At 55.6% G+C, this 57,563-nt stretch carries 52 protein-coding genes and 1 tRNA gene (1 of these 53 running past the window's edge); 41 read left to right on the forward strand and 12 right to left on the reverse strand.

What is annotated here, in order from left to right:
* Positions 1 to 258 carry the beginning of a glucosamine-6-phosphate deaminase gene (gene nagB / locus NR114_RS09470; protein ID WP_020825640.1) on the reverse strand. Its footprint begins 543 nt before the window's first position, so the window shows 258 of its 801 coding nt (coding positions 1-258); it begins with the start codon at positions 256 to 258; its stop codon lies beyond the left edge, outside the window.
* 335 nt (positions 259 to 593) lie between these two features.
* Between nagB and nagE the strand changes: the two genes are divergently transcribed.
* The 5 genes from nagE (at position 594) to NR114_RS09495 (ending at position 9,550) form a co-directional block, all read left to right on the forward strand.
* Positions 594 to 2,540 (forward strand): PTS N-acetyl glucosamine transporter subunit IIABC, encoded by a 1,947-nt coding sequence (gene nagE, locus NR114_RS09475; protein WP_256814057.1) that lies wholly within the window; start codon positions 594 to 596, stop codon positions 2,538 to 2,540.
* A 251-nt stretch (positions 2,541 to 2,791) separates the two neighbouring features.
* Positions 2,792 to 4,456, forward strand: a complete 1,665-nt coding sequence (glnS, locus tag NR114_RS09480; protein ID WP_020825642.1) for a glutamine--tRNA ligase — start codon at positions 2,792 to 2,794, stop codon at positions 4,454 to 4,456.
* Positions 4,457 to 5,034: 578 nt separating this feature from the next.
* On the forward strand, positions 5,035 to 6,438 hold the full coding sequence (locus NR114_RS09485) for an OprD family outer membrane porin (RefSeq protein WP_020825643.1): 1,404 nt from the start codon (positions 5,035 to 5,037) through the stop codon (positions 6,436 to 6,438).
* Positions 6,439 to 6,551: 113 nt separating this feature from the next.
* On the forward strand, positions 6,552 to 6,878 hold the full coding sequence (gene chiQ, locus NR114_RS09490; protein ID WP_020825644.1) for a ChiQ/YbfN family lipoprotein: 327 nt from the start codon (positions 6,552 to 6,554) through the stop codon (positions 6,876 to 6,878).
* Positions 6,879 to 6,892: 14 nt separating this feature from the next.
* Positions 6,893 to 9,550, forward strand: a complete 2,658-nt coding sequence (locus tag NR114_RS09495) for a beta-N-acetylhexosaminidase (RefSeq protein WP_256814056.1) — start codon at positions 6,893 to 6,895, stop codon at positions 9,548 to 9,550.
* 339 nt (positions 9,551 to 9,889) lie between these two features.
* Here the strand turns inward: NR114_RS09495 and fur are convergent, their stop codons facing one another.
* The 4 genes from fur to ybfF all read right to left on the reverse strand — a co-directional run bounded on the left by fur (position 9,890) and on the right by ybfF (position 12,777).
* Positions 9,890 to 10,336, reverse strand: a complete 447-nt coding sequence (gene fur / locus NR114_RS09500; protein ID WP_020825646.1) for a ferric iron uptake transcriptional regulator — start codon at positions 10,334 to 10,336, stop codon at positions 9,890 to 9,892.
* Positions 10,337 to 10,655: 319 nt separating this feature from the next.
* On the reverse strand, positions 10,656 to 11,195 hold the full coding sequence (fldA, locus tag NR114_RS09505; RefSeq protein WP_048759474.1) for a flavodoxin FldA: 540 nt from the start codon (positions 11,193 to 11,195) through the stop codon (positions 10,656 to 10,658).
* Between the two features lie 229 nt (positions 11,196 to 11,424).
* Positions 11,425 to 11,712 (reverse strand): LexA regulated protein, encoded by a 288-nt coding sequence (gene ybfE / locus NR114_RS09510; RefSeq protein WP_004949692.1) that lies wholly within the window; start codon positions 11,710 to 11,712, stop codon positions 11,425 to 11,427.
* Positions 11,713 to 12,003: 291 nt separating this feature from the next.
* Entirely contained in the window at positions 12,004 to 12,777 is a 774-nt protein-coding gene (gene ybfF, locus NR114_RS09515; RefSeq protein WP_256814055.1) for an esterase, read from the reverse strand.
* 309 nt (positions 12,778 to 13,086) lie between these two features.
* Between ybfF and seqA the strand changes: the two genes are divergently transcribed.
* From seqA to NR114_RS09535, 4 genes are all read left to right on the forward strand, one after another.
* The gene (seqA, locus tag NR114_RS09520; RefSeq protein WP_046374276.1) at positions 13,087 to 13,626 is read left to right on the forward strand and encodes a replication initiation negative regulator SeqA; all 540 of its coding nucleotides are present in this window, start codon (positions 13,087 to 13,089) and stop codon (positions 13,624 to 13,626) included.
* A 77-nt stretch (positions 13,627 to 13,703) separates the two neighbouring features.
* Positions 13,704 to 15,347: a phosphoglucomutase (alpha-D-glucose-1,6-bisphosphate-dependent) gene (gene pgm, locus NR114_RS09525; protein WP_256814054.1), complete on the forward strand. Its 1,644-nt coding sequence runs from the start codon at positions 13,704 to 13,706 to the stop codon at positions 15,345 to 15,347.
* A 208-nt stretch (positions 15,348 to 15,555) separates the two neighbouring features.
* The gene (locus NR114_RS09530; RefSeq protein ID WP_048759473.1) at positions 15,556 to 16,218 is read left to right on the forward strand and encodes a PadR family transcriptional regulator; all 663 of its coding nucleotides are present in this window, start codon (positions 15,556 to 15,558) and stop codon (positions 16,216 to 16,218) included.
* Positions 16,218 to 16,517: a DUF3861 domain-containing protein gene (locus NR114_RS09535; protein WP_020825652.1), complete on the forward strand. Its 300-nt coding sequence runs from the start codon at positions 16,218 to 16,220 to the stop codon at positions 16,515 to 16,517. The genes NR114_RS09530 and NR114_RS09535 overlap by 1 nt, the downstream gene beginning before the upstream one ends.
* Positions 16,518 to 16,586: 69 nt before the next feature.
* Here NR114_RS09535 and kdpE read toward each other — a convergent pair whose 3' ends face one another.
* From kdpE to NR114_RS09565, 6 genes are all read right to left on the reverse strand, one after another.
* Positions 16,587 to 17,276, reverse strand: a complete 690-nt coding sequence (gene kdpE, locus NR114_RS09540; RefSeq protein WP_020825653.1) for a two-component system response regulator KdpE — start codon at positions 17,274 to 17,276, stop codon at positions 16,587 to 16,589.
* A gap of 18 nt (positions 17,277 to 17,294) precedes the next feature.
* Positions 17,295 to 19,988, reverse strand: a complete 2,694-nt coding sequence (gene kdpD, locus NR114_RS09545; protein ID WP_256814053.1) for a two-component system sensor histidine kinase KdpD — start codon at positions 19,986 to 19,988, stop codon at positions 17,295 to 17,297.
* Between the two features lie 200 nt (positions 19,989 to 20,188).
* Positions 20,189 to 20,758: a potassium-transporting ATPase subunit KdpC gene (gene kdpC / locus NR114_RS09550; RefSeq protein ID WP_048759470.1), complete on the reverse strand. Its 570-nt coding sequence runs from the start codon at positions 20,756 to 20,758 to the stop codon at positions 20,189 to 20,191.
* A 19-nt stretch (positions 20,759 to 20,777) separates the two neighbouring features.
* Entirely contained in the window at positions 20,778 to 22,847 is a 2,070-nt protein-coding gene (gene kdpB, locus NR114_RS09555; protein WP_234530518.1) for a potassium-transporting ATPase subunit KdpB, read from the reverse strand.
* A 156-nt stretch (positions 22,848 to 23,003) separates the two neighbouring features.
* Positions 23,004 to 24,692: a potassium-transporting ATPase subunit KdpA gene (gene kdpA / locus NR114_RS09560; RefSeq protein WP_116691005.1), complete on the reverse strand. Its 1,689-nt coding sequence runs from the start codon at positions 24,690 to 24,692 to the stop codon at positions 23,004 to 23,006.
* Positions 24,692 to 24,781 (reverse strand): K(+)-transporting ATPase subunit F, encoded by a 90-nt coding sequence (locus tag NR114_RS09565; RefSeq protein WP_004949718.1) that lies wholly within the window; start codon positions 24,779 to 24,781, stop codon positions 24,692 to 24,694. Before NR114_RS09565 ends, kdpA begins: the two co-directional genes overlap by 1 nt.
* A gap of 443 nt (positions 24,782 to 25,224) precedes the next feature.
* Here NR114_RS09565 and NR114_RS09570 point away from each other — a divergent pair, with 443 nt between their 5' ends.
* The 12 genes from NR114_RS09570 to nei all read left to right on the forward strand — a co-directional run bounded on the left by NR114_RS09570 (position 25,225) and on the right by nei (position 35,623).
* On the forward strand, positions 25,225 to 25,431 hold the full coding sequence (locus NR114_RS09570; RefSeq protein WP_020825658.1) for a YbfA family protein: 207 nt from the start codon (positions 25,225 to 25,227) through the stop codon (positions 25,429 to 25,431).
* A gap of 144 nt (positions 25,432 to 25,575) precedes the next feature.
* Entirely contained in the window at positions 25,576 to 26,529 is a 954-nt protein-coding gene (locus NR114_RS09575) for a 2-thiouracil desulfurase family protein (protein ID WP_020825659.1), read from the forward strand.
* Between the two features lie 15 nt (positions 26,530 to 26,544).
* The gene (gene phrB, locus NR114_RS09580) at positions 26,545 to 27,975 is read left to right on the forward strand and encodes a deoxyribodipyrimidine photo-lyase (protein WP_234530517.1); all 1,431 of its coding nucleotides are present in this window, start codon (positions 26,545 to 26,547) and stop codon (positions 27,973 to 27,975) included.
* A gap of 22 nt (positions 27,976 to 27,997) precedes the next feature.
* The gene (locus NR114_RS09585) at positions 27,998 to 28,978 is read left to right on the forward strand and encodes an MBL fold metallo-hydrolase (protein ID WP_020825661.1); all 981 of its coding nucleotides are present in this window, start codon (positions 27,998 to 28,000) and stop codon (positions 28,976 to 28,978) included.
* 18 nt (positions 28,979 to 28,996) lie between these two features.
* The gene (locus NR114_RS09590; RefSeq protein ID WP_048759466.1) at positions 28,997 to 29,740 is read left to right on the forward strand and encodes a type 2 GTP cyclohydrolase I; all 744 of its coding nucleotides are present in this window, start codon (positions 28,997 to 28,999) and stop codon (positions 29,738 to 29,740) included.
* Positions 29,741 to 29,892: 152 nt separating this feature from the next.
* Complete coding sequence (pxpB, locus tag NR114_RS09595; protein WP_020825663.1) at positions 29,893 to 30,549, forward strand: 5-oxoprolinase subunit PxpB; 657 nt, start codon at positions 29,893 to 29,895, stop codon at positions 30,547 to 30,549.
* Positions 30,543 to 31,475 (forward strand): 5-oxoprolinase subunit PxpC, encoded by a 933-nt coding sequence (gene pxpC, locus NR114_RS09600; RefSeq protein ID WP_116691002.1) that lies wholly within the window; start codon positions 30,543 to 30,545, stop codon positions 31,473 to 31,475. Before pxpB ends, pxpC begins: the two co-directional genes overlap by 7 nt.
* Positions 31,465 to 32,202, forward strand: coding sequence for a 5-oxoprolinase subunit PxpA (pxpA, locus tag NR114_RS09605; RefSeq protein ID WP_256814051.1), 738 nt, complete (start codon positions 31,465 to 31,467; stop codon positions 32,200 to 32,202). The genes pxpC and pxpA overlap by 11 nt, the downstream gene beginning before the upstream one ends.
* Before the next feature lie 170 nt (positions 32,203 to 32,372).
* On the forward strand, positions 32,373 to 33,104 hold the full coding sequence (locus NR114_RS09610) for a DUF969 domain-containing protein (protein ID WP_020825666.1): 732 nt from the start codon (positions 32,373 to 32,375) through the stop codon (positions 33,102 to 33,104).
* Entirely contained in the window at positions 33,101 to 34,120 is a 1,020-nt protein-coding gene (locus NR114_RS09615) for a DUF979 domain-containing protein (RefSeq protein ID WP_048759462.1), read from the forward strand. The genes NR114_RS09610 and NR114_RS09615 overlap by 4 nt, the downstream gene beginning before the upstream one ends.
* Before the next feature lie 9 nt (positions 34,121 to 34,129).
* Positions 34,130 to 34,774 (forward strand): pyroglutamyl-peptidase I, encoded by a 645-nt coding sequence (gene pcp / locus NR114_RS09620; RefSeq protein WP_020825668.1) that lies wholly within the window; start codon positions 34,130 to 34,132, stop codon positions 34,772 to 34,774.
* Between the two features lie 57 nt (positions 34,775 to 34,831).
* On the forward strand, positions 34,832 to 35,623 hold the full coding sequence (nei, locus tag NR114_RS09625; RefSeq protein WP_020825669.1) for an endonuclease VIII: 792 nt from the start codon (positions 34,832 to 34,834) through the stop codon (positions 35,621 to 35,623).
* Between the two features lie 56 nt (positions 35,624 to 35,679).
* Here the strand turns inward: nei and NR114_RS09630 are convergent, their stop codons facing one another.
* Positions 35,680 to 36,972 (reverse strand): citrate synthase, encoded by a 1,293-nt coding sequence (locus NR114_RS09630; RefSeq protein ID WP_020825670.1) that lies wholly within the window; start codon positions 36,970 to 36,972, stop codon positions 35,680 to 35,682.
* Between the two features lie 733 nt (positions 36,973 to 37,705).
* Between NR114_RS09630 and sdhC the strand changes: the two genes are divergently transcribed.
* The 20 genes from sdhC to NR114_RS09730 all read left to right on the forward strand — a co-directional run bounded on the left by sdhC (position 37,706) and on the right by NR114_RS09730 (position 57,472).
* Positions 37,706 to 38,095, forward strand: a complete 390-nt coding sequence (gene sdhC / locus NR114_RS09635) for a succinate dehydrogenase cytochrome b556 subunit (RefSeq protein WP_020825671.1) — start codon at positions 37,706 to 37,708, stop codon at positions 38,093 to 38,095.
* Positions 38,089 to 38,436, forward strand: a complete 348-nt coding sequence (gene sdhD, locus NR114_RS09640) for a succinate dehydrogenase membrane anchor subunit (RefSeq protein ID WP_020825672.1) — start codon at positions 38,089 to 38,091, stop codon at positions 38,434 to 38,436. Before sdhC ends, sdhD begins: the two co-directional genes overlap by 7 nt.
* 1 nt (position 38,437) lies before the next feature.
* Entirely contained in the window at positions 38,438 to 40,204 is a 1,767-nt protein-coding gene (sdhA, locus tag NR114_RS09645) for a succinate dehydrogenase flavoprotein subunit (protein WP_020825673.1), read from the forward strand.
* 16 nt (positions 40,205 to 40,220) lie between these two features.
* Positions 40,221 to 40,937, forward strand: a complete 717-nt coding sequence (locus NR114_RS09650; protein WP_020825674.1) for a succinate dehydrogenase iron-sulfur subunit — start codon at positions 40,221 to 40,223, stop codon at positions 40,935 to 40,937.
* Positions 40,938 to 41,198: 261 nt separating this feature from the next.
* Positions 41,199 to 44,012, forward strand: a complete 2,814-nt coding sequence (gene sucA / locus NR114_RS09655) for a 2-oxoglutarate dehydrogenase E1 component (protein WP_020825675.1) — start codon at positions 41,199 to 41,201, stop codon at positions 44,010 to 44,012.
* 11 nt (positions 44,013 to 44,023) lie between these two features.
* Positions 44,024 to 45,238 (forward strand): 2-oxoglutarate dehydrogenase complex dihydrolipoyllysine-residue succinyltransferase, encoded by a 1,215-nt coding sequence (gene odhB / locus NR114_RS09660; RefSeq protein ID WP_044548916.1) that lies wholly within the window; start codon positions 44,024 to 44,026, stop codon positions 45,236 to 45,238.
* Positions 45,239 to 45,478: 240 nt separating this feature from the next.
* A complete protein-coding gene (gene sucC, locus NR114_RS09665) occupies positions 45,479 to 46,645 on the forward strand; it encodes an ADP-forming succinate--CoA ligase subunit beta (protein WP_256814044.1) in 1,167 nt (388 codons plus the stop codon).
* Positions 46,645 to 47,517 (forward strand): succinate--CoA ligase subunit alpha, encoded by an 873-nt coding sequence (gene sucD, locus NR114_RS09670; protein ID WP_234530515.1) that lies wholly within the window; start codon positions 46,645 to 46,647, stop codon positions 47,515 to 47,517. The genes sucC and sucD overlap by 1 nt, the downstream gene beginning before the upstream one ends.
* A gap of 775 nt (positions 47,518 to 48,292) precedes the next feature.
* Complete coding sequence (cydA, locus tag NR114_RS09675; RefSeq protein ID WP_020825679.1) at positions 48,293 to 49,861, forward strand: cytochrome ubiquinol oxidase subunit I; 1,569 nt, start codon at positions 48,293 to 48,295, stop codon at positions 49,859 to 49,861.
* A gap of 14 nt (positions 49,862 to 49,875) precedes the next feature.
* Positions 49,876 to 51,015, forward strand: a complete 1,140-nt coding sequence (gene cydB, locus NR114_RS09680; protein WP_020825680.1) for a cytochrome d ubiquinol oxidase subunit II — start codon at positions 49,876 to 49,878, stop codon at positions 51,013 to 51,015.
* Positions 51,016 to 51,032: 17 nt separating this feature from the next.
* A complete protein-coding gene (cydX, locus tag NR114_RS09685; protein WP_004949761.1) occupies positions 51,033 to 51,146 on the forward strand; it encodes a cytochrome bd-I oxidase subunit CydX in 114 nt (37 codons plus the stop codon).
* Positions 51,146 to 51,442, forward strand: a complete 297-nt coding sequence (ybgE, locus tag NR114_RS09690) for a cyd operon protein YbgE (protein WP_020825681.1) — start codon at positions 51,146 to 51,148, stop codon at positions 51,440 to 51,442. The genes cydX and ybgE overlap by 1 nt, the downstream gene beginning before the upstream one ends.
* A 130-nt stretch (positions 51,443 to 51,572) precedes the next feature.
* Entirely contained in the window at positions 51,573 to 51,977 is a 405-nt protein-coding gene (gene ybgC / locus NR114_RS09695; RefSeq protein ID WP_020825682.1) for a tol-pal system-associated acyl-CoA thioesterase, read from the forward strand.
* On the forward strand, positions 51,974 to 52,657 hold the full coding sequence (gene tolQ, locus NR114_RS09700; protein ID WP_039992358.1) for a Tol-Pal system protein TolQ: 684 nt from the start codon (positions 51,974 to 51,976) through the stop codon (positions 52,655 to 52,657). Before ybgC ends, tolQ begins: the two co-directional genes overlap by 4 nt.
* A gap of 12 nt (positions 52,658 to 52,669) precedes the next feature.
* The gene (gene tolR, locus NR114_RS09705) at positions 52,670 to 53,098 is read left to right on the forward strand and encodes a colicin uptake protein TolR (protein ID WP_020825683.1); all 429 of its coding nucleotides are present in this window, start codon (positions 52,670 to 52,672) and stop codon (positions 53,096 to 53,098) included.
* 82 nt (positions 53,099 to 53,180) lie between these two features.
* Positions 53,181 to 54,422: a cell envelope integrity protein TolA gene (gene tolA, locus NR114_RS09710; protein WP_256814043.1), complete on the forward strand. Its 1,242-nt coding sequence runs from the start codon at positions 53,181 to 53,183 to the stop codon at positions 54,420 to 54,422.
* Between the two features lie 132 nt (positions 54,423 to 54,554).
* Complete coding sequence (gene tolB / locus NR114_RS09715) at positions 54,555 to 55,847, forward strand: Tol-Pal system beta propeller repeat protein TolB (protein WP_020825685.1); 1,293 nt, start codon at positions 54,555 to 54,557, stop codon at positions 55,845 to 55,847.
* 44 nt (positions 55,848 to 55,891) lie between these two features.
* Positions 55,892 to 56,407 carry a peptidoglycan-associated lipoprotein Pal gene (gene pal / locus NR114_RS09720; protein WP_020825686.1) on the forward strand — a complete coding sequence of 172 codons (516 nt, stop codon included), beginning with the start codon at positions 55,892 to 55,894 and terminating at the stop codon, positions 56,405 to 56,407.
* A gap of 9 nt (positions 56,408 to 56,416) precedes the next feature.
* Positions 56,417 to 57,217: a cell division protein CpoB gene (gene cpoB / locus NR114_RS09725; protein ID WP_020825687.1), complete on the forward strand. Its 801-nt coding sequence runs from the start codon at positions 56,417 to 56,419 to the stop codon at positions 57,215 to 57,217.
* Between the two features lie 179 nt (positions 57,218 to 57,396).
* Positions 57,397 to 57,472, forward strand: a tRNA-Lys gene (locus tag NR114_RS09730).
* Positions 57,473 to 57,563 lie beyond the last annotated feature (91 nt).

Raw genomic sequence — 57,563 nt, forward strand, 5'->3', positions numbered from 1 at the left:
ATGATAGCTTTCCGGGTGTTCCTGCGGCAGGCCAACGTATTCATCCATGTTGAAAGTCACCACATGCTTAAAGCTTACTTCACCTGCTTTGTGCATCGCAATCAGATGTTTGTACGCTTCCAGCGGAGTACCGCCGGTTGGCAGGCCGAGCACAAACGGACGCTCCGCAGTAGGCTTGAATGCGTTGATGCGCTGGACGATATGGCGTGCGGCCCATTTGCCGACTTGTGCAGTATCTTTCAGTGGGATAAGTCTCATCTAACACCTCTTGGGGTAAGTAAACTAAAGCTATACTGGTTCGTGCCTGAACGAGAGTCTTAAGCCTAACCCAGGTTTATGATTCTCACGTGATGCGTCAGGTTCGATGATTTTTTTAATGATAAAATAAGTTTTGTGTGATGGCTAGCAATGTGGCAGCTTAAGACTGCTTTTTGGTGATATAAATCACAAAAAAGGAGGTTTTAATTTGCGATACGAAATAATTTTTTTACACTCCACTTTGTTGTCGTTCGTCCAGAGTTAATCGCAGTGTGTGATGGCGCTAGCGTAAAATATGATAAAGCCCATAAAAGGGCATTAGGGGGAATATTAAGGTGAACATACTCGGCTTTTTCCAAAGATTGGGCAGGTCGTTGCAACTGCCAATCGCAGTACTGCCCGTGGCGGCGCTTTTGCTCCGCTTCGGCCAGCCCGACTTACTCAATATTTCGTTCATCGCACAGGCCGGTGGATCAATCTTTGATAATTTGGCGTTGATCTTCGCTATCGGTGTGGCAGCAACCTGGTCGAAAGACAATGCTGGTTCAGCGGCACTGGCGGGTGCGGTAGGTTACTTCATCCTGACCAAAGCGATGGTCACCATCAACCCGGCGATCAATATGGGCGTGCTGGCCGGTATTATTACCGGTCTGGTGGGCGGGGCGGTTTATAACCGCTGGTCCGGCATCAAACTGCCTGAGTTCCTTTCCTTCTTCGGCGGTAAACGCTTCGTTCCTATCGCAACCGGCTTTTTCTGTTTAATCCTTGCGGCGATCTTTGGTTATATCTGGCCACCGGTTCAGAATGCCATCCACGCCGGCGGTGAATGGATTGTGTCCATGGGCGCTGTGGGTTCCGGCATCTTCGGTTTCGTTAACCGTCTGCTGATCCCAACCGGCTTGCATCAGGTATTGAACACCATCGCCTGGTTCCAGATTGGTGAATTCACCAATGCCGCGGGCACCATCTTCCACGGTGACATCAACCGCTTCTACGCGGGCGACGGCACTGCCGGGATGTTCATGTCCGGCTTCTTCCCAATCATGATGTTCGGTTTGCCGGGTGCGGCACTGGCCATGTATTTCGCTGCGCCGAAAGAGCGTCGCCCAATGGTTGGCGGTATGTTGCTGTCTGTGGCACTGACCGCGTTCCTGACCGGCGTGACTGAGCCGCTTGAATTCCTGTTCATGTTCCTGGCTCCGCTGCTGTATCTGGTCCATGCTATTTTGACCGGTATCAGCCTGTTTGTAGCCACCCTGCTGGGCATTCACGCCGGCTTCTCCTTCTCTGCAGGCGCCATCGACTATGTGTTGATGTACAACCTGCCGGCCGCCAGTAAAAACGTCTGGATGCTGGTCGTGATGGGTCTGGTCGCCTTCGCGGTGTACTTCGTACTGTTCTCCATCATTATCCGTGCATTCAACTTGAAAACTCCGGGTCGTGAAGATGCGTCTGACGATATCGTTGCACCGGAAGCCAACAGCAATACCGACGAAGGCTTGCGCGCGCTGTCTCGCAGCTATATCGGTGCCATCGGCGGTTCAGACAACCTGACCGGCATTGATGCTTGCATCACCCGTCTGCGTCTGAGCGTGAAAGATTCTTCGAAAGTGCTTGATGCAAGCTGCAAACGCCTGGGTGCCTCCGGCGTGGTGAAACTGAACAAGCAAACCGTTCAGGTCATCGTGGGTTCTAAAGCGGAAGCCATTGCCGACGGTATGCGTGCGGTTATCGCAGCCGGTGCGGTTCCTGCGGCAGAAGTGGCACCGGCAGCCGGTGTGACCGCAGTAAAAGCACAGGCGGTGCCTAATGCGGTGAAAGTGGCCTTCGAGTCGCTGGTGGCTCCGGTCACCGGTGAAGTGGTGGCGCTGGATCAGGTTCCTGATGAAGCCTTTGCCAGCAAAGCGGTAGGTGACGGTCTGGCGATTCGCCCAACCGATAAAACCGTCGTGGCGCCGGCTGACGGCACCATCGTGAAAATCTTCAACACCAACCACGCCTTCTGCCTGGAAACGGACAAGGGTGCGGAGATTGTGGTGCACATGGGTATCGACACCGTGGCATTGAACGGTCAGGGCTTCAAGCGTCTGGTTGAAGAGGGCGCTGAGGTGAAAGCCGGCCAGCCAATCCTTGAACTGGATCTGGACTTCCTGAACGCCAACGCACGCTCGATGATAAGCCCGGTAGTGGTCAGCAACGCTGACGATTACGCCGGTCTGTCGGCGCTGGCGACCGGTTCTGTGATCGCAGGCCAGACCAAACTGTTCGAGATTCAAAAGTAAACCGATTTACCTGAGTAGTACCCGGGGTGTTTAACGAGTCATGACGGAACGCACCCTACCTTTGGCGGGAAGAGAGCAATCTCTTCCCGCTTTTTTATGGGCGATAGGTGACGAAAGTTGCCCCGATGTGGTGCGGCGATCTGTCGTGGTGCAGCGCCCCGCATTTTTCGTGAAACAAACGGTTGTTTCCGGGCGTGGCTTGTTGGATCATAGGCGGTTATGTGTAGCGCTTTGCATTGAGGAATAGTGAAATGAGTGAGGCTGAAGCCCGCCCAACCAATTTTATCCGTCAGATCGTCGATGAAGATCTGGCTTCAGGGAAACATACGTCGGTACATACCCGTTTCCCGCCGGAGCCGAATGGTTATCTGCATATCGGCCATGCTAAATCCATTTGCCTGAACTTTGGCATCGCCAAAGATTACCAGGGCCAGTGCAACCTGCGTTTCGATGACACCAACCCGGTAAAAGAAGATATCGAGTTCGTTGAGTCGATCAAACACGACGTGGAGTGGCTGGGCTTTGAGTGGAGCGGCAACGTCCGTTACTCCTCAGATTACTTCGATCAGCTGCACCAGTATGCGGTAGAGCTGATTAACAAAGGGCTGGCCTACGTCGACGAGCTGTCGCCTGAGCAAATCCGTGAATATCGCGGCAGCCTGACCTCTCCGGGCAAAGACAGCCCGTACCGCGGTCGCAGCGTGGAAGAAAACCTGGCGCTGTTCGAAAAAATGCGCAACGGCGAATTTGCCGAAGGTAGCGCCTGCCTGCGTGCCAAGATCGACATGGCGTCACCGTTTATCGTGATGCGCGATCCTGTGCTGTACCGCATCAAGTTCGCGGAACACCACCAGACCGGCAACAAATGGTGCATCTACCCGATGTACGATTTCACCCACTGCATTTCCGATGCGCTGGAAGGGATCACCCATTCGCTGTGTACGCTGGAATTCCAGGACAACCGTCGTCTGTATGACTGGGTATTGGACAACATCACCATCCCTTGTCATCCGCGTCAGTACGAATTCTCACGCCTTAATCTCGAATACGCCATCATGTCTAAGCGTAAGCTGAACCAGTTGGTGACCGAGAAAATCGTTGAAGGTTGGGATGACCCGCGTATGCCGACCGTTTCCGGCCTGCGTCGTCGTGGCTATACCGCCGCATCCATCCGCGAATTCTGCCAGCGTATCGGCGTGACCAAGCAGGATAACAACGTTGAAATGGTGGCGCTCGAAGCTTGCATCCGTGAAGAGCTGAACGACAACGCACCGCGTGCGATGGCGGTGCTGGATCCGGTTAAGATTGTCATTGAAAATATGACTTCCGGCGTGGAAATGGTGACGATGCCTAATCACCCGAACAAGCCGGAAATGGGCAGCCGTGAAGTGCCGTTCAGCCGCGAGGTTTATATCGACCGTGCTGACTTCCGCGAAGAAGCCAACAAGCAATACAAGCGTCTGGTGCTGGGGAAAGAAGTGCGTTTGCGTAATGCCTACGTGATCAAAGCGGAACGCGTGGAGAAGGACGCAGAAGGCGAGATCACCACTATCTTCTGCAGCTACGATCCGGATACCTTGAGCAAAGATCCTGCCGATGGCCGTAAGGTGAAAGGCGTGATCCACTGGGTGTCTGCCGAGCACGCGTTGCCGGCGGAAATTCGCGTGTACGATCGTCTGTTCAACGTGCCAAATCCGGCAGCGGCAGAGGACTTCCTTGCCACCATTAACCCTGAGTCGCTGGTAATCAAGCACGGCTTTGTGGAGCCAAGCCTGGCAACTGCACAGCCGGAAAAAGCCTATCAGTTCGAGCGTGAGGGCTATTTCTGCGCCGATAATCGTTACTCCTCGGCAGAGCATCTGGTGTTTAACCGCACCGTTGGTTTGCGCGACACCTGGGCTAAAATTGGTGCCTGAGTGATAAGTGGTTAACGCAATAAGAGCGCAACTTCGGTTGCGCTTTTTTTATGTCTGTCGCCGTTATTTACCTTTCCTGTTGCGATGTAGTTCGCTCAATCAATGTTTAAATTTTTATCTGGCCGTTGTATCTGTAATTTCTTGATATAAATCATCACTCATATAACATTGTCTTATATATTCGTGATGCGAATTAATGTCATCTGGAGAGCGCTCTCATATTTTTTCCTCTGGCTGACTTTTTTGATTCGGCTGAAACCATTAATCGTCTTATATTGACCTCATATCATTATTTATTCTGATTTTATTGAATTTTTTATTCGACAATCTCCTTGCATAGCCGCGTAACAAAATCTCATCGATATGTGCTCTTTGTCATACTTTGACAAATCTCTCTGATATTTCATTTGATAATTCGCGTCGCGAAAAATAGTCTGTCTGTAGCAATAAGTGCTGTGGGGTTTTAGCCCTGTCAGCAATTTTTTTTACCCGATTGGGTTTTTATTGGCAGTCGTGCAGGGCAGTGGTGAACACGGGCGGCTGCAACTTTTAAAGTTAAGTCAAAGAGGAATTTCATTATGGGTACGCACGGTGCTCAGCGTAAAACGCTGGCGCTCGCAGTCGCGGGTGCGCTGTTGGGAACAGGGTTTGCCATGGCCCCTGAGGCGAAAGCCGCAGGATTTATCGATGATTCCACGATGACCGGCGGCGTATATTACTGGCAACGTGAGCGTGACCGTAAAGATCTCAATCCGACCAGTGACGATTACAATAAATACACCACCAACTTGTCGCATTCGACGGCCAACCTGAGCCTGGATTTTGCCTCGGGCTATGCCTGGGACATGTTCGGCCTGGACGTCGGCGCCTTTACCGCCATCGAGCTGGCTGAATCCAGCGCCAGCGGCCACCCGAATGAAATCGCGTTCTCTTCCAAAAACCGTACCTACGATGAAGACTACTCCGGCGACAAAGGCGGCATCAGCCTGTATAAAGCCGCCGGTAAATTCAAATATGGCCCCGTCTGGGCACGTGGCGGTTATATCCAGCCAAGTGGCCAAACTCTGTTGGCGCCGCATTGGAGCTTTATGCCCGGCACCTATCAGGGGGCAGAGGCCGGTGCCAAGTTTGACTACGGCGATGCCGGTGAGTTGAGCTTCTCTTATATGTGGACCAATAAATATAAAGCGCCATGGCATATCGAGATGGACGACTTCCGTCAGAACGATAAAAAAACCGGTGTCTCCTATCTGCACTCGTTGGGTGCCAAATACGACTTCAAAAACGATTTGGTGCTGGAGGCGGCATTCGGCCAAGCCCAGGGCTATGTGAATCAGTACTTCACCAAGGCATCTTATAAATTCGATCTGGTAGGCAACCCGCTGACCACCAGTTACCAATTCTATGGCACCGAAGACCGCATTAACGACAAGAACGACCCGAACAGTATTTACGACGGCCTGGCCTGGCTGCAGGCGCTGACCTTTGGTTACACCACTGGCCAGTTCAACTGGCGCCTGGAAGGGACCATGGTCAAGGCCGAAGGCAACCAGGGCTACTTCCTGCAGCGCATGACGCCAACCTATGCTTCTTCTAACGGCCGCCTCGACGTGTGGTGGGATAACCGTTCCGACTTTAACGCCAACGGCGAAAAAGCGGTTTATGCCGGGGTGATGTATGACCTGAGCAACTGGAACCTGCCGGGCATGGCGGTGGGCGGTTCTTACGTTTATGCCTGGGACGCCAAACCGAGCACCAACCCTATGTACGATCAGAGCCAGCGCCTGAAAGAGAGCGCCTGGAGCCTGGACGCCATGTACACCATTCAGGAAGGCCGCGCCAAAGGCACGCTGCTGAAACTGCACTACACCCAATACGACAACCACACCAATATCCCAAGCTGGGGCGGGGGTTACGGCAACATCTTCCAGGACGAGAAAGACGTCAAATTCATGGTTATCGCGCCATTCACCATTTTCTAAACCTACCTAGAGCTTTCGAGTTGCAGCTGGTGCAGATAACAACGCTGCGGCTTGAAAGATGGCGGGTATATTCCCCGGCGGCAGCGCCGGGGTCATTTAACGGGAATAACACGATGAAAAAAATCATGATGATGTTGGCTGCGGTAGCCACGTTGAGCGCCTGTGTACAGCCTGCGGCACCGCCGGAAGATGCCAAATTGAAACAGGCCTACAGCGCCTGTATCAACACCGCGGAGGGCTCACCGGAAAAATTGCAGTCATGCCAGGCAGTGCTGAACGTACTGAAACAAGAGAAACAGCATCAACAGTTCGCCGAGAAAGAAACGGTGCGGGTGATGGATTATCAAAACTGCATTCAGGCAGTTCATAGCGGTAACGGCCAGGCCTATGACGCCAAATGTGGCCAGATTTGGAAAGAGATCCGCGATAACAACAATTAAGGACGATGATAAAAATGAATAAATTCAAATTGAGCGCGCTTGCCGTACTGACGGCAACCATTGGGTTATTTGGCAGCGTGGGGAACGCGATGGCCAATCAGCCGCTGGTGGATCAACTGAGCCAGTTGAAACTGAATTTGAAAATGGTCGATAACAGGGCAGCCGAAAACGGTCTGGATTGCGGCAAGCTGGGTGCCGACTGGGCGGCTTGCAACAAGGTGCTGATCGGCCTGACCAACGACAATCAGGAGATCAAGGGTCAGGATTGGGCGATTTACTTCCATAGCGCCCGTCAGACCCTGCGTGTGGATAACGACCAGTTCAAGATATCTCACCTGACCGGTGATATGTACAAGCTGGAACCTACCGACAAATTTACCGGCTTCCCTGCGGGGAAAACGGTAGAGATCCCGATTATCACTGAATATTGGCAACTGTTTAAAACCGACTTCGTGCCACGCTGGTACGCCACCTCGGGCGATGCCAAGCCTAAAATTCTGGTCAATACCGATACCGAAGATCTGAACCAGTTCGTTGCGCCCTTTACCGGCGACCAGTGGAAGCGTACCAAAGACGACAATAACATCCTGATGACGCCGGCCTCGCGCTTTACGAAAAACGCCGAGCTAAAAACCTTACCCACCGCGTCGTTACGCGGTCAGATAGTGCCAACGCCGTTGCAGGTTAAAGTGCATGCGCAGGATGTTGATCTGAGCAAAGGCGTTGCATTGGAGCTGAGCGCATTGTCCAAACCGGCGGCGGACGCCGTAGCCCAGCGTTTCGCGCTGTTGGGAATAACCAGTAACGCAGCCGGTTATCCGATCAAAACCGATATCCAACCGGGAAAATTCAAAGGCGAACTGGCGGTACCAGGCGCTTATGAATTGATCATCGGCAAGCAGGAAGCGCGAGTCATTGGTTTCGATCAGACCGGGGTGTTCTATGGCCTGCAGTCCATCTTGTCATTAGTGCCTACCGAAGGTAGCGCCAAAATCGCTACGCTGGAGGCCAAAGATGCGCCGCGCTTCCAGTATCGTGGCATCTTCCTGGATGTCGCACGTAACTTCCACCAGAAGGATGCGGTGTTGCGCTTGCTGGACCAAATGGCGGCGTACAAGCTCAATAAATTCCACTTCCATCTGAGTGATGACGAAGGTTGGCGCATCGCCATACCGGGCTTGCCGGAACTGACCGAAGTCGGTGGGCAGCGTTGCCACGACTTGAGCGAAACCACCTGCCTGTTGCCGCAGTATGGCCAGGGGCCGGAGGTTTATGGCGGCTTCTTCTCTCGCCAGGATTACATCGACATTATCAAATACGCCAAGGCGCGCCAGATTGAAGTGATCCCGGAAATCGATATGCCGGCGCATGCCCGTGCGGCGGTGGTCTCAATGGAAGCGCGCTATAAGAAACTGCATGCCGCCGGTAAAGAACAAGAGGCCAACGAGTTCCGTTTAGTGGATCCAACCGATACCTCTAACACCACCTCGGTGCAGTACTTCAACCGCCAAAGCTACCTCAACCCTTGCCTGGATTCATCCAAACGTTTTGTCGACAAGGTGATCGGCGAGATTGCCCAGATGCATAAAGAGGCCGGGCAGCCGCTGAGTACCTGGCACTTTGGCGGTGACGAGGCGAAAAACATCCGGTTAGGTGCTGGTTATACCGATGTGAACAAGCCGGAAGCCGGCAAAGGCATCATCGATCAGAGCAAAGAAGACAAGCCATGGGCAAAATCTCAGGTCTGCCAGGCGATGATCAAAGATGGCAAGGTCGCCGATATGGAGCACCTGCCAAGCTACTTCGGAGTAGAAGTCAGCCAATTGGTGAAAGCGCATGGGATCGACAGAATGCAAGCCTGGCAGGATGGCCTGAAAGATGCCAAAAACGCCAAGGCCTTTGCTACCCAGCGTGTCGGGGTTAACTTCTGGGATACGCTGTATTGGGGCGGGTTCGACAGTGCCAACGACTGGGCGAACAAGGGCTACGAACTGATCCTTTCAAACCCGGATTATGTCTACATGGACTTCCCGTATGAGGTGAACCCGGACGAACGTGGTTACTACTGGGGAACGCGTTTCAGCGATGAACAGAAAATGTTCAGCTTTGCGCCAAACAACCTGCCGCAAAACGCCGAAACCTCGGTTGATCGCGATGGTAATCACTTTACCGTCAAGAGCGACAAGCCCTGGCCGGGGGCTTACGGTATTTCCGCGCAGATGTGGAGCGAGACCCAGCGTACCGACGAGCAAATGGAGTACATGATCTTCCCTCGTTCGCTGTCGGTGGCTGAGCGCGCATGGCACCGGGCAGAGTGGGAGCAGGATTACCGGGCGGGCCGGGAGTATAAAGGCGGCGAAACCCACTTCATCGATACCAAGAAGCTGGACCGCGATTGGCTGCGCTTTGCCAACCTGCTCGGCCAGCGTGAGCTGGCAAAACTGGACAAAGGTGGTGTGAACTACCGGTTGCCGGTGCCAGGCGCGCGAGTGGTGGGGGGCAAGCTGGAAGCCAATATTTCGCTGCCGGGTCTGGGCATTGAGTATTCCACCGACGGCGGCAAGCAGTGGCAACGTTACGATGCCAAGGCCAAGCCTGGGGTTAGCGGTGAAGTACAAATCCGCGCGGTGAGCCCGGATGGCAAGCGTTACAGTCGCGCTGAGAAAGTGTAAACCTGAAACTCGGCCCCCTGTTCGCAGGCGGGCCGTTGTTACTCGACCAGGGCAGCGTCCGGTGTAATCGGACATGAATTCGACTATCGGGTGCATTTTTTCCGGGATTGCCGGTACCTGTTAATACCGAACCAAGCTCTGTTGCTCATCCGCGTGTCGGCGGGTGGGGTAGTGCTGAGAGTGTAAGTGGGAAGCGAGAGAAGTGCTGTAGAGAAGTGCCGCTGCAATTGTTGTATTTAACGCTGTGAACTTTCCCCGGCCTGTCCGGGGATTTTTTATCCTATTATCGCAGGCACAAAAAAACCGCCGTTAAGGCGGTTCTCAATGCCGGTTAGGACATTATTTTTTGTCGTGCAGGGTGTCGTCTTCGCGGCAGTCACCTGTTTCACAGTGGCCGTACAGGTACAGGCTGTGGTTGGTGAGCTTGATGCCGTGTTGTTTGGCGATATCACGCTGACGCACTTCGATAGACTCATCGCTGAATTCGATCACTTTGCCGCAATCCAGGCAAATCAGGTGATCGTGGTGATGTTGCTGGGTCAGTTCGAACACGGACTTGCCGCCTTCGAAGTTGTGACGGGTCACAATGCCGGCATCATCAAATTGGTTCAGTACGCGGTAAACCGTAGCCAGGCCAATTTCTTCGCCCATATCTATCAGTTTTTTGTACAGATCTTCCGCACTGACGTGATGGCATTCCGGATTTTGCAGTACTTCCAGGATTTTGAGTCGCGGAAGCGTGACTTTTAAGCCGGCCTTCTTCAATGCGGTGTTGTTGTCAGTCATGCGGATTCAGTCCTGTTACTATGCTAATCAAGTTGAGGCGTTCTCGCCTTTGGCATCGGTCGGCACAAAGAGTTAATTGCGTCTCATTATAGAACCGGTTGCTCTAAATGGAAACCGCCGGTTGTTAACAAAGCTATAATTGCACAATTGCATGTTATACATGCAACGTCTTGATGAATGGGATAAACCGAAAACTCAGTCTACCTTGATGGTGTGGGAAGTTACAAATCTGTAGCTTCTATTGCAGTAATTTGTACTGCCAATGATGGCCCTGCCGGCACACTATGCACTTTGCAGGGCTTTTGTTCAACCTTTGGCGTTACCCGACGATTTCGGCCAGGCTCAGCTCTTCGACGATTTGTTTTACCCAGCCTTCGACACGTTCGTTGGTCAGCTCAGGTTGGCGATCTTCGTCAATGGCCAGGCCGATGAAATGGCTGTCGTTAGCCAAGCCTTTGGAGGCTTCAAAGTGGTAACCCTTGGTTGGCCAGTGGCCTACGATCGCGGCGCCACGCGGTTCAATGATGTCGCGAATGGTACCCATCGCATCACAGAAATACTCTGCGTAGTCTTCCTGATCGCCACAGCCGAACAGCGCAACCAGCTTGCCGTTGAAGTCAATTTCTTCCAGCGTTGGGAAGAAGTCATCCCAGTCGCACTGCGCTTCGCCGTAGTACCAGGTTGGGATACCGAGCAGCAGGATATCGAAAGCTTCCAGATCTTCTTTGCTGCTTTTGGCGATGTCATGAATTTCAGCCACCTCTTTACCAAACTGCTGCTGAAGAATTTTCTGGATCATCTTGGCAATGTTTTCGGTATTGCCAGTGTCGCTGCCAAAGAAAATGCCTACATTAGCCATATCGCGTATAACCTTTAAATTCAATAAATTGCATTCACGATGTTAGCGTTGACTACGATAACACCGATTAAAATGATGCCATGGCAAGAGGTTATCTCTTACCGGTAAGTGCGTATCATGCCAGAAATTTACCCCGGGTATTTATCACTTTAATGCGATGCCGGGTGGAATAAAGCGGTGTTGATCGGGCGTCATCCTTAACGCCGCGCCGCATGTGCGGCTGCAATGATCAATGTTCTGGCTGCTCGTCCGCCAGTTGTGCCAGCAGCATTTGCTCAATAAGCTCGCTGCGGCTGATATTACGCTGTTCCGCCAGTTTGTTCAGGGCGTCCACCGCATCCGCATTGATCTTCAGTTCCACACGCCGTAAGCCACGGACTTTATCGCGTCGAAGCTGATTACGCTTATTGATTCTAAGCTGTTCATCTCGGGATAGCGGGTTGGTTTTCGGGCGCCCCGGACGGCGTTCATCTGCGAACAGATCCAGCGTCGTGCGATCCGTTTGTTCTTTTGCCATAGGTAGCGGTACTGCAAGGGAGTTTGCATCAAAAAGCGCTTACACGCTTCCGGACGGTTCGGTTAACACACTTCGGGCCAATAAACCCTAACCCAAATTCACCCCAGCCTGACGTTAGCGAACACGCTCGGCACGGCGGCAAAATTATAGCGCGCCATATTACCCCAGCAGGTAGAGCGACGACAATGCTTAACTGAGCCGAAAACGCGCTAAGCCGTTATCTTTAGCGCGTTTTTTCATCAGATGGTGACTTTGGGAGAGAAACGGCCCATTTGTCGGGCCTGGCGCGACTCAGGCTTCGCCGAGAAAGCGGTGAATGGCGCGCAACACCGCCTCCGGTTTTTCCGCATGAACCCAGTGTCCGGTACCGGCAACGACGTGAGCGCGAGCCTGAGGGAATTGACGGGCAATATCTTCGCGATAGCTGTCTTGCACGTAAGGCGACAGGCCGCCGCGGATAAATAGCGTCGGGTGAGGCCAGGCCGGCACTTCCTGCCAGCCGGTGATGTTCTCGTACTCTTCGATCAGCACCGGCAGATTGAAACGCCATTCGCCCTGGTGGAAAGATTTCAGCAGGAACTGGATCACGCCTTCCTCTTTCAGGTAGCCGCGCATCAATTCCGCCGCCTGCTGGCGTTGGGTAATGCCCGCGGCGCTCACCGCCTGCAACGCGACAAAAATTTCGTCGTGGCGGCGCGTTTGATAGTCTACCGGCGCAACGTCAATGATGATCAGCTTTTCCACGCGCTGCGGGGCGATTGCCGTCAGCGCCATGGCCGCTTTGCCGCCCATCGAGTGGCCAATGACAATGACCTTCTCCAACTGCAAATCGTCCAGCAACGTCAGCAGATCCTGCGCCATTTCTGGGTAGGTCATAACCTCAGAACGCGGTGACAGGCCGTGGTTGCGCAGATCGACCTTAATTACGCTATGGCGCTGGTTCAGGTCGCGCGCCAGCACGCCCAGGTTGTCCAAATTGCCAAACAGCCCGTGGATCAGGATCACCGGCAGTGCATCGGACTCGGTGGCCAGCAGTTGATAATGTAATTTCATGGCGAAGTTCATACTGAGAGAGATTCAGATTAGGTTATCATGATTAAAACACTCGATGAATAAACCCGTCGCCTTTCAAGCGGCAGCGTTGTTCGCTGTACTTGCTGCAACTTAAAATCCATAGGATAAAACGTGGATTTTTCATGATAAGGTGCAGGTTTGGCAGCGCCGGTGTCCGGTGGGCTATAGGTAATAGTCTGCTTTTGCCGCATTGGGGCACATTGTTATGTTCGCCTCTGCGCTTTTAACCTTATAATCCCATGGCTTGAATGCCGGATCTGGCTTCAGGTTCTAAGTAGAAAAAAACAGTACTGGATAAAGATGAAAACTATTGAAGTCGACGAAGAGCTCTACCGCTATATTGCCAGCCACACGCAACATATTGGTGAGAGCGCGTCCGATATTTTGCGCCGTATGTTGAAATTTACCGCAGGCCAGCCATTGCGGGCCGTACCGGCTGCCAGCGCTCAGAGCGCCGAACAGGATAAGATCGTCGCCGTGTCGCGTCCGCGCGATCGCGTACGTGCCGTGCGTGAGCTGTTGTTGTCGGATGAGTATGCCGAGCAGAGCAAAGCGGTGAACCGTTTTATGCTGGTACTTTCTACCCTGTATACCCTCGATGCGGCCGGCTTTGCCAGCGCCACCGATGCGTTGCATGGCCGTACCCGTACCTATTTTGCCGGCGATCAGCAAACCCTGTTGGCGAACGGAACGCACACCAAGCCAAAGCACGTTCCGGGTACGCCTTACTGGGTGATCACCAATACCAATACCGGTCGCAAACGCAGCATGGTTGAACACATCATGCAGGCTATGCAGTTCCCGACGGAACTGACTGAAAAAGTTTGCGGCACTATCTAATTTAGCGAACAGCCCGTCATGGTGGCCGTGAGCGACATATTGCCAGGCCGCAGGACAGGGATTAGGGAGATATGTCGATGGCGAATAACCCACGTGCCGGGCAGCCGGCTCAGCAAAGCGATTTGATCAACGTAGCCCAGCTGACGTCGCAGTACTATGTACTGCAACCGGAAGCGGGCAACGCCGCACACGCGGTCAAGTTCGGGACTTCAGGCCATCGCGGCAGTGCGCTGCGCCACAGCTTTAACGAAGCCCACATTCTCGCTATCGCGCAGGCGATTGCCGAAGTGCGTCATCAGCAGGGCGTGACCGGTCCATGCTACGTAGGCAAAGACACCCATGCGTTGTCGGAGCCTGCCTTCATCTCAGTGCTGGAAGTGCTGAGCGCCAACGGCGTTGATGTGATCGTGCAGGAAAATAACGGCTTCACGCCAACGCCTGCGGTCTCCCATGCCATCCTGTGCCACAACCGTAACGGTGGGGCATTGGCCGACGGCATCGTGATCACCCCGTCCCACAATCCGCCTGAAGATGGCGGCATCAAATATAACCCGACCAACGGCGGCCCGGCGGACACCAACCTGACCTCGGTGATTGAAAAGCGCGCCAATGAATTGCTGTCTCTGCAGTTGAAAGGCGTTCAGCGTCAATCGCTGGATAAGGCCTGGGCCAGCGGCCGTGTGCATGCACAGGACCTGGTGCAGCCATATGTTGAAGGGCTGGTGGACGTGGTTGATATGCCTGCGATTCAGCGTGCCGGCCTGAAGCTGGGTGTCGATCCGCTCGGCGGTTCCGGCATCGCCTACTGGCAGCGTATCGCCGAGCATTACAAGCTGGATCTGACGCTGGTGAACGATGCTATCGATCAGACCTTCCGCTTTATGCACCTGGACCACGACGGTGTGATCCGTATGGACTGCTCTTCAGAACCGGCGATGGGTGGCCTGCTGGCGCTGCGCGACAAGTTCGACCTGGCGTTTGCCAACGATCCGGATTACGACCGCCACGGCATAGTTACGCCTGCGGGGCTGATGAACCCGAACCATTATCTGGCGGTTGCCATCAACTACCTGTTCCAGCATCGTCCACAGTGGAGTGCTAACGTAGCGGTAGGCAAGACGCTGGTTTCCAGCGCGATGATTGACTGCGTGGTAGCTGATTTGGGCCGCAAGCTGGTGGAAGTGCCGGTGGGCTTCAAATGGTTCGTTGATGGCCTGCATGACGGTAGCCTGGGCTTTGGCGGCGAAGAGAGCGCAGGGGCTTCGTTCCTGCGTTTCAATGCTACCCCGTGGTCTACTGATAAAGACGGTATCATCATGTGCCTGTTGGCGGCGGAAATCACCGCAGTGACCGGCGAAAATCCGCAGCATCACTATGAAGACCTGGCCAAGCGTTTTGGTGCCCCGAGCTACAACCGCATTCAGGCACCGGCAACTTCTGCGCAGAAAGCGGCGTTGTCCAAGTTGTCACCGGAAATGGTCAAGGCCGATACTCTGGCGGGTGATCCTATTACCGCACGTTTGACGGCGGCACCGGGCAACGGCGCATCGATAGGTGGCCTGAAAGTGATGACCGACAACGGCTGGTTCGCGGCACGTCCTTCTGGTACCGAAGAAGCCTACAAGATTTACTGTGAGAGCTTCCTCGGTGCTGAGCACCGTGAAAAGATCGAGCACGAAGCGGTAGAAATCGTCAGCGAAGTGCTGGCTTCTGCCAAGTAAGGCTTCTCTCCCTTGAAAAAAAGCGCTGTAAAAACAGCGCTTTTTTTATGCCTGCAATTTAGATATATCTTTTTCATTCTTCCCCCCTCTTGCGTATTTAGATATATCGATCTAGATTAGATATATCGAAGTGACTTAGATATATCGAAGTGACTTAGATATATCTAAATCACCTCGTAAACTGATTATCCAATGCGAGGTACAGACTATGTTTCACCGTTTAGATTTACACCGTCGTCACGGCTGCCGCCATGACAGCGAAGAAGGGCACGAACATCACCATCGTCGTCGTGGCGGTCGCCATCATTTTGGCGGCGACCATGGTGAAGAGCATGGCCGGGGAGGGCGCGGCGGTCGTGGCGGCCGTCACCGCATGTTTGAACACGGCGATCTGCGGCTGGTGCTGCTGGCGCTGGTGGCGCGTAAACCGAGCCACGGTTACGAACTGATCAAGGCGATCGACGAGGCGTCTTCCGGTCTCTATGTGCCAAGCCCAGGGGTGATTTACCCGACCCTGACGCTGCTGGAAGAGCAGGATTTCCTCGAGCCGATCACCAGCGGCAACGGCCGTAAAAGCTATCAGATCACCGAGCTGGGCCAGAGTGAATTACAAAAACACCAGGCCGTCGTCGATGTGATCCTGGCCCGTTTGGCCGGTGCCGGTCGCGGCCACCATCATCATGGCAATCTGGCGGAAGGCATCTCCGACGCCATGAACCGCCTGCGCAGTTTGTTGCGTGGCAATGTGATGCGCGCCGATCTTTCGCCACAGCAGGTCGAACGCATCAATGCGGCGCTGCTCACCGCGGTGGCGGCAATTGAAAGTGAAATGAACATTGCTCCAACAGATACAGATAAGGAAAACAACTGATGCCTGGCCACCGTTTCCGCATTACCGTTGAAGCCCTGAGCGATCGCCAAGGCGAGCCCGTTGAGAAAACGCCACTGAGTTTTGAGGTGGAAAACCACGACGATATCCTTGGCATCGTTGAGCGCATCAAAGCGCGCGAAGATCTGAACTTTGGCGAGAATAACAGCGCGGCCTTCGCCGTCGGCTTGAAGCTGTTCTCTGAAGTGATGATCGAAAACCGCAAGCACCCGGTGTTTGCCCCGCTGCGCGAGGCGTTCAAAGAATTTATGGTTGGGCTGAAGAAAGGCCAAAACGTGTAGGGGTGCCACATGCTGCACCCGTTTAATCGAATTTTGCATCAGCTTAACCGTATGCTGCGCCGTTTCACCTCATGGCATAAAGCGGTAACCGACGCCGGTTTCGGTCAGCAAGTGTTTTGGCCGGGCCGGATCGGCCTCCAGTTTTTGCCGCAGATGCCCCATATAAATTCGCAGATAGTGGCTGTGTTCGACGTAGTTCGGTCCCCAGACGTGGCTTAATAGCTGACGCTGGGTGATGACCTTGCCGGAGTTGGCCAGAAGTTCGGCCAGCAGGCGAAACTCTATCGGCGTCAGATGCAGATCTTCACCCTGGCGCAATACCCGGCGGTTAATCAGATCGACGGTGATTTCAGAAAAGCTGACCAACGGACTTTCCTGTAGGCTGCCTGAATGGCGGCGCAAGGCAACTCGCACGCGGGCCAGCAGTTCGCCGATGCCAAACGGCTTGCTGAGATAGTCATCCGCCCCGGCGTCCAGCGCGGCAATTTTGTCTTCTTCGGCATTACGCGCCGACAGCACAATCACCGGAATGGCGCTCCACTGGCGTAGATCGCGGATATAGTTAAGCCCGTCACCGTCCGGCAACCCTAAATCGAGAATAATCAGATCCGGCTTGCGCGTGCCGGCTTCAATTAGCCCGCGCTGCAGCGTTTCGCTTTCAAACACCCGTAGCCCCTCACTTTCGAGCGCGGTACGGACGAAGCGCCGGATCTCTTTCTCATCTTCGACAATCAGAATATTGGTTGGCGTGCTGCTCACAAGGCTCCCTGGAGTTGTTTAGAGATCAAAGGCTTCGCTGTCTATTTCCGGCGGTTTTTCCAGCGGCAGCACAAAGCGGAAGCTGGCACCGCCGTTAGCGCCGTTTTCCGCCCAAATGCGGCCGCCGTGCACTTCAATAATGGCACGGCAAATCGCTAACCCCAAACCTACGCCGGGAATGGCCGACTCTTTATTGCCGCGGGAAAACTTATCGAAGATAAGCTGTTTTTTCCCTTCAGGAATGCCTGGGCCATCGTCCCAGACTTCGACTTCCAGCCAGTCGGGCAGCGTATGGGCGCGAATGCCGATAGTAGCATCGATACCGGCGTATTTATTGGCATTTTCCAACAGGTTAGTGAAAACCCGCTCCAGCAGGCTGCCGTCGCAGTTGACCAAGATCAGCCCAGGCGGCAGCTCAACCTTAATCTGGTGTTGGGTCATCAGCGGTTCCAGCATGTGCAGCGAAGCGCCGACGATCTCCTCCAGCGACTGCCACTCTTTTCGCAGGTTAAAGCCACCGGATTGAATGCGTGCCATATCCAGCAGGTTGTTCACCAGCCGGGTGGTGCTCAATACCTGCTGGCGGATCTGACTGGCCTGCGGAGCATGGTTGGAGCCTTCCGCGGCCAGATCGAGCGTCAGAATTTCCGCCTGGCCGAACAGCACCGTCAGCGGCGTGCGCAAATCGTGGGACAGCGCCGCCAGCAGCGAGTTGCGCAGCTGCTCCCGCTCGGCGTCCAGTTTTGCTTCCTCGGCGCTGCGCGCCAGATGCAATCGTTCCAGCGCGCTGGCGATCAGCACCGCAAAGGTTTGCAGTAGCCGCTGTTGTTCCGGCACCATCAGTTGGCGCAGATTGCTGGGTTCGATAGCCAGCAGGCCGAAGGTTTGTTTCGACGTGGTGAGCGGGAGCAGTTGGTAAGGCACGCCAGGCAAGGTGTCGGTACCGGCGCCGGCCGGCATGCCCTTGTCGAAACTCCAACGGGCGATAGCCTCATCCACCGACAGCAGCCCGCCCGTTTCGCCAACCATTTGCTGCAGCTTGCCGTCTTCCTGTGGCAGCAGCAGGACGGTTTTGGCCTGGAAGCTGCTGGAAAGGAAGTGGCGGCTGGTTTTGGCAATATCTTCGGTGGTCAGCGCCTGGCTCAGCCCACGAGATATTTCATACAGGTGCCGAGCTCTTTGCTCGCGATAACGGGCCACTCGCGCCTGATAACGCACGCCGGCGGTCAGGTTGCCGATGGTGATGCCGACGATCAGCATGACGCCGAAGGTCAGCAGATACTGCATATCGCTGACGGCAAACGACCATTCAGGCTGGACGAAAAACAGATCAAAGCTGGCGACGTTAATCACCGCCGCCAGTACCGAGGGCCAACGGCCGAAGAACAGCGCGACGATCGCCACCCCGAGCAGATACACCATCACTAGGTTGGCCTGGTCAAAGCCCGGCAACAACCATTGGGAGAGCAGGGTGATCAGGGCGCAGAGTGCAACGGCCACGGCGCAGCCGCGTAATTGCATGCGCCATTTTTCGGTAAAGTTGCGGCCATCATGTTCTTTCCCCTGCGGTGCAGGGGTGTCGTTTTCCAGCGCGACGATCACCAGATCCAGATCGGGTCCCAGGCGACCGAGACGATCGGCAAAGCTGCCGCGCAGTTTCCAGCGTTGTTCGCTGCGGCGGCCGATAATGATTTTGCCCAGGTTATGTTCGCGGGCATAGCGCAACACTGCACGTTCTTCATAAGGTTCAGACAGGGTAGCGGTTTCTGCCCCCAACTCCTGCGCCAGCCGCAGCGCCCGCAGGATCGCCCGGCGTTGATTCTCCGGCAAGCGGTGCAGTTTCGGTGTTTCTACATATACCGCGTGCCAGTGGCAACCCAATCGGGCCGCCAGCCGCGCCGCGATACGCACCAGTTTCTCATTGCCGCTGCTATGCCCCACGCACAGCAAAATGCTGTCGCGAGTGTGCCATACGCGCTCGCGGCCCTGAGTATCGCGAAAGGCGCGCATCTGGTCATCAACCCGGTCGGCGGTGCGACGCAGAGCCAGTTCGCGCAGCGCGATCAGATTGCCCTTGCGGAAAAAGTGCTCGATGGCGCGCTCGGCCTGGCCGGGAATATACACCTTGCCTTCATTTAATCGCTGACGCAGATCGTCTGGCGGCAGGTCGACCAGCACCACCTCGGTGGCCTCGTCGAACACGTGATCGGGCACCGTTTCACGTACCCGCACGCCGGTCACACCGCCGACCACGTCGTTCAGGCTTTCCAGATGTTGGACATTGACGGTGGTCAGCACGTCGATACCGGCGTCCAACAGCTCTTCCACATCCTGCCAGCGCTTCGGATGGCGCGAACCGTAGGCGTTACTGTGCGCCAGCTCATCCATCAGGATCAGTGCCGGGTGGCGTGCCAGAGCGGCATCGAGGTCAAATTCCTGCACTAAGCGTCCGCGATGCTGGATGCGTTTTTGCGCCAGCAGATCCAAGCCGTTCAGCAGCGCTGCGGTTTCGCTGCGGCCATGGGTTTCCACCACGCCGACCAGCACGTCCAACCCCTGGCTGCGCAGCCGCTGGGCTTCCTGCAGCATGGCGTAGGTTTTGCCCACCCCGGCACAGGCGCCGAAGAAAACCTTCAACCGGCCGCGGGGCTTTTCATTGGCCAGCGCCAGCAGGCTGTCAGGGTCAGGGCGTTGTTGTTCCTCATCCACCATCGGAGTTCCTTTTGCAGCAATGTACCCGTCATACTGCAAGCTGCTTGGGTGTTGGCTGCCTTCACTCACCCCAGGAACGATCTTGAGTAAGCTCCTGGGGATTCACTCAGTTGCCGCCTACAAGCAACTCGAATTATTTTGGGTATATATATCGGGTTCGGCACGCCTAACCCGATACTTATCCTTTAACACGCAACGGATTATTTCAATGCGTCGAGCGCCAGGTTCAATTTCAGCACGTTTACCACCGACTCGCCCATAAAGTTGGGGGTGGCCTGATCGGTGCTTTGATCAATCAGCTTGGCGATTTGCTCCGGCGGTAGTTGGCGCGCCGCCGCAACCCGGGCCAGTTGATATTGCGCCGCCGCGAGGGAAATCTGTGGATCCAGTCCGCTACCCGAGGCCGTCAGCAGATCGACCGGGATCGGGCCCTTCATCGCCGGGTTGGCCAGACGCAATTGCGCGGCACGCTCGGCGATGGCTTTATCCAGCGCCGGGTTGGTGGCGGCCAGGTTGCTGCCGGCGGACGCCATCGCATTATAGGCCGAATCGCCGGTGGCAGAAGGGCGACCCCAGAAATACTCGGGTTTGGTAAAGTTTTGGCCGATTAACGCGGAGCCGACCACCTTATCGCCCTGATACAGCAGCGAACCGTTAGCCGCGCCTGAAAACAGCAGCTGCGAAAGTCCGGTCGTCAGCAACGGGTAGGCGATACCGGTAATCAACGTCAGCAGGATCAACATCACCAACGAAGGGCGTAAATAAGACATTTTCATTTCCTCTCAATGATTAACCGGCGATGTGCAAGGCGACCAGGATCAGGTCGATCAGCTTGATGCCGACAAAAGGCACCAACAGACCGCCCACGCCATAGAGCCACAGGTTGCGTCGCAGCAGTGCCGCTGCGCTCATCGGTTTATAGCTCACCCCTTTCAGCGCCAGCGGGATCAGGAATACGATCACCAGGGCGTTGAAGATCACCGCCGACATAATGGCGGAGGCTGGGGAGTGCAAATGCATCACGTTCAGGGCGTTAAGCTGCGGATAGGTTGCCGCAAACGCCGCCGGGATAATGGCGAAATACTTGGCCACGTCGTTGGCGATGCTGAAGGTGGTCAGTGAACCGCGCGTCATTAGCATTTGTTTGCCGATGTGCACCACTTCAATCAACTTGGTCGGGTTAGAGTCCAGATCGACCATGTTGCCCGCCTCTTTGGCAGCCTGAGTGCCCGAGTTCATCGCCACCGCCACATCAGCCTGAGCCAGCGCTGGGGCGTCGTTGGTGCCGTCACCGGTCATCGCTACCAGACGGCCTTCCGCCTGATATTGGCGAATCAACGCCAGCTTGGCTTCCGGCGTCGCTTCTGACAGGAAGTCGTCTACCCCGGCTTCGGCGGCGATCGCGGCGGCGGTCAGTGGGTTATCACCGGTGATCATCACCGTTTTGATGCCCATTTTACGCAGCTCGGCGAAACGCTCTTTAATGCCGCCTTTGACGATATCCTTCAGCGCTACCACGCCCAATACGCGCGGGCCTTCCGCTACCACCAGCGGCGTACCGCCAGTGCGCGCCACGCTGGCGACCAGCTCGTCCACCGCCTGCGGGAAGTGGCCCTGATTGGACTCCACGTGACGACGAATGGCGTCCACCGCGCCTTTGCGGATCATCCGGTCCTGCACGTTGACGCCGCTCATGCGCGTTTGGGCGGAGAAGGGCACGAAAGTGGCGTTCAGCGCCTGCAGGTCACGTTCGCGCAGGTTGAAGCGTTGCTTCGCCAGCACCACGATGCTACGGCCTTCCGGCGTTTCGTCCGCCAGGGATGACAGCTGGGCCGCGTCGGCCAGATCTTGCTCCTTCACGCCCGGCGCAGGCAAGAACTCGGAGGCCTGACGGTTACCCAGCGTAATGGTGCCGGTTTTGTCCAGCAGCAGCACATCAACGTCACCAGCGGCTTCCACCGCGCGCCCGCTGGTTGCGATCACGTTGGCCCCCAGCATTCGGCTCATCCCGGCCACGCCAATGGCCGACAGCAACCCGCCGATGGTGGTAGGGATCAGGCAGACCAGCAGCGCCACCAGCACGGTAATGGTGACTACCGAACCGCCGTTGGCGGCGTCCACGCTGTACTGCGAGAACGGAAACAGCGTCGCGGTCGCCAGCACGAACACGATGGTCAGTGCGACCAGCAGAATGGTCAACGCTACTTCGTTCGGGGTTTTACGCCGTTTGGCGCCTTCCACCATGGCGATCATCCTGTCGAGGAAGGTTTCGCCCGGGTTAACGCTGCACTGCACCACCAGCCAGTCGGACAGCACGCGGGTACCGCCGGTCACCGACGAGAAGTCACCGCCGGATTCGCGGATCACCGGGGCGGATTCGCCGGTAATGGCGCTTTCGTCCACGGAGGCGCCACCTTCCAGCACTTCTCCGTCGCAGGGGATGGTATCGCCGGCTTCCACCAGTACGATGTCACCCTTACGCAGGCTTTCGGCTGACACTTTCTCGGTGGCACCATCACGGCGCGGCGCGGACAATTTTTTCGCCCAACTGGTTTTCTTGGTGCCCCTCAGGCTTTCCGCCTGGGCTTTGCTGCGCCCTTCGGCCAGCGCTTCGGCAAAGTTGGCGAACAGCACGGTGAACCACAGCCACAGCGCGATACTGCCGGTGAAAGCCGCGCTGCCGTCGGTCTGTCCGGTGAGGATCGCCAGCCAGATGGCCGTAGTCAGGATGCTGCCTATATACACCACGAACATCACCGGGTTACGCCACTGGGTGCGTGGATCCAGCTTTTTCAGCGCATCGATCAGCGCGGTACGGACCAGTGCCGGTTCAAACAGCGCACGTTGTTTGCGAGTCATCTCTTAATCTCTCTCTTTATTTCATTCCCTATGGATTTCGAGTTGCAGCTAGGCACCCAACTCGCTCATCCCCAGGCGCTTACTTGAGTAAGTAACTGGGGTGAGCGAGTGCCAGGTAACAACGCTGCGGCTCGAAAGGCGACGGGAATGCGCCTGTTATTTGGCCAGCCAAAGTTGCAAATGTTCGGCCACCGGTCCCAGCGCCAGCGCCGGTACGAAGGTCAATGCGCCCACCAGCAGCACGGTGCCGATCAGCAGACCGATAAACAGCGGCCCGTAGGTTGGCAGAGTACCGTTGCCCGCCGGCTGACGTTTCTTCGCACACAGCGAACCGGCAATGGCCAGCACCGGCAGGATCACCCCAAAGCGGCCGACGAACATGGCGAAGGCCAGCAGCAGGTTATAGAACGGCGTATTGACGCTCAGGCCGGCAAAGGCGCTACCGTTGTTGTTGGCGGCGGAAGACAGCGCATACAGCACTTCGCTGAAGCCGTGCGCGCCCGGGTTAAGGATGCCAGCACGACCGACATCGGTGGCGATGGCCAGCGCAGTGCCCAACAGCACCAGCGTCGGCGTGACCAGGATCGCCAGAGCGGTCATTTTCATGTCGTAGACGTCGATCTTTTTGCCCAGGTATTCCGGTGTGCGCCCGATCATCAGCCCGGCAATAAACACCGTCAGCAGGACGAACAACAGCATGCCATACAGGCCCGAGCCCACACCGCCAAACACCACTTCGCCAATCTGCATCAGCCACATCGGCACCATGCCGCCCAGCGCGGTGAAGGAGTCATGCATCGCATTGACCGCACCGCAGGACGCCGCGGTGGTCACCACCGAGAACAGGCTGGTGGCGAGAATGCCAAAGCGCGACTCCTTGCCTTCCATATTGATGTTGCTGGCACTGCCCAATTCGCCCAGATGAGGGTTACCCGCCAGTTCGGCGAACATCACCACCACCACGGCAACCACGAAGATCAGCGCCATCGCCCAGATCAGCGCGTGGCCCTGGCGGTTTTCACCGGCAACCTGACCGAAAGCAAAACACAACGCGCAGGGGATCAGGAAGATCGCCAGCATTTGCACAAAGTTGGTCAGCACGGTCGGGTTTTCGAACGGGTGAGCCGAGTTGGCGCCGAAGAAACCGCCGCCATTGGTGCCGAGCATCTTGATCGCTTCCTGAGAGGCCACTGGCCCCATCGGCAGCGTCTGCTGCGCGCCTTCCAGCGTGTTGATGTGCAGGTAGGGCAGGAAGTTTTGCAGCGTGCCCTGGCTGACGAAGAACAAAGCGATCAACAGCGAAATCGGCAGCAGCACATACAGCGTCACGCGGAACATATCGATCCAGGCGTTGCCGATAGTGGCGCTGGAACGACGGGTGAAGGCGCGGATCAACGCGAAGGCCACGGCGATACCGGTCGCGGCGGACAGGAAGTTCTGCACCGCCAGGCCGGCCATTTGGCTGAGATAGCTAAGAGTGCTTTCACCGCTGTAGGCTTGCCAGTTGGTGTTGGTGACAAAGCTGACCGCGGTATTGAACGCCAGATCCCAGGACAGGCCGGGGAAGCCCTGCGGGTTAAGCGGCAGCGAGCCTTGTGCCATCAGCAACGCGAACAGCAGCACCAGACCGAGCAGGTTAAACCACAGGATCGCCAGTGCGTATTGCCACCAGTTCATTTCGGCGGGGGTTGTGCCACAGCAACGCCAAATGCCGGCTTCCAGCCGACGCAGCGCCGGCAGCGGCTCTCCTTCAATCAGGCGTGCCAGGAAACCGCCCAGCGGTCGCGCCAGCAGCAGAAGCACCAGCAGGAAGCTGGCAATCAATAAAAAGGCTGAAGCTGCCATCAGAAATCCTCCGCATTGAACAGGGCATAAACCAGATAGCCCAACAGCAGCAGAACCAACAGCGCACCACCAATAACGCTGATACTCACGGGACACCTCCAGAGGTGTAGTTTTTGATAGAGCGAGTGTAGGGAGGGCGGTAGAAAGAAGATGAAAAAATAGCGTTGGCCGGTGTAAAAAAAGTATAAAAATGGCTGAAATTACAGCAGAAAATGGCTTTTTAGCCTCGATTTTGGGGGGCGTAGCGCGATTGGACTCCTGTTTGGGGGCGTGAAGATGAAGGTTTGCGTAAACAGGGCGTAAATAACCACAATGTAACCAATGGTTAGTTAATTATTAACCTTGATGTAACAAAATTACGGATTAGGCGAATTATTTGCGATTTTTTGTGCGATTCAGTGGTCGGATGAGTAGTAAACTTTCATCAATTGCGCTAAAATTTTGTCCAGTTACCAAATGGTCTTGTTTCTATTGTTTACGCCAGCGCTGTTTCGCAGTAAATCAACGGCCAGGCGTTTTTGAGGAGGTTCGCATGTCTACTTATCACGCTTATTCATTGCATCGGATTCTCCTGCGCCGCAGCGCAGTGATCCTGGCAGGTGTGTTGGCTTTACCGGTAATGCTGTTCCGCAGCGACCGCGCCCGTTTTTACAGCTATTTGCACCGCGTCTGGTCAAAAACCAGCGATAAGCCGGTCTGGCTGCAACAGGCGGAACTGGCGTCCTGCGATTTCTACTGATCGCAGCTTGCCCCAACGAAAACCCTCGCTTTCCAGCGGGGGTTTTTTTATGGCTGCGGTTCGGGCATGGTGTCGATAGCGTTCGTGTCATAGCGCGAATTCTTCTACACTTTTAGTCACATCCAACGCTGCGGGAGCCTATCAATGAGTGACAAAATTCCAGTCGGTATCAGCGCTTGCCTGCTTGGCGAGACGGTGCGTTTTGACGGCGGCCATAAACGGCTGGCCTTTGCGGTGGAACAACTGGCCCCTTTTGTGCGGTTTGAGCCGATTTGCCCGGAAATGGCCATCGGTTTACCGACCCCGCGCCCGGCGCTGCGGTTGATCAAAAAACAACATCACGTGGCACTGCGCCACAGCAATGACGATAGCATTGACGTAACCGAGCGGATGCAGCAGTTTTCCGAGCAGCGAATCGCCGCTTTGCAGCACCTGTGCGGCTACATTGTTTGCGCCAACTCGCCAAGCTGCGGCATGGAGCGGGTCCGTCTGTATGATGAGAACGGTAGCGGCGCGCGTAAAAGTGGCGTCGGATTGTTCACCGCCGAGCTACTGCGGCAAATGCCCTGGCTGCCGGTGGAGGAGGACGGGCGGCTGAACGACGCCACACTGCGGGAAAACTTTGTCGAACGCGTTTATGCGCTGTATGAGTTAAACATGCTGTGGCGTAAAGGCCTGAGCCGCGGCGGCCTGATCGCCTTTCACAGTCGCTATAAGCTGTCGCTGTTGGCGCATTCGCAGCAGGAATACCGGGAGCTTGGGCGTTTTGTGGCGGGCATCGATAAATGGGATTCGCTGGAAGCCTTCACCCTCGAATACCGCAGTCGCCTGATGAAACTGCTGGCGCACAAGGCTACCCGTCGTAACCACACCAACGTATTGATGCATGTGCAGGGCTATTTCCGCAATCATCTGAGCTCAGCGCAGCGCCAGGAACTGGCGCAGTTGATCGATCGTTATCGGCAGGGCGTGCAGCCGTTGTTGGCACCGATAACCCTGCTCAAACATTACATGGCCGAATACCCCGATCGTTATCTGGCCGACCAACGCTATTTCGAGCCCTATCCCGAGGCGCTGCGCCTGCGTTATGGCCACTGATTGACAAGGAGTTTTATGACCACGCATCTGGTCTGGTTGCGTAACGATTTGCGTATCACCGACAACAAAGCCCTGCACGCCGCCTGTAGCGATCCCGAAGCTCGGGTGATGGCGGTGTTTATCGCCACGCCGCAACAATGGCAGCAGCACCAAATGGCGCCACGTCAGGCGGCGTTTATCCATGCGGGTTTGCTGCAGGTGCAGCAGGCCCTTGCCGAGCGCGGCATTCCCCTTAGCTATCACCAATGCGACGACTTCTCAGCTGCAGTGGATTGGCTGGTGGCGTACTGCACACAGGAGCGGGTGGATGCGCTGTTTTACAATCGCCAGTACGAAATCAACGAGCGCCAGCGCGACCAACGGCTGGAACAGCGTTTAGCCGGGCAGGTGATTTGCCTGAGTTTCGACGACAGCCTGCTGCTGCCGCCGGGGAGCGTGCAAACCGGTGGCGGTGAAATGTACAAGGTCTATACGCCTTTTCGTAAAGCCTTTATCCAGCGTCTGACCGAATCCGACATCCGCTCTGTTCCCGCACCAAAACCGCGAGCCGGTGGCGCACTGCCCACCCCTGCGGTACCCGAGGCGTTCGATTATCCGCCGGCAGAGCCGAGCGGGGATTTTCCAAGCGGGGAAGAGGCGGCTTTGCAGCGATTACGTTCTTTTTGCCGGGAGCAGGTGCAAGACTATCTTAAGCAGCGCGATCTGCCGGCCATTGCCGGTACCAGCAGCCTGTCGCCCTATTTGGCGATTGGCGTGTTGTCACCGCGCCAATGCTTTAACCGCCTGCGTGCTGAATGCCCACAGGTGCTGGAAAATCCCGACGGCGGCGCTTTTAGCTGGTTGAATGAACTGATCTGGCGCGAGTTTTATCGGCATTTGATGGTGGCCTATCCTGCGTTATGCAAGCACCGTCCCTTTATCGATTGGACGGATAAGGTACGCTGGCGGAACGACCGTGAGCTGCTGCAGGCCTGGCAGCAGGGCGCCACCGGCTATCCGATCGTTGATGCCGCTATGCGCCAATTGAATAAAACCGGCTGGATGCATAACCGGTTACGCATGATCAGCGCCAGTTTTCTGGTGAAAGACTTACTGATCGACTGGCGCGAAGGTGAGCGCTATTTCATGTCGCAACTGCTGGACGGCGATCTGGCGGCCAACAACGGCGGTTGGCAGTGGGCGGCCTCCACCGGTACCGACGCCGCGCCGTATTTCCGCATCTTTAACCCGACCACTCAGGGCGAACGTTTTGATCCGCAAGGCACTTTTATCCGTAAATGGTTGCCCGAGCTGGCGGATGTACCGGACAATGCTATCCATCAACCCCATCGCTGGGCAGAACAACAGCAGCGCGTGCTGGATTATCCGCTGCCGATTGTCGACCACAAGCAGGCGCGGCTGGAAACGCTGGCGGCCTTTGAGGCGGCGAAGCGCGGGGAATATTAAGGCAACAGCAAGGAGCGAAATAATGATGAAAAAGGTGCTGGCCCTGTGCCTGAGCGGCTATTCAGCCCTGGCGCTGGCCGGTTTTGACGTGGTGGCGCTGGGCGTGGATGGCGGCGTCAGCGACGGCAATCTGACCTCTTATCTGATCCGCAGCGACAACCAACCGCAGTATCTGGCGCTGGATGCCGGCTCGTTGTTACCGGGTATCGCCAAAGGGCTGGAGAAGGGGAGTTTCCCGCAGGTGACCCCTGAACTGGCGGCTCCTTATACTCCGCAGGGTTATGTATTCCGCCAACTGATCGGCGCTTACTTTATCAGCCATGGTCATCTGGACCACGTGGCGGGGTTGATAATCGGTTCGCCGGAGGACAGCAAGAAGAATATCTATGCCCAGGCCGATACCATTCTGACCCTGCGCAATCATTACTTTAACTGGAAGGCCTGGCCCAACTTCACCGATTCCGGCAACGGATCGCGGTTGGGGACTTACCGGCTGCAAACCGTGCGCCCGCAGCAGCGTGTGACCCTGGGCGTGACCGGTTTGAGCGGCGTAATGTATCCGCTCAGCCACGATCGGTATCCTTCTTCGATGATGCTGGTCTCCGATCGCAGCGGCTCTTTCGCCTATTTCGGCGATACCGGCCCGGATGCGCTTGAGCAGTCGCGCAATCTGGACGGCGCCTGGCGCGCGTTGGGGCCGCTCATCGAGCAGAAAAAGCTGAAAGGCATGATCATCGAAAGCTCCTATCCCAACGAGGTTGAAGATAAAAATCTCTACGGGCACCTGACGCCGGCATGGTTGTTGAAAGAGTTGAAAAATTTGACCCAGTACAGTGGGGGAGAAGGATCGCTGAAGGATTTCCCGGTGGTCATCAGCCATATCAAACCCAGCTTGAAGCAAGGCCAAGATGTGCGGGCGACCATCAAGCAACAGTTGGAACAGGGCAACGATCTGGGCGTGAAATTTATCCTGATGGAACAGGGCGACCGCCAGACATTTTGAATTGAAGAGAGAATTTTTATGCGTAACCTCGATCTTGAAAAGTTGATCAACACCGAACTGAATACCGTCGCGTTTCAGGATTACGGCCCTAATGGGTTGCAGGTGGAAGGGCGGCCCCATGTGCAGCGTATCGTTACCGGCGTTACCGCCTGTCAGGCGCTGCTGGATGCGGCGGTGGAACACCAGGCCGACGCCGTTGTGGTACATCACGGCTATTTCTGGAAAAACGAGGCACCCTCGGTACGGGGCATGAAGCGCAATCGGCTGAAAACGCTGTTGAGCAATGATATCAACCTGTACGCTTATCACCTGCCGCTGGACGCGCATCCGGTGTTGGGCAACAACGCGCAGCTGGCGCATCAACTGGGCATTCGGGTGATTGGCGAAGTGGAACCGCTGGTGCCGCATGGCGAATTTGAGCAACCGCTGACCGGCGTTGAACTGCAGCAACGTATTGAGAGCCGCCTCGGGCGGGCCGTACTGCACTGTGGTGATAACGCCCCGGCGCATATCCGCCGTGTGGCCTGGTGCACCGGTGGCGGTCAGGGCTTTATCGATAGCGCCGCGCGATTTGGCGTCGATGCTTTCATTACCGGAGAGGTTTCTGAGCAAACCATTCACAGCGCGCGTGAAATGGGCATTCACTTTTTTGCCGCCGGGCATCATGCCACTGAACGCGGTGGCGTCAAGGCGCTGGGTGAATGGCTGGCTGAGCAGCATGGTTTTGATGTGACCTTTATCGATATCCCGAATCCCGCCTGATTTCCCTCCGAGGATCCAGCCCGGTTTATACCGAGGCTGAATCCTTTTAATAGCCTAATCCCTTATTTTCTCGAAGGTTGTTCTATTGACAGCCGGAGCGCTGTCGCGCATAACTGATGTGTTTTCATCGCGATAATAATAAGGAGAAAAGGGTGCAACGAGCACGATGTTACCTGTTAGGTGAACGCGCGGTAGTGCTTGAACTGTCGCCGCCGGTGACGCTGCCAAGCCAGCAGCGGATTTGGGCGCTGGCCGAAAAGCTGAATCATCATCCCGACGTGCGCGAAGTGGTGCCCGGCATGAACAACCTTACGCTGCTGCTTAAGACGCCGCAGGCCGACGCCGAAATGATGTTAGCGCTGTTGCAACAGGGATGGGACAGCGAGGAGATCCTGGTGCCGGAATCACGTCAGGTGGATATTCCGGTGATCTACGGCGGCCAGGACGGGCCCGATCTGGATGAGGTAGCGCGCCACACCGGCATGACTCCGCAGCAGGTGGTGGAGTGTCACTCCTCTGCGGATTACGTAGTCTATTTCCTTGGTTTTCAACCTGGTTTCTCCTACATGGGCGGCATGCCGGACAAGTTGGCAACCCCGCGCCGTGCCGAACCGCGCCTGTCGGTGGCGGCTGGCTCCGTGGGTATCGGTGGCAGTCAGACCGGTATTTATCCGCTGGTGACCCCCGGCGGCTGGCAGTTAATCGGCCGTACACCTCTGGCGTTGTTTAATCCCTATGAAATGCCGCCGACCCTGCTGCGCCCTGGCGACAGCGTGCGGTTTGTGCCACAGAAGGAGGGCGTATGCTGAAGATCCTGCGTGCGGGCATTTACACCACGGTGCAGGATTTGGGCCGTAACGGTTTCCGTCGTCTGGGCGTCAGCCAGGGCGGCGCGCTCGACGAACCCGCGTTGAGGATCGCCAACCTGCTGGTGGGTAACGATACGAATGCCGCCGGGCTGGAAATCACCCTCGGGCAATTTAGCGCCGAATTTACCCGGCCAGGCTGGATCGCGCTGACCGGCGCCGGTTGCGATGCGCAACTGGACGGCAAGCCGCTGTGGACCGGCTGGCGTTATCAGGTCAGTGCGGGCCAACAGCTGATGTTGAAAATGCCAAAACGTGGCATGCGCAGTTATCTGGCGATAGACGGTGGCATCGCCGTGCCGGAAATACTCGGTTCACGCAGCACCGACAACAAAGCCGCTTTTGGCGGGCTGGAAGGGCGTAACCTGCGAGATGGCGACTGCCTGCCGTTGGGAGCGGGGCGCGAATTGCAAAAGCAAAGCACCGGCGTGAAACAACTGTTGTTCAACAACCGTATCCGGGCCTTGCCGGGGCCGGAATATGACGAATTCAGCGAAGAGGCGAAAGAGTCTTTCTGGCGTACTGCCTGGCAACTGAGCCCGCAGAGCAACCGCATGGGCTACCGCTTGCACGGCAGCAGCGCGCTGAACCGTACCACTGAACGCGAAATGTTGTCGCATGGCCTGTTGCCGGGCGTGGTGCAGGTGCCGCATAACGGTCAGCCTATCGTGTTGATGGCCGATGCTCAAACTACCGGTGGTTACCCGCGCATTGCCTGCGTGATCGAAGCCGATCTCTATCATCTGGCGCAAATCCGTCTGGGCGAAGCTATCCACTTTGTACCCTGTACCCTGGCCCAGGCGCAGCGCGCCAAGGCCGAACAGGAGCACTTTATCCAACAGATTGCCTGGGGGTTAGATGAACGTTGACTTGAATGCCGATCTTGGTGAGGGCTGCGCTAACGATCAGGCGCTGCTGCAATTGGTCAGTTCGGCCAATATCGCCTGCGGTTTTCACGCCGGAGATGCGCAAACCATGCGCCAGTCGGTGCGTTGGGCGCTGCAGTACGGCGTGGCGATTGGCGCGCATCCGAGTTTTCCCGATCGCGAGAACTTTGGTCGTACCCGCATGCAGTTGCCGCCGGATACGGTGTATGCGCAGGTGGTGTATCAACTCGGTGCGCTGGCGGCGATCGCCCGTGCAGAAGGCGGGGTAATGGTGCACGTGAAGCCACACGGCATGTTGTACAACCAGGCGGCCGTGGAGCCGGCGCTGGCGGAAGCCATTGCCTGCGCGGTTAAAGCAGTCGATCCGGCTTTGCGCCTGGTGGGGCTGGCGGGCAGCGAACTGATCCGCGCCGGTGAAAAGCAAGGTTTGGCGACGCGACAAGAGGTCTTTGCCGATCGCGGTTATCAGGCCGATGGCACGCTGGTACCACGGGGCCAGCCAGGGGCTTTGATTACCAGCGACGAACTGGCGCTGGCGCAAACGCTGGAAATGGTACGCCACCATCGGGTTCGCACTCTGGACGGCACCTGGGCCGCTGTTCGGGCCGAAACCGTCTGCCTGCATGGCGACGGTGAACATGCGCTGGAATACGCGCGCACGCTGCGCCAACGTTTTGCCGTGGAAGGCATTAACGTCAGCGCAGAATAAAAATAATTAAACATACACAACACACAACACAATAATACCCAATGGATTTCGAGTCACCGCCAGGCAGCAAGGGGGGAAATCTCCAGGAGCTTACTTAAGTAAGTGACTGGCGTTTGCCCATGCAGCTAACAACGCTGTGGCTTGAAAGACGAGGGGAAAAGGAAGGCGCTATGGAACAGGTTGTTAACTTATGGCCACTGATTGGCATTGCCGCCATCGTGGTCGGGTTTGTTTTACGCTTTAACCCCGTGCTGGTGGTGATTGTCGCCGGCATTATCACCGGGCTGGCGGCATTGATGCCGCTGGATGTGATCCTGGAAAAACTGGGTGAGGGCTTCTTGAATACCCGTAACCTGCCGCTGATCCTGCTGCTGCCGTTGGCGGTGATCGGTTTGCTGGAACGCCACGGTTTGAAAGAGCGTGCACAGGCATGGATCGCCAAGATCAAAAGCGCCACCGCTGGACGTTTGTTGATCGTCTATCTGTTCGTGCGTGAAATTACTGCCGCCATGGGGCTGACCAGCCTGGGCGGGCACCCGCAAATGGTGCGTCCGCTGCTGGCACCCATGGCGGAAGGGGCTGCGGAAAACCGTTACGGTGAGCTGCCGGAGCGTACGCGTCACCGCCTGCGTGCCATGTCTGCCGCGACGGATAACGTCGGGTTATTCTTTGGCGAAGACATTTTTGTGGCCTTCGGCGCGATCATCTTCATGCACAACTTTATGCTGGAATCCGGCGGTATCCAGACCGAGCCGCTGCATATCGCCTTGTGGGGCATTCCCACCGCTATCTTCGCCTTCCTGATCCATGCGTTTCGACTTTACCGGATGGATAAGCAGCTCAGCGCTGAATTGTCGCAGCTTAATCAGGCGGCACTGCAGGCCAAAGGAGATGCCCAATGACTTTCCAACAACAATATCTCTATTGGCTGGCCGGCGTGGTGCTGCTGATTGTCGCCGTGATGTCGTTCCGCGATCGCGCCAACCCACGGCGTATTACCACCGGTTTGTTCTGGGCGTTGTACGGTGTGGTGTTCCTGGTTGGCGACTGGACCTATAGCCTGTTGGGCGACGTGCTGGGGGAGGGCAGCAACGAAAAACGCATGCTGCATATTATCGTCGGCGTGGTGGTCGTGGTGATGGCGTTGATCGCCGGCTTTGGCGGTGTGCGTCTGGGGAGCTATCATCAACGCACCCCACAGCAGCGCGAAGAGAGCGCGAAACGTCTGGGTAACCGGCTGTTTATTCCGGCGCTGGCCATCCCGGTGGTGACGGTGGTTGGCGTGCTGCTGTTCAACAATATTCCGGCATTGCAAACGGCGGTATTCGGCAGCGGTAACCACGCAACCTTGATTACTCTGTTCTCGATGACCGTCGGTTGTTTGCTGGGGTTGGTCATTGCGGTGAAAATGACCCATGAGAAAGCGCTGCAGCCGATTCAGGAAGCGCGCCGCCTGCTGGACTCCATCGGTTGGGCGTTTATTTTGCCGCAAATCCTCGCCACGCTGGGCCTGCTGTTTACCACCGCAGGCGTCGGTACCGCCATCTCTCATCTGACTCAAGAGTATCTGGCGGTGGATAACCGCTTTATCGCGGTGGCGGTTTATGCCATCGGTATGGCGCTGTTGACCATGGTGATGGGTAACGCCTTTGCTGCTTTCCCTATCGTCACCGCCGGTATCGGTATCCCGATCCTGGTGCTGCAACACGGTGGTAACCCGGCGGTGATGGCGGCCATCGGCATGTTTTCCGGCTATTGCGGCACGCTGATGACGCCAATGGCTGCTAACTTTAATATTGTACCGGCGGCGTTGCTGGAATTGCCGGACAAGAATGCGGTGATCAAGGCGCAGGTACCGACCGGGGTGCTGCTGCTGCTGGTGAACGTGTTCCTGCTTTATTTCCTGATGTTCCTTTAAGGAGAACGCATGCAAAAGGTATTGATCACGGGCTTTGAGCCCTTTGGCGGCGAGCGTGTTAATCCTTCGTGGGAAGTGGTAAAGCAACTCAATGATATGGAGCTTTCCGGCGCGCGCATTATTGCGCGCCAGCTGCCTTGCGTATTCGGCGCGGCGCTGGAAGCGCTCAATGAGGCGATTGATGACGTGCAGCCAGTGATGGTGTTAGCTATCGGCCAGGCCGGTGGACGGACTGACATTACGCTGGAACGCGTGGCAATCAATATCGACGATGCGCGTATTCCGGATAATCAGGGGCAGCAGCCGATAGACGAGCCTATCGTTGAAAAGGGGCCTGCGGCTTATTTCAGTACCTTGCCCGTCAAGGCTATGGTTGAGGCGATGCGTGAAGCGGGTATCCCTGCTTCGGTATCGCAAACGGCCGGCACCTACGTTTGCAACCATGTGATGTACGGCTTGTTGCACCGTTTGAGCAAACAACAGGCGATCAAGGGCGGATTTATTCATATCCCTTATCTACCGGAGCAGGCTGCCGCCCATCCTGGTGCCCCCAGCATGGCGGCAACCACGGTCCTGTTTGCGCTGGAATTGGCCGTTTCCATTGCGCTGCAGGTTGAACACGATTTGAAAGTCGTCGGTGGCGCGACGCATTAATCGCCGTTTTTACCCCGGCGCGGTTTGTCGCGTCGGGGGCTACTCAGGAGTGATTCTATGCCGGAAGGACCGGAGATTCGCCGGGCGGCAGATGCATTGGCAGAGGCGGTGATCGACCAGCCGCTGACCGACGTCGGTTTTGCCTTTCCCCAGCTTAAACACTATCGCGACAGGTTAATCGGTGAGCGGATCATTGCTATCGAACCGCGCGGCAAGGCGTTACTGACCCACTTTTCCAATGGGCTGACGCTTTATAGCCATAACCAATTGTATGGCGTGTGGAAGGTGGTGAACGCGGGGGAAACGCCGGAAACCAAACGGGATCTGCGCGTACGGCTGGAAACGGCGGAGCGGGCAATTCTGTTGTACAGCGCGTCAGATATTACCCTGGGGCCGCGCGAAGAAATTGAACAGCATCCGTTTTTGCAACGGATAGGCCCCGACGTGCTGGATATGACGCTGACGGAAACCGCGGTAGAACAGCGACTGTTGTCGCCGAGGTTTCGTCGCAGGCAACTGGGTGGCATGTTGCTCGATCAGGCGTTTCTCGCCGGGCTGGGCAATTACCTGCGCGCCGAAATTCTCTGGCAGGCCGAACTGGCACCGCAGCATAAGCCGCAGGATCTGTCACCGGAGGCTTTGCAACGGCTGGCAAAGGCCCTGCTGGCGGTACCGAGGCTGTCTTACCAGACTCGCGGGCAGGTGGATGAGAACCGTCATCACGGCGCGTTATTCAGTTTCAAGGTGTTTCACCGCAGCGGTGAACCCTGTGAACGTTGCGGCGCGATGATCGTCCGTACCTCGTTGTCGTCGCGGCCGTTTTATTGGTGTCCAGGCTGTCAGAAATAGCAAAAAAAAGCCGCCCATCGGGCGGCTTGTGCTGCTTTATGTAGGGTAAAGCGGCGTTATTTGTTTTTCACCTGGGATTTGAAATCGCGTTCGGCATAGCCGGTGTACAGCTGGCGCGGACGGGCAATCTTGATGCCTTCGTCGTGCATTTCGTTCCAGTGTGCAATCCAGCCGATGGTACGGGCGATGGCGAAGATTACGGTGAACATGGATGAAGGAATACCCATTGCCTTCAGAATGATGCCTGAGTAGAAGTCGACGTTCGGGTACAGCTTCTTCTCGATGAAGTACGGGTCGTTCAGCGCGATGTGTTCCAGCTCCATCGCCACTTCCAGCAGGTTGTCGTCCTTCTTGTTCAGTTCTTTCAGCACTTCGTGACAGGTTTCGCGCATCACGGTGGCGCGTGGGTCGTAGTTCTTGTACACGCGGTGGCCAAAGCCCATCAGGCGGAAGGAGTCGTTCTTGTCCTTGGCGCGCTTGATAAACTCAGGGATGTGCTCAACGGTTTTGATCTCTTCCAGCATTTTCAGCGCGGCTTCGTTGGCGCCGCCGTGTGCCGGCCCCCACAGGGAGGCGATACCGGCCGCGATACAGGCAAACGGGTTAGCGCCTGAAGAACCTGCGGTACGTACGGTAGAGGTGGAAGCGTTCTGCTCGTGGTCTGCGTGCAGAATCAGGATGCGATCCATTGCGCGTTCCAGCACAGGGTTCACCACGTATTCTTCACACGGGGTTGCGAACATCATGTGCAGGAAGTTACCGGCGTAGGACAGGTCGTTACGTGGGTAAACGAACGGCTGGCCCAGGGAATATTTGTAACACATGGCCGCCACGGTAGGCATTTTGGACAGCAGGCGGAACGCGGTGATCTCGCGGTGACGCTCGTTGTTGACGTCCAGCGCATCGTGGTAGAACGCCGCCAGGGCACCGGTCACGCCGCACAGTACTGCCATTGGGTGTGAGTCGCGGCGGAAACCACGGAACAGATGGGTAATCTGGTCGTGGATCATGGTGTGGCGGGTTACGGTCGTTTTAAAGGTTTCGAACTCTTCTGCGGTTGGGGTCTCGCCGTACAGCAGGATGTAGCACACTTCCAGGTAAGAAGACTCTTTCGCCAGCTGTTCAATCGGGAAACCGCGGTGCAGCAGCACGCCTTTGTCACCGTCGATAAAGGTGATTTTTGATTCGCAGGAAGCGGTAGAGGTAAAGCCGGGATCAAACGTGAAATAACCTTTGGAGCCCAGGGCGCGGACATCGAGGACATCGGGGCCCAGTGTCGGGGATAATACGCCCAGTTCGATTGGAGCTTCACCATCATTAATGGTTAGCGTCGCTTTCTTATCAGTCATTTACTGTCTCCTTAGCGCCTTATTTTAAAAACCTCTAACAACTGAAATACCTTAATTCTCCTCAGGTTGCCCGCAAAAAATGGTGCGGACGCTAACTCTGTGAGCGACTGCGCAAATGCGCGGGTAGGGTACAGAGTGCTAACCAGGCGAACGAGGCGGGTGACCAGTTGTTAACGATTCATCGGAATTCGTTATATTCTGTTAATCTTACCTACGACGTGTTCGGGGGTTGTTGAACCTATCCCAATAAACTGTTTTATATGCCTTATTTTGTTTAATCTGCGGCGAACTGCTGCAAACATGTCCGGCAAAAACCGCCATTGGGATAGGTTCTGCCAAATACACTGTTGCATATCTTGAACACAGGGGGAAGTGTATCTGCTGACCTATAGCGCATCATAGGACCGTTTGTGCCCCTATATGTAATGGAATTGTTGATCTCTTGTCAAATCAGATAATTAATTTTGTGCCAATTGTGAAATTCGTGATCTAAATCACTGTTCGGGGGAAATGTTACCAAAGGGATTGTATGGGAATTGTAATCAGAATGTGATCCTCCTATACTGCCGCCAGGTCTCCGGGATACCCTGAAGTAGGAGCACCCAGCGTTATAACTACGCGCCGTTTAAGCACAGAGGATGTTGTTGTTTGAGCGCGTGACGTGTGAGGGTTTTGGCTCTTAACGCTGTCTGATCCCCGCCCAGGCCGGAGGAAGGAAAATAATAAGAGCTGTGTGGGCAAAAACGTGAAAAAACAAAGACCTGTCAACCTGGATCTGCAAACGATCCGGTTTCCCGTAACTGCGATAGCGTCCATCTTACACCGAGTCTCTGGCGTAATTACCTTCGTTGCCGTGGGTATCCTCCTCTGGCTGCTGGGCCTGTCTCTCTCTTCCCAAGAGGGGTTCATGCAGGCTGCCGCCATCATGAATAGCTTCGTTGTCAAATTCATATTCTGGGGCATCCTCACGGCGCTGGCCTATCACATTTGCGGTGGTATTCGCCACTTGTTAATGGATTTTGGCTATATCGAAGAGAGTTTAGCTGCCGGTACCCGTTCTGCCCAGGTGGCGATCGGTCTGACCGTCGTGCTGTCAGTTCTGGCTGGAGTCCTCGTATGGTAAACAATGTTTCTGCATTAGGACGCAACGGCGTACACGACTGGTTGTTACTGCGTGCTTCCGCTATCGTCATCACCCTGTATGTTCTGTATATCCTGGGCTTCTTCGTTACGGCTCCGGATCTCACCTACGAAATCTGGCGCGGCTTCTTCGCCACCTCTATTACGAAAGTGTTCACTCTGCTGACGCTGCTGTCGATTCTGGTTCACGCCTGGGTCGGTTTGTGGCAGGTATTGACGGATTACGTCAAACCTTTGGCGGTACGTCTGGTGTTGCAACTGGCGATTGTTGTCGTGTTGCTGGTCTATTTACTGTACGGAACAATCGTAGTGTGGGGTGCATAAGATGAAACTGCCGATCAGAGAATTTGATGCTGTAGTTATCGGTGCAGGCGGCGCAGGTATGCGCGCGGCACTGCAAATTTCTCAAGCAGGCTCCAGCTGTGCCCTGCTGTCCAAAGTATTCCCGACCCGTTCCCATACCGTGTCTGCGCAGGGCGGTATCACCGTTGCGCTGGGTAACAACCACGATGATAACTGGGAATGGCATATGTATGACACGGTGAAAGGTTCCGATTATATCGGTGACCAGGACGCCATTGAATATATGTGTAAAACCGGCCCGGAAGCGGTTCTGGAGCTGGAACATATGGGCCTGCCGTTCTCCCGTACGGACGAAGGCCGCATTTATCAGCGTCCGTTCGGCGGCCAGTCACTGAACTTCGGTGGCGCACAGGCGGCACGCACCGCTGCGGCGGCTGACCGTACCGGTCACGCGTTGCTGCACACCCTGTACCAACAGAATTTGAAAAACCACACTACTATCTTCTCCGAGTGGTATGCGCTGGATCTGGTGAAAAACCAGGATGGCGCAGTGGTTGGCACCACGGCTATCTGCATCGAAACCGGTGAAGTGGTTTACTTCAAAGCCAAGGCCACCGTGCTGGCGACCGGCGGTGCGGGCCGTATTTACCAGTCCACCACCAACGCCCATATCAACACCGGCGACGGTGTCGGCATGGCGCTGCGCGCCGGCGTGCCGGTGCAGGACATGGAAATGTGGCAGTTCCACCCGACCGGCATCGCCGGCGCCGGGGTATTGGTGACCGAAGGTTGCCGTGGTGAAGGCGGTTATCTGCTGAACAAACACGGCGAGCGTTTCATGGAGCGCTATGCGCCGAATGCCAAAGACCTGGCGGGCCGTGACGTCGTAGCCCGTTCTATCATGATTGAAATCCGCGAAGGCCGCGGCTGTGACGGTCCATGGGGCCCACACGTCAAGCTGAAGCTGGATCACCTGGGCAAAGAAGTGCTGGAATCCCGTCTGCCGGGCATTTTGGAACTGTCGCGCACCTTCGCGCACGTCGACCCGGTGAAAGAGCCGATTCCGGTTATCCCAACCTGCCACTACATGATGGGCGGTATTCCGACCAAAGTGACCGGCCAGGCGTTGACCGTGAACGAAAAAGGCGAAGACGTGGTGATCCCGGGTCTGTTCGCCGTGGGCGAAATTGCCTGCGTTTCAGTGCACGGTGCCAACCGTCTGGGCGGCAACTCGTTGCTGGACCTGGTGGTGTTCGGTCGTGCCGCCGGCATGCATTTGCATGAGTCTCTGGCGGAGCAGGGCGAAAGCCGTGATGCCAGCGATTCTGATGTAGAAGCATCGCTGGATCGTCTGAACCGCTGGAACAACACTCGTTCCGGTGAAGATCCGGTCGAAATCCGTAAGGCGCTTCAAGCCTGTATGCAGCACAACTTCTCGGTATTCCGCGAAGGCGATGCGATGGCGAAAGGCCTGGAAGAGCTGAAAGTGATCCGTGAACGTCTGAAGAACGCACGTCTGGACGATACCTCCAGCGAGTTCAACACCCAGCGCATCGAATGCCTGGAGTTGGATAACCTGATGGAGACCGCGTTTTCCACCGCCGTGTCGGCCAACTTCCGTACCGAAAGCCGTGGCGCACACAGCCGCTTCGACTTCCCGGAACGTGATGACGCCAACTGGCTGTGTCACTCGCTGTATCAGCCGCAATCGGAAAGCATGACGCGTCGTGAAGTGAACATGCAACCGAAGCTGCGCCCGGCATTCCCGCCGAAAGTGCGTTCTTACTAATTGCGGAGATCGATTGATGAAACTCGAATTTTCAATTTATCGCTACAATCCGGATGTTGATGACGCTCCGCACATGCAGGATTACAGCTTGGAAGCGGAAGAAGGTCGCGACATGATGTTGCTGGATGCCTTGATCCTGCTGAAAGAAAAAGATCCTAGCCTGTCGTTCCGTCGTTCCTGCCGCGAAGGCGTTTGTGGTTCCGACGGGATCAACATGAACGGTAAAAACGGCCTGGCATGCATCACCCCGATCTCGTCGCTGCGTAAAGGCAACAACAAGATTGTGATCCGCCCGCTGCCTGGCTTGCCGGTAGTGCGCGATCTGGTGGTGGATATGGGTCAGTTCTACACCCAGTATGAAAAGATCAAACCTTACCTGCAGAACGACGGCAAGAACCCGCCGGCGCGTGAACACCTGCAATCGCCAGAGCAGCGCGCCAAGCTGGACGGACTTTATGAGTGCATTTTATGCGCTTGTTGTTCGACCTCTTGCCCGTCATTCTGGTGGAACCCGGACAAATTCATTGGCCCGGCTGGCCTGCTGGCGGCATACCGCTTCCTGATTGACAGCCGCGACACGGAAACCGAAGAACGTTTAGACGATCTAGACGACGCTTTCAGTGTTTTCCGCTGCCATAGCATTATGAATTGTGTCAGTGTATGTCCTAAAGGCTTGAACCCGACGCGTGCTATCGGTCATATCAAGTCTATGCTGCTGCAACGCGGCGCATAAGCGGAATGAGATGCTGCGCCGGGCAGTTTCCGGCGCACATCACAAAGGAGGGAGCCTCTAAAAACTGACCCGTGGCTGCGGCACTATGCAGCCAGGTTCGCCCGCCGGTTTTTAGAGGTTCCTTGTAAGGGACCGCAAGGTCCATAGCAGAACGTACCGTAAAAGTACGTCGAGTGAACCGTTTCTACGGCAAACCGTATCCATCACGGTAATTATGTTAACCACGGCGAAAACTAAAGCTTCAAAGCTTAAGGGATCATGATGCAGAACGGCGCAATGAAGGCCTGGCTGGATTCCTCCTATCTGGCGGGCGCGAACCAGTCTTACATAGAACAGCTCTATGAAGACTTCTTAACCGATCCGGGCTCCGTTGAAGATAGCTGGCGTTCCATTTTTCAACAGCTACCAACCGCGGGTGTAAAACCCGATCAGCTTCACTCTCAAACGCGTGACTACTTCCGCCGCCTGGCGAAAGACTCCGCGCGTTACAACACCACCATCAACGACCCAGACACCGATGCCAAACAGGTCAAGGTACTGCAGCTGATTAACGCCTTCCGTTTCCGCGGACATCAGCATGCCAACCTCGATCCGCTCGGTCTGTGGCAGCGTGAGCAAGTTCCTGACCTTGAACCCGCCTATCACAACCTGACCGAAGCCGACTTCCAGGAAACCTTCAACGTGGGTTCTTTCGCTATCGGCAAAGAAACCATGAAGCTGGGCGACCTGTATGCCGCGCTGAAGCAGACTTACTGCGGCTCGATCGGTGCGGAATACATGCACATTACCAACACTGAAGAGAAACGCTGGATCCAGCAGCGTATTGAATCGGTGGTGGGGCACGCCAGCTTTACCGATGATGAGAAACGCCGCTTCCTGAACGAACTGACCGCAGCGGAAGGTTTGGAGCGTTACCTCGGTGCCAAATTCCCAGGGGCGAAACGCTTCTCGCTGGAAGGTGGCGATGCGCTGGTACCGATGCTCAAAGAGATGGTGCGTCACGCCGGTAAGAACGGTACGCGCGAAGTGGTATTGGGCATGGCCCACCGCGGCCGTCTGAACGTGTTGATCAACGTACTGGGCAAAAAACCTGCCGATCTGTTCGACGAGTTTGCCGGCAAGCATAAAGAACACCTCGGCACCGGTGACGTTAAATATCACCAGGGCTTCTCCTCCGACGTAGAAACCGAAGGCGGCATGGTTCACCTGGCGCTGGCGTTTAACCCGTCGCACCTGGAGATCGTCAGCCCGGTGGTCATGGGCTCAGTTCGTGCTCGTCGTGACCGTCTGGACGAAGCGCGCAGCAATATGGTACTGCCAATCACCATCCACGGTGACGCCGCCATTACCGGCCAGGGCGTGGTTCAGGAAACCCTGAACATGTCGCAGGCTCGCGGCTACGAAGTGGGCGGCACGGTGCGTATCGTGATCAACAACCAGGTTGGTTTCACTACCTCCAACCCGTTGGATGCGCGTTCTACCGAATATTGTACTGACATCGCCAAGATGGTGCAGTCGCCGATCTTCCACGTAAATGCTGACGATCCGGAAGCGGTGGCCTTTGTGACCCGCCTGGCGTTGGATTTCCGTAACACCTTCAAACGTGACGTGATGATCGATCTGGTCTGCTACCGTCGCCATGGGCATAACGAGGCCGATGAGCCAAGTGCAACCCAGCCGGTGATGTACCAGAAGATCAAAAAACACCCAACGCCGCGCAAGCTTTATGCTGACGTGCTGACCGAACAAAAAGTCGCCAGCCTGGAAGATGCCACGGAAATGGTCAACCTGTATCGTGATGCACTCGACCGCGGCGATTGCGTGGTTGAAGAGTGGCGTCCGATGAACCTGCATAGCTTTACCTGGTCGCCGTACCTTAACCACGAATGGGATGAAGAGTACCCAAGCAAGGTTGAGATGAAGCGCCTGCAGGAACTGGCCCGTCGCATCAGCACCGTGCCGGAAGCGATCGAAATGCAGTCACGCGTAGCCAAAATCTACGCAGACCGCGCAGAGATGGCGGCAGGCAACAAAGCGTTCGACTGGGGCGCGGCGGAAACGCTGGCCTATGCCACCATGGTCGATGAAGGCATCCCGATTCGCCTTTCCGGCGAAGACGCCGGTCGCGGTACCTTCTTCCACCGCCATGCTGTGGTGCACAACCAGAAAAACGGTTCGGTCTACGTTCCGCTGGCCAATGTTCACAGCGGGCAGGGCGAGTTCAAAGTGTGGGACTCCGTACTGTCGGAAGAAGCCGTACTGGCGTTCGAATATGGTTACGCCACCGCAGAACCGCGCACCCTGACCATTTGGGAAGCGCAGTTCGGTGACTTCGCCAACGGCGCTCAGGTGGTGATCGACCAGTTCATCAGCTCCGGCGAGCAGAAATGGGGCCGTATGTGTGGCCTGGTGATGCTGCTGCCGCACGGTTACGAAGGCCAGGGTCCAGAGCACTCCTCTGCGCGTCTGGAACGTTACCTGCAGCTGTGTGCTGAGCAGAACATGCAGGTGTGCATCCCGTCCACTCCGGCACAGGTCTACCATATGCTGCGTCGTCAGGCGCTGCGCGGTATGCGCCGTCCGTTGGTGGTGATGTCGCCGAAATCTCTGCTGCGTCACCCGCTGGCAACCTCGTCTCTGGAAGAGCTGGCTAACGGCACCTTCCTGCCGGCTATCGGCGAGATCGACGAGTTGGATCCGAAAGCGGTCAAACGCGTGGTCATGTGCTCCGGTAAGGTCTATTACGATCTGCTGGAACAACGCCGCAAGAACGACCAGAAAGACGTGGCTATCATCCGTATCGAGCAGCTGTACCCGTTCCCGCATCAGGCCGTTCAGGCGGTGCTGGAGAAGTATGCTCACGTGCATGATTTCGTCTGGTGTCAGGAAGAGCCGCTGAACCAGGGCGCCTGGTACTGCAGCCAACACAACTTCCGTGAAGTGGTGCCGTTCGGGGCTTCTTTACGTTACGCAGGACGTCCAGCCTCTGCCTCTCCGGCAGTCGGTTACATGTCCGTACACCAGAAGCAGCAACAGGCTCTGGTTAATGACGCGCTGAATATTGTTAAAGATTAAGGGAAAGCTAAATGAGTAGCGTAGATATTCTGGTACCTGACCTTCCTGAATCGGTTGCGGATGCGACCGTAGCCACCTGGCACAAGAAACCAGGTGACAGCGTCCAGCGTGACGAAGTTCTGGTTGAAATCGAAACTGACAAAGTGGTTCTGGAAGTTCCGGCAAGTGAAGCTGGGATCCTCGATGCGATCGTGGAAGAAGAGGGCGCAACCGTGCTTTCTCGCCAACTGCTAGGCCGCATCCGCCCGGGTGACAGCTCCGGCAAGCCGACCGCCGAGAAGAGCCAGGAGAAAGAAGCCACGCCTGCACAGCGCGCGACTGCCAGCCTGGAAGAAGAGAGCAATGACGCGCTCAGCCCGGCGATCCGCCGCCTGATCGCCGAACACGATCTCGATGCTGCCGCCATCAAAGGCAGCGGCGTGGGTGGCCGTATCACCCGTGAAGACGTGGAAGCGCACCTGGCTAACGGCAAAAAAGCCGATAAACCTGCCGCCGTCGAAGCCGCACCGCAGCCTGCTCTGAGCAGCCGCAGCGAAAAACGCGTGCCGATGACCCGCCTGCGCAAACGCGTGGCCGAGCGCCTGTTGGAAGCGAAGAACAGCACTGCGATGCTGACCACCTTCAACGAAATCAACATGCAGCCGATCATGGACCTGCGCAAGCAGTACGGTGAAGCTTTCGAAAAACGTCACGGTGTACGTCTGGGCTTCATGTCCTTCTACATCAAGGCGGTGGTTGAAGCCCTGAAGCGCTTCCCGGAAGTGAACGCTTCCATCGACGGTACCGACGTGGTGTACCACAACTACTTCGATATCAGCATTGCGGTATCTACCCCACGTGGCCTGGTAACCCCGGTACTGCGTGACGTAGACACCATGAGCATGGCGGACATCGAGAAGAAAATCAAAGAGCTGGCAGTTAAAGGCCGTGACGGCAAATTGACTGTGGAAGAGCTGACCGGCGGTAACTTCACCATTACCAACGGCGGCGTATTCGGTTCACTGATGTCTACCCCGATCATCAACCCACCGCAGAGCGCCATCCTGGGCATGCACGCCATTAAAGATCGCCCAATGGCGGTTAAAGGCCAGGTTGTGATCCAGCCAATGATGTATCTGGCACTGTCTTACGATCACCGCCTGATCGACGGTAAAGAATCCGTCGGTTACCTGGTGACGGTAAAAGAGATGCTGGAAGATCCGGCTCGTCTGCTGCTGGACGTATAACCCTGATGGGCGCGTATATCTTAAATCATTGAAGTTGCATCGCGGCGGCAACGGAGCGAATCCCCAGGAGCATAGTCAACTATGTGACTGGGGTGAGAGAAGGCAGCCAACAAAGATGCAGCTTTAAGGATGACAGAGATTGCCGCGCCCACACTCTGTGCTATGTGGCCGACGAAAGTCATGCGGTTTTCCGCCAAAATGACTCGGCTAAAACCTTCAGAACTGAATGGATAGAACATCATGAATTTACACGAATATCAGGCAAAACAGCTGTTTGCTCGGTATGGCATGCCGGCACCAACCGGTTACGCCTGTACCACACCGCGTGAAGCGGAAGAAGCCGCATCCAAAATCGGCTCCGGCCCGTGGGTGGTTAAATGTCAGGTTCATGCTGGCGGCCGCGGTAAAGCTGGCGGCGTTAAAGTTGTAAACAGCAAAGAAGATATCCGCGCTTTCGCTGAAGCCTGGCTGGGCAAGCGTCTGGTGACCTACCAGACTGACGCGCTGGGCCAACCGGTTCATCAGATCCTGGTAGAAGCCGCGACCGACATCGATAAAGAACTGTACCTGGGCGCGGTAGTAGACCGTGCCAGCCGTCGTGTGGTGTTCATGGCATCCACCGAGGGTGGCGTTGAGATTGAGAAAGTTGCGGAAGAAACGCCGGAACTGATCCACAAAATGACCATCGACCCACTGGCAGGCCCACAGCCTTACCAGGGCCGTGAACTGGCCTTCAAACTGGGCCTGACCGGCAAGCAAGTTGGCCAGTTCGCCAAGATCTTCATGGGCCTGGCGACCTTGTTCCTGGAGCGCGACCTGGCGATGGTTGAGATTAATCCGCTGGTGGTGACCAAGCAGGGCGATTTGATCTGTCTGGACGGTAAACTGGGCGCTGACGGTAACGCACTGTTCCGTCAACCTGAGCTGCGTGAAATGCGCGACCTGTCTCAGGAAGACGAGCGTGAATCCCGTGCGGCACAGTGGGAGCTGAACTACGTTGCTCTCGACGGCAACATCGGCTGCATGGTTAACGGCGCAGGCCTGGCGATGGGGACCATGGACATCGTTAAGCTGCACGGCGGTGAGCCAGCCAACTTCCTCGACGTAGGCGGTGGTGCAACCAAAGAGCGCGTGACCGAAGCCTTCAAAATCATCCTGTCCGACGACAAGGTGAAAGCGGTATTGGTTAACATTTTCGGTGGTATCGTGCGCTGCGACCTGATCGCTGACGGTATCATTGGCGCCGTAGCCGAAGTGGGCGTTAACGTCCCGGTGGTGGTGCGTCTGGAAGGGAATAACGCCGAACTGGGCGCCAAGAAACTGGCGGACAGCGGTCTGAATATCATTGCTGCGACCAGCCTGATTGATGCGGCTCAGCAAGTTGTTGCGGCAGTGGAGGGTAAATAATGTCCATTTTAATCGATAAGAACACCAAAGTTATCTGTCAGGGTTTCACCGGTAGCCAGGGGACCTTCCACTCCGAACAAGCTATCGCTTACGGCACCAAAATGGTCGGTGGCGTGACGCCGGGCAAAGGCGGCACTCAGCACTTGGGCCTGCCGGTGTTCAACACCGTGCGTGAAGCGGTAGAAGCGACCGGCGCCACGGCGTCCGTTATCTACGTACCGGCACCATTCTGCAAAGACTCCATTCTGGAAGCTATCGATTCAGGCATCAAACTGATCATCACCATTACCGAAGGCATCCCGACGCTGGATATGCTGACCGTCAAGGTGAAGCTGGATGAAGCCGGCGTGCGTATGATTGGCCCGAACTGCCCAGGCGTTATCACCCCGGGCGAGTGCAAAATCGGCATCATGCCAGGCCATATCCACCTGCCAGGCAAAGTGGGCATCGTTTCCCGCTCCGGCACCCTGACCTACGAAGCGGTGAAGCAAACCACCGATACCGGTCTGGGCCAGTCTACCTGTGTAGGCATCGGCGGTGACCCGATCCCAGGTTCTAACTTCATCGATATCCTGAAGTTGTTCCAGGAAGATCCGCAAACTGAAGCGATCGTCATGATCGGTGAAATCGGCGGCAGCGCAGAAGAAGAAGCAGCGGCGTACATCAAAGAACACGTGACCAAGCCGGTAGTTGGCTACATCGCAGGTGTTACCGCGCCGAAAGGCAAGCGTATGGGCCATGCCGGCGCCATCATTGCCGGCGGCAAAGGCACTGCGGACGAAAAATTCGCAGCGCTGGAAGCGGCAGGGGTTAAAACCGTGCGCAGCCTGGCTGACATCGGCGAGGCAGTTAAAGCGGTTCTGAACCGCTAATTTAATCTGCGGTAGTCCGTATTCAAGCAGGGTCAGACCAAGTGTCTGGCCCTGTTTTTTTTTGCCTGCGCGAGAGGGAATAGGGCATTGCGGTGGCCGTGGTGAGCGTTAGCGGCATCAATTAAAGGGGGGGGATGGGCGGACGTATTTAAGCGCTGCTTTATCGATAATTATTCTTTTTATTGCCTACAATTATCAGAGTAAAAAAATAAGCTAAGCTTGTCCTATTAGCAGGTTAATAAGCGTTAACATCATTCACACTCGAGACTTCATTTAAATACAGATAACCATTAAATATCACATCTATTTAACACAAAAAGTACCTAGATAGACTACGAAACCATTATGTAACATAACCACAAGATAATTATGAGAAATTGTGAGCTGAATCTGGAAATAAAATTCAGATAGGCTTAAATTGTTCCAGATCAAATTAGGGCTGAGTACCTCTTTGGGCTAAAATTTGACCTGTAACCAAAAGTCTAACCCATATCACGTAAAAACCTATTTATTGTGTGGGATTGGGCGAGTATCATCCATGGTGAATATGGATGGTTGATCTTGTTGCATTTGTTACCCGTTGTCGGTTTTCAGTGGTGTGTTTAGTACACTGGCCAGTACGGCCCGCGTCGAATGCATGGTTGAAAGCGGAGAAGCTGGATCAAATTTTTGTTGTGTTTAAGGGCATTCACTGCGGGGCGTTACCGGTAGCTTCACCCGAAGTCATATCGATAACCGCATGTCGGAGTCTTCCTGCGAGGAGCAAGGAGTCAAGATGTTTGATATTGTCGAACTGTCGCGCTTACAGTTTGCTTTAACGGCGATGTACCACTTCTTATTTGTCCCATTAACGCTAGGCATGGCGTTTTTGCTGGCAATTATGGAAACGGTATATGTACTGTCAGGCAAACAAATCTATAAAGATATGACCAAATTCTGGGGCAAGTTATTTGCAATTAACTTTGCTCTGGGTGTGGCCACCGGTTTGACCATGGAGTTCCAGTTCGGGACCAACTGGTCATATTTCTCACACTACGTCGGTGATATTTTCGGGGCCCCTCTGGCCATCGAAGGTCTGATGGCGTTCTTCCTTGAATCGACGCTGGTCGGCCTGTTCTTCTTCGGCTGGGATCGTCTGGGCAAGGTGCAGCACATGGCCGTAACCTGGCTGGTGGCACTGGGCTCAAACTTCTCCGCGCTGTGGATCCTGGTGGCCAACGGCTGGATGCAGAACCCTATCGCCTCGGACTTCAACTTCGAAACCATGCGCATGGAGATGCTCAGCTTCTCCGAACTGGTGCTCAACCCGGTTGCGCAGGTTAAGTTCGTTCACACCGTAGCTGCCGGCTACACCTGTGGTGCGATGTTCGTACTGGGTATCAGCTCTTACTACCTGTTGAAAGGCCGTGATACTGCCTTTGCCAAACGTTCCTTCGCAATCGCTGCCAGCTTCGGTATGGCTGCCGTACTGTCCGTAATCGTACTGGGTGATGAATCCGGCTACGAAATGGGTGACGTGCAGAAAACCAAACTGGCCGCCATCGAAGCCGAGTGGGACACTCAACCGGCTCCGGCTTCCTTTACCCTGTTCGGTATTCCGAATCAGGATAAAATGGAAAACTCATACGCGATCCAAATTCCTTATGCGCTCGGCCTGATTGCCACCCGCTCAACGGATACTCAGGTCACCGGCCTGAAAGATCTGATGGCGCAGCATGAAGTGCGTATCCGCAACGGGATGAAAGCCTACCAACTGCTGGAAGAGTTGCGCAGTGGCAATACCGATCCGGCGGTTCGCGCCGAGTTCAATAAAGCCAAGCAAGACTTGGGCTACGGTTTACTGCTGAAGCGCTATACCCAGAACGTCACCGACGCGACGGAAACTCAGATCCAGCAGGCGACCAAAGACTCTATCCCACGCGTAGCACCGCTGTACTTCGCCTTCCGTATCATGGTGGCCTGTGGCGTGCTGATGTTACTGATTATCGGTCTGTCGTTCTGGAGCGTGCTTCGTGGCCGCATTGGCCAGAGAAAGTGGCTACACCGTGCGGCGCTGTATGGCCTGCCGCTGCCGTGGATTGCCATCGAAGCCGGCTGGTTTGTGGCTGAATACGGTCGTCAACCTTGGGCGATTGGTGAGGTGCTGCCGACTGCGGTTGCCAACTCTTCACTGACTGCGGGCGACATTCTGTTCTCGATGGGGCTGATTTGCGGCTTGTACACCCTGTTCCTGGTGGCTGAAATGTACCTGATGTTCAAATTTGCACGTCTGGGTCCAAGCAGCCTGAAAACTGGCCGCTACCACTTTGAACAACCGACTGCCGCCGTGCAGGAAGCGCGCTAAACAGGAGTCCACGTATGTTTGATTATGAAGTACTGCGATTTATCTGGTGGGTCCTGATTGGCGTACTGCTGATTGGTTTCGCCGTCACCGACGGTTTCGACATGGGGGTCGGCATCCTGGTGCGCATTATCGGTAAAACCGATACCGAGCGCCGGGTGATGATCAACTCCATCGCGCCGCACTGGGACGGTAACCAGGTGTGGCTGATCACGGCCGGTGGTGCGCTGTTCGCCGCCTGGCCAATGGTCTATGCGGCGGCGTTCTCCGGTTTCTACGTCGCCATGATCCTGGTGCTGTCCGCCTTGTTCTTCCGCCCGGTCGGTTTTGACTACCGCTCGAAGCTGGAGAGCAGCCGCTGGCGCAACATGTGGGACTGGGGCATCTTCATCGGCAGCTTTGTGCCGGCGGTGGTGTTCGGCGTGGCGTTCGGCAACCTGCTGCAGGGCGTGCCGTTCCATATGGACGAATACATGCGTCTGTTCTACACCGGCAACTTCTTCCAACTGCTGAATCCGTTTGGCCTGTTGGCGGGTGTTGTCAGCTTGACCATGCTGGTGACCCAGGGGGCAACCTACCTGCAGATGCGTACTAGCGGTGAGATCCACCTGCGTGCACGTGCCGCGGCGCAGATCTCCACGTTGGTGATGGCGGTGTTCTTCCTGTTGGGCGGCATTTGGCTGGTGAAAGGCATCGATGGTTATGTGATTACCTCGGCGCTGGATACCATGGCGGAGTCTAACCCGATGCGTAAAGAAGTGGCTCATCAGGCCGGTGCCTGGTTGATCAACTTCAACAAGTATCCGCTGCTGTGGGCATTGCCTGCCCTGGGTGTGGTGCTGCCGCTGTTTACGGTGCTGTTCTCCCGCATGTCGAAAGACGCGCTGGCGTTCGTGACTTCGTCACTGACCATTGCCTGCGTGATCCTGACTGCCGGTGTGACCATGTTCCCGTTCGTGATGCCGTCAAGCACCGTGCCTAACATCAGCCTGACCATGTGGGATGCCACCTCCAGTCTGTTGACGTTGGAAGTGATGACCGTTGTCGCGGCGATCTTCGTGCCTATCGTTCTGGGGTACACCAGCTGGTCGTACTACAAAATGTTCGGCCGTCTCGACAAAAACTTCGTCGAGAACAACAAGCATTCGCTGTATTAAGGATAGGGAGCTAAACCATGTGGTATTTTGCCTGGATTCTCGGAACGCTTCTTGCCTGTGCCTTCGGTATCATCACGGCGCTGGCGCTTGAGCACCACGAAGATTCAAAAGCACAGCAAGACGGTAAGTGATGAGTTCGTCATTAACTGACAAGCTGTACGCCATGACTGACAAGGGCCCTGTCCGGGCCCTTTCACTGGTGCTGGCGTTGATTTTGGCGGGCTGTATTTTTTGGGATCCGACCCGCTTTGCGGCGAAGACCAGCTCGCTGGAGATTTGGGAAGGGCTGCTGCTGATTTGGGCAGTTTGCGCCGGGGTGGTTCACGGCGTTGGCTTCAAACCGCAACGGACGTTATGGCGCGCTTTTTTCGCGCCACTTCCGGCAATTGTGATCCTCGCCGCAGGATTACTTTACGTTTCTTTATAATCTCCGTTATAACCCCGAGTTATGGGCCCTTCCGGCCCATAATTATTTTCGTTCCCCTCTTGTAACCCATTCCCAACCCGATCTGTCTTGCGTATAGTAGCACCGTTAAATTGCATTGCTGGGAAGTAGAGTGAGTAATACGTTGTTTCGATGGCCGGTTCGCGTTTACTACGAGGATACCGATGCCAGTGGTGTGGTCTATCACGCCCGCTATGTCGCCTTTTTTGAAAGAGCGCGCACCGAGATGCTGCGTCATCACAACTTTCATCAACAGCAGCTGCTCAGTGAACATGTCGCTTTCGTGGTTCGGCGCATGACGGTGGATTACCTGGCTCCGGCTCGTCTCGACGAGCAGCTGGAAGTGCAGAGTGAAATCACCTCAATGCGCGGGGCCTCTCTCACGTTTGCCCAACGCATTGTCAATTCTGACGGGACTCTTTTGAGTCAGGCCGATGTGTTGATTGCATGCATTGATCCACACCAAATGAAGCCGATAGCGCTTCCTAAGTCTATTGTCGCGGAGTTTAAGCAGTGACTGACATGAACATCCTAGATTTATTCTTGAAGGCGAGCCTGCTGGTTAAGCTTATCATGTTGATTTTGATATGCTTCTCAGTGGCCTCTTGGGCGATCATCATCCAGCGCACCCGCATCCTGAATGCGGCCACGCGTGACGCCGAAGCCTTTGAAGACAAATTCTGGTCCGGTATCGAGCTTTCTCGTCTGTACCAGGAAAGCCAGGCGCGTCGCGATAGCCTGACCGGCTCAGAGCAAATTTTCCACTCTGGTTTCAAAGAGTTCGCTCGTTTACACCGCGCTAATAACCATGCGCCGGAATCGGTGATCGAAGGGGCGTCACGCGCCATGCGTATCTCTATGAACCGCGAGCTGGAAACGCTGGAAAACCACATTCCTTTCCTCGGCACCGTGGGTTCGATCAGTCCGTATATCGGTCTGTTCGGCACCGTGTGGGGGATTATGCACGCCTTTATCGCACTGGGCGCGGTGAAGCAGGCCACGCTGCAAATGGTAGCACCGGGTATCGCCGAAGCACTGATCGCAACCGCCATCGGTTTGTTCGCCGCTATTCCGGCCGTTATGGCCTATAACCGCCTCAACCAGCGCGTCAACAAGCTTGAGCAGAATTACGACAACTTTATGGAAGAGTTCACCGCTATTCTGCATCGTCAGGCCTTCTCCAGCGACAGCAAATAAGTAGGAGGTAGCATGGCGAGAGTTCGTGGACGTAATCGGCGCGAGCTGAAGTCCGAAATAAACATCGTTCCGTTGCTCGACGTGTTGCTGGTGCTGTTGCTGATCTTTATGGCAACGGCGCCGATTATCACGCAGAGCGTTGAGGTTGATCTGCCGGACGCCACCGATTCCAAGACGGTGTCCAGCGATGATAACCCGCCGGTGATCCTTGAGGTTTCAGGCGTGGGTCAATACACCCTGGTGGTGGATCACAACCGCATGGAGCTGCTGCCGCCGGAACAGGTTGCCGCTGAAGCCAAGTCGCGTTTAGCGGCCAACCCGAAAACGGTCTTTTTGATCGGCGGGGCGAAGGAAGTACCGTACGATGAGATTATCAAGGCATTGAATATTCTCCATCAGGCGGGCGTGGCTTCCGTGGGGCTAATGACCCAGCCAATCTGACCCTAAGGTCAGTGGCAACCCGGTTCCTGTGCCGTTGGCTCAGGAACCCCGTATAAGCAACACCAGTTTTTGGGAATCTATTTTGGTAAAGGCAACTGAGCAAAACGATAAGCTGAACCGCGCCGTTATTGTTTCGGTCGTTCTGCACTTTGTATTGATTGCCCTGCTGATTTGGGGATCGCTGCAAGAAAACGTCGACATGAACAGTGCCGGCGGCGGTGGCGAAGGTTCTGTCGTCGGTGCAGTGATGGTCGATCCCGGGGCAGTTGTGGAGCAGTACAACCGCCAGCAACAGCAGAGTAACGACGCGCAGCGTGCTGAAAAGCAGCGCCAGAAAAAAGCGGAACAACAAGCCGAAGAACTTCAGCAGAAGCAAGCGGCGGAGCAACAGCGCCTGAAAGAGCTGGAGAAAGAGCGTTTGTCTGCGCAGGAAAAAGCGGCGCAGGACGCGAAAGAACAGGCTGAACAGCAGAAGCAGGCCGCAGAGCAGCAAAAACAGGCGGCGGAGCAACAAAAGCAGGCTGCTGAACAGCAAAAAGCGGCCGAGAACGCCGCGGCGAAAGCCAAAGAACAACAGAAAGTAGCGGAAGCGGCCGCCGCCAAGGCCAAGGCCGAGGCAGATAAAGTCGCTAAAGCACAGGCCGACGCGCAGAAGAAAGCGGAGTCTGAAGCCAAGAAAGAAGCGGCTGCTGCCGCTGCCGCCAAGAAACAGGCGGAAGAAGCGAAGAAAGCCGCTGCTGCCGAAGCTGCAGAGAAAAAGGCCGCTGCCGAAGCCGAGAAAAAAGCCGCAGCTGATGCCGAGAAGAAAGCGGCCGCAGAAGCTGAGAAAAAAGCCGCCGCTGCCGAAAAAGCCGCCGCTGAGAAAGCTGCTGCCAAGAAGGCCGCAGACGCCAAGAAGAAAGCGGCTGCCGCAGCGGCAGCTCAGTCTTCAGACGTCAATGATCTGTTTGGCGACCTGGCGGACGGTAAAAACGCGCCGAAAGGCGGCGGGGCTAAAGCTAAGGGTGACGGTAAACCGGCCGGTCAGGGCAATGCCAAGGCTGCAGGGGCGAGTGGTGCCGATATTGATGGCTATGCTGGGCAGATTCGCACAGCAATTCAGAATAAGTTTTATGATGCCAGTTCGTTTGTCGGTAAGACCTGTGACCTACGCATCAAGCTGGGGCCTGATGGCTTTTTGATTGACGTGAAATCGGTAGGTGGCGATCCTGCACTGTGCCAGGCGGCTGTAGCTGCTGCGAATCAGGCGAAGATCCCGAAACCACCGAGCGATGCCGTTTATCAGCACTTTAAGAATTCGACCCTTGTATTTAAGCCACAATAACGGTTGATTAGCTAAGTCATATCGCAGGGATGTACTAAGGTAACCAACAGGGATTATGTAGTTTTGTTTGCGTTGGTTTGTTAAAATTCTGCTAATTTATCGCAGGCATCCCGCCTGGATAAGGGAGATGAGATGAAGCAGGCATTTCGAGTAGCGTTAGGTTTTTTAATACTGTGGGCCTCCGTTCTTCACGCGGAAGTTCGCATTGAAATCACCCAAGGGGTCGACTCCGCTCGCCCGATTGGTGTGGTGCCGTTTAAATGGGCTGGCCCAGGCACGCCTCCGGAAGATATTGGCAAGATTGTCGGCGCAGACCTGCGCAACAGCGGCAAATTCAACCCAATTGACGTAGCGCGCATGCCGCAGCAACCGACCACCGCGTCTGAAGTGACGCCGGCGGCCTGGACTGCATTGGGCATTGACGCAGTCGTGGTCGGCCAGGTTCAACCTGGTGCGGACGGCGGCTACCTGATCTCTTATCAACTGGTGGACACTTCAGGTTCTCCAGGCACCGTATTGGCGCAGAACCAGTATAAAGTGACCAAGCAGTGGTTGCGTTATTCTGCTCACACCGCCAGTGACGAAGTGTTTGAAAAGCTGACCGGTATCAAGGGCGCCTTCCGTACCCGTATCGCTTACGTTGTGCAGACCAACGGCGGGAAATTCCCGTACGAGCTGCGCGTAGCGGATTACGACGGCTACAACCAGTTTGTGGTACACCGTTCACCGGAACCACTGATGTCCCCGGCCTGGTCGCCGGACGGCAGCAAACTGGCGTACGTGACCTTTGAAAGCGGCCGCTCTGCGCTGGTGGTTCAGACCCTGGCTAACGGTGCTATCCGTCAGATCGCCTCGTTCCCGCGCCACAACGGTGCACCGGCGTTCTCACCGGACGGCAGCCGTCTGGCCTTCGCGTTGTCTAAAAGCGGCAGCCTGAACCTGTACGTGATGAATCTGGGCTCTGGCCAGATCACTCAAATCACCGACGGGCGCAGCAACAATACCGAACCGACCTGGTTCCCGGATGGCCAGTCTCTGGCATATACCTCGGATCAGGGCGGCCGGCCACAGATTTATAAAGTCAGTGCCAGTGGCGGTGCGTCACAGCGTCTGACATGGGAAGGCTCTCAGAATCAGGATTCTGAAGTCAGCTCTGATGGTAAATTCCTGGTGATGGTGAGCTCAAACAATGGTGCTCAGCATATCGCCAAACAAGATCTCGGATCGGGTGCAGTTCAAGTTTTGACCGGCACCTTCCTGGACGAAACGCCTAGTATTGCGCCAAACGGCACCATGGTGATCTATAGCTCCACGCAAGGTATGGGCTCCGTGTTGCAACTGGTATCGACTGATGGGCGTTTTAAAGCGCGTCTTCCGGCAACTGATGGACAGGTCAAATTCCCTGCCTGGTCGCCGTATCTGTGATGCATGTGTAAATATGTATGGCAAACTATAAAAGGATTAAAGAAATGCAACTGAACAAAGTGCTGAAAGGGCTTCTGCTGGCACTGCCAGTCCTGGCTGTAGCAGCTTGTAGTTCTAACAAAAGCGCAAACAACGACCAATCTGGTCTGGGCGCTGGCGCTGGCACTGGTACAGAAAACGGCAGCAGCAACCTGTCTTCTGAAGAACAAGCTCGTCTGCAGATGCAAGAACTGCAGAAGAACAACATTGTTTACTTCGGTCTGGACAAGTATGACGTGAGCTCTGAGTTCGCTCAGATGCTGGACGCGCACGCTGCATTCCTGCGTAACAACCCGTCTTACAAAGTGACCGTAGAAGGCCACGCGGATGAGCGCGGTACGCCGGAATACAACATTGCCCTGGGTGAGCGTCGTGCTAACTCCGTGAAAATGTACCTGCAAGGTAAAGGCGTTTCAGCTGACCAAATCTCTATCGTTTCTTACGGTAAAGAAAAACCAGCAGTACTGGGCCACGACGAAGCGGCTTATGCTAAAAACCGTCGTGCAGTTCTGGTTTACTAAGAGAATCGCATGAACAGTAACTTCAGACGTCACTTGTTGAGTCTGTCGTTACTGGTTGGCGTAGCGGTCCCATGGGCCGCTACTGCCCAAGCGCCAATCAGTAATGTCGGCTCCGGCTCGGTCGAAGACCGTGTCACCTCGCTTGAGCGCATCAGCAATGCTCAAGGCCAGCTTTTAAACCAACTCCAGCAACAACTCTCTGACAATCAGCGCGATATTGACTCGCTCCGCGGTCAAATCCAGGAAAGCCAATATCAACTGAATCAGGTCGTTGAACGCCAAAAGCAAATCTATCAGCAGATGGATAGCATCAGCCAGGGCGGCGCTCAGAGCTCTGCTGCCGCAGCGGGTGCCGCGGGTGGAGCAGCAGCGGCTGCGTCCTCCGACGGTGCTGACAGTGCGTCTGCGGGCGCTACAGCAGCAGCGCCGGCCAGCAAGGGTGATGAAAACAGCGACTACAATGCCGCTGTTTCATTGGCGCTGGAAAAAAAACAGTATGACCAGGCAATTTCTGCTTTTCAGACCTTCGTAAAACAGTACCCAAAGTCTACTTACCAGCCTAATGCCAACTATTGGCTGGGCCAGTTGTATTACAACAAGGGTAAGAAAGACGATGCGGCTTACTATTATGCGGTCGTGGTGAAGAATTACTCAAAGTCACCTAAGGCGCCGGACGCCATGTACAAGGTAGGTATCATCATGCAGGAGAAAGGGCAGGCCGATAAAGCCAAAGCCGTGTTCCAGCAGGTGATTAAACAATACCCAACCAGTGCGGCGGCCAAACAGGCGAAAAGTCGCGTAGCCGGTTAGTCAGAAAAAATAATGAGCCCAGAAGTTAGTCGATTTGACCGCTTTCTGGGCTCATTCGCGTGAAGAACAAGCAGTTGAACCCCTTGTTCAAAAATTTAGGTTGCGCTGCCAAGATAAATTAGTAATATATGCCGCCGTTGCCAAGACATCTTGCAAGATGTTAAAGCAGCAAGGAAATTGGGTCGTTAGCTCAGTTGGTAGAGCAGTTGACTTTTAATCAATTGGTCGCAGGTTCGAATCCTGCACGACCCACCAATTTCTGAAGTAGTAGCAGTAACCACGTCAGTGGGTGATTAGCTCAGTTGGTAGAGCATCTCCTTTACACGGAGGGGGTCGGCGGTTCGAG

This window comes from Serratia sp. Ser99, assembly GCF_024519545.1.
In the GTDB taxonomy this organism is placed as follows: Bacteria; Pseudomonadota; Gammaproteobacteria; order Enterobacterales; family Enterobacteriaceae; genus Serratia; species Serratia liquefaciens.

Bases quoted from the DNA above. Each gene is read 5' to 3' on its own strand.
- cydA (WP_020825679.1), top strand. From the start codon at position 48,293: ATGTTTGATATTGTCGAACTGTCGCGCTTACAGTTTGCTTTAACGGCG.
- odhB (WP_044548916.1), top strand. From the start codon at position 44,024: ATGAGTAGCGTAGATATTCTGGTACCTGACCTTCCTGAATCGGTTGCG.
- pgm (WP_256814054.1), top strand. From the start codon at position 13,704: ATGGCGAATAACCCACGTGCCGGGCAGCCGGCTCAGCAAAGCGATTTG.
- NR114_RS09530 (WP_048759473.1), top strand. From the start codon at position 15,556: ATGTTTCACCGTTTAGATTTACACCGTCGTCACGGCTGCCGCCATGAC.
- nei (WP_020825669.1), top strand. From the start codon at position 34,832: ATGCCGGAAGGACCGGAGATTCGCCGGGCGGCAGATGCATTGGCAGAG.
- pxpC (WP_116691002.1), top strand. From the start codon at position 30,543: ATGCTGAAGATCCTGCGTGCGGGCATTTACACCACGGTGCAGGATTTG.
- sucC (WP_256814044.1), top strand. From the start codon at position 45,479: ATGAATTTACACGAATATCAGGCAAAACAGCTGTTTGCTCGGTATGGC.
- fur (WP_020825646.1), bottom strand. From the start codon at position 10,336: ATGACTGACAACAACACCGCATTGAAGAAGGCCGGCTTAAAAGTCACG.
- seqA (WP_046374276.1), top strand. From the start codon at position 13,087: ATGAAAACTATTGAAGTCGACGAAGAGCTCTACCGCTATATTGCCAGC.
- NR114_RS09570 (WP_020825658.1), top strand. From the start codon at position 25,225: ATGTCTACTTATCACGCTTATTCATTGCATCGGATTCTCCTGCGCCGC.
- NR114_RS09630 (WP_020825670.1), bottom strand. From the start codon at position 36,972: ATGACTGATAAGAAAGCGACGCTAACCATTAATGATGGTGAAGCTCCA.
- kdpB (WP_234530518.1), bottom strand. From the start codon at position 22,847: ATGACTCGCAAACAACGTGCGCTGTTTGAACCGGCACTGGTCCGTACC.
- ybgE (WP_020825681.1), top strand. From the start codon at position 51,146: ATGAGTTCGTCATTAACTGACAAGCTGTACGCCATGACTGACAAGGGC.
- kdpD (WP_256814053.1), bottom strand. From the start codon at position 19,988: ATGGTGGATGAGGAACAACAACGCCCTGACCCTGACAGCCTGCTGGCG.
- NR114_RS09590 (WP_048759466.1), top strand. From the start codon at position 28,997: ATGCGTAACCTCGATCTTGAAAAGTTGATCAACACCGAACTGAATACC.
- cpoB (WP_020825687.1), top strand. From the start codon at position 56,417: ATGAACAGTAACTTCAGACGTCACTTGTTGAGTCTGTCGTTACTGGTT.
- tolB (WP_020825685.1), top strand. From the start codon at position 54,555: ATGAAGCAGGCATTTCGAGTAGCGTTAGGTTTTTTAATACTGTGGGCC.
- NR114_RS09610 (WP_020825666.1), top strand. From the start codon at position 32,373: ATGGAACAGGTTGTTAACTTATGGCCACTGATTGGCATTGCCGCCATC.
- NR114_RS09575 (WP_020825659.1), top strand. From the start codon at position 25,576: ATGAGTGACAAAATTCCAGTCGGTATCAGCGCTTGCCTGCTTGGCGAG.
- sucA (WP_020825675.1), top strand. From the start codon at position 41,199: ATGCAGAACGGCGCAATGAAGGCCTGGCTGGATTCCTCCTATCTGGCG.
- pcp (WP_020825668.1), top strand. From the start codon at position 34,130: ATGCAAAAGGTATTGATCACGGGCTTTGAGCCCTTTGGCGGCGAGCGT.
- NR114_RS09615 (WP_048759462.1), top strand. From the start codon at position 33,101: ATGACTTTCCAACAACAATATCTCTATTGGCTGGCCGGCGTGGTGCTG.
- NR114_RS09585 (WP_020825661.1), top strand. From the start codon at position 27,998: ATGATGAAAAAGGTGCTGGCCCTGTGCCTGAGCGGCTATTCAGCCCTG.
- sdhA (WP_020825673.1), top strand. From the start codon at position 38,438: ATGAAACTGCCGATCAGAGAATTTGATGCTGTAGTTATCGGTGCAGGC.
- fldA (WP_048759474.1), bottom strand. From the start codon at position 11,195: ATGGCTAATGTAGGCATTTTCTTTGGCAGCGACACTGGCAATACCGAA.
- pxpA (WP_256814051.1), top strand. From the start codon at position 31,465: ATGAACGTTGACTTGAATGCCGATCTTGGTGAGGGCTGCGCTAACGAT.
- kdpC (WP_048759470.1), bottom strand. From the start codon at position 20,758: ATGTCTTATTTACGCCCTTCGTTGGTGATGTTGATCCTGCTGACGTTG.
- kdpA (WP_116691005.1), bottom strand. From the start codon at position 24,692: ATGGCAGCTTCAGCCTTTTTATTGATTGCCAGCTTCCTGCTGGTGCTT.
- NR114_RS09535 (WP_020825652.1), top strand. From the start codon at position 16,218: ATGCCTGGCCACCGTTTCCGCATTACCGTTGAAGCCCTGAGCGATCGC.
- tolR (WP_020825683.1), top strand. From the start codon at position 52,670: ATGGCGAGAGTTCGTGGACGTAATCGGCGCGAGCTGAAGTCCGAAATA.
- cydX (WP_004949761.1), top strand. From the start codon at position 51,033: ATGTGGTATTTTGCCTGGATTCTCGGAACGCTTCTTGCCTGTGCCTTC.
- sdhD (WP_020825672.1), top strand. From the start codon at position 38,089: ATGGTAAACAATGTTTCTGCATTAGGACGCAACGGCGTACACGACTGG.
- chiQ (WP_020825644.1), top strand. From the start codon at position 6,552: ATGAAAAAAATCATGATGATGTTGGCTGCGGTAGCCACGTTGAGCGCC.
- NR114_RS09650 (WP_020825674.1), top strand. From the start codon at position 40,221: ATGAAACTCGAATTTTCAATTTATCGCTACAATCCGGATGTTGATGAC.
- phrB (WP_234530517.1), top strand. From the start codon at position 26,545: ATGACCACGCATCTGGTCTGGTTGCGTAACGATTTGCGTATCACCGAC.
- NR114_RS09485 (WP_020825643.1), top strand. From the start codon at position 5,035: ATGGGTACGCACGGTGCTCAGCGTAAAACGCTGGCGCTCGCAGTCGCG.
- NR114_RS09495 (WP_256814056.1), top strand. From the start codon at position 6,893: ATGAATAAATTCAAATTGAGCGCGCTTGCCGTACTGACGGCAACCATT.
- sucD (WP_234530515.1), top strand. From the start codon at position 46,645: ATGTCCATTTTAATCGATAAGAACACCAAAGTTATCTGTCAGGGTTTC.
- ybfF (WP_256814055.1), bottom strand. From the start codon at position 12,777: ATGAACTTCGCCATGAAATTACATTATCAACTGCTGGCCACCGAGTCC.
- pal (WP_020825686.1), top strand. From the start codon at position 55,892: ATGCAACTGAACAAAGTGCTGAAAGGGCTTCTGCTGGCACTGCCAGTC.
- ybfE (WP_004949692.1), bottom strand. From the start codon at position 11,712: ATGGCAAAAGAACAAACGGATCGCACGACGCTGGATCTGTTCGCAGAT.
- glnS (WP_020825642.1), top strand. From the start codon at position 2,792: ATGAGTGAGGCTGAAGCCCGCCCAACCAATTTTATCCGTCAGATCGTC.
- cydB (WP_020825680.1), top strand. From the start codon at position 49,876: ATGTTTGATTATGAAGTACTGCGATTTATCTGGTGGGTCCTGATTGGC.